40 protein-coding genes (2 of these 40 only partly in view) are annotated in these 57,671 nt (G+C 53.2%); 35 read left to right on the forward strand and 5 right to left on the reverse strand.

All coding sequences use genetic code 11. From position 1 onward, the window contains the following. Together D7Z26_RS14670 and D7Z26_RS14675 are read left to right on the forward strand one after the other, a co-directional pair. Positions 1-401: the 3' portion of an LrgB family protein gene (locus D7Z26_RS14670; RefSeq protein ID WP_120977729.1), read on the forward strand. 292 nt of this gene lie to the left of the window's left edge; only the last 401 of its 693 coding nucleotides appear in the window; the start codon falls outside the window, past its left edge; its stop codon occupies positions 399-401. 52 nt (positions 402-453) lie between these two features. Beyond that, positions 454-1,209, forward strand: a complete 756-nt coding sequence (locus D7Z26_RS14675; RefSeq protein ID WP_120977730.1) for a hydroxypyruvate isomerase family protein — start codon at positions 454-456, stop codon at positions 1,207-1,209. Positions 1,210-2,378: 1,169 nt separating this feature from the next. Here the strand turns inward: D7Z26_RS14675 and D7Z26_RS14680 are convergent. Further along, positions 2,379-3,257, reverse strand: a complete 879-nt coding sequence (locus D7Z26_RS14680) for a helix-turn-helix transcriptional regulator (protein ID WP_120977731.1) — start codon at positions 3,255-3,257, stop codon at positions 2,379-2,381. Between the two features lie 123 nt (positions 3,258-3,380). Between D7Z26_RS14680 and D7Z26_RS14685 the strand changes: the two genes are divergently transcribed. Genes D7Z26_RS14685 through D7Z26_RS14705 form a run of 5 tightly spaced genes read left to right on the forward strand, consistent with a single transcriptional unit; the run spans position 3,381 to position 9,793 of the window. After that, on the forward strand, positions 3,381-4,892 hold the full coding sequence (locus D7Z26_RS14685) for an L-fucose/L-arabinose isomerase family protein (RefSeq protein WP_120977732.1): 1,512 nt from the start codon (positions 3,381-3,383) through the stop codon (positions 4,890-4,892). 29 nt (positions 4,893-4,921) lie between these two features. Further along, the gene (locus D7Z26_RS14690; RefSeq protein WP_233566920.1) at positions 4,922-6,007 is read left to right on the forward strand and encodes an autoinducer 2 ABC transporter substrate-binding protein; all 1,086 of its coding nucleotides are present in this window, start codon (positions 4,922-4,924) and stop codon (positions 6,005-6,007) included. Then, positions 5,997-7,835: a cache domain-containing sensor histidine kinase gene (locus tag D7Z26_RS14695; RefSeq protein WP_120977733.1), complete on the forward strand. Its 1,839-nt coding sequence runs from the start codon at positions 5,997-5,999 to the stop codon at positions 7,833-7,835. Before D7Z26_RS14690 ends, D7Z26_RS14695 begins: the two co-directional genes overlap by 11 nt. Then, complete coding sequence (locus tag D7Z26_RS14700; RefSeq protein WP_120977734.1) at positions 7,822-9,483, forward strand: response regulator transcription factor; 1,662 nt, start codon at positions 7,822-7,824, stop codon at positions 9,481-9,483. Before D7Z26_RS14695 ends, D7Z26_RS14700 begins: the two co-directional genes overlap by 14 nt. Further along, positions 9,467-9,793, forward strand: coding sequence for an L-rhamnose mutarotase (locus D7Z26_RS14705; protein ID WP_120977975.1), 327 nt, complete (start codon positions 9,467-9,469; stop codon positions 9,791-9,793). The genes D7Z26_RS14700 and D7Z26_RS14705 overlap by 17 nt, the downstream gene beginning before the upstream one ends. A gap of 101 nt (positions 9,794-9,894) precedes the next feature. Here the strand turns inward: D7Z26_RS14705 and D7Z26_RS14710 are convergent, their stop codons facing one another. Continuing rightward, positions 9,895-11,121, reverse strand: coding sequence for a DUF5780 domain-containing protein (locus tag D7Z26_RS14710; RefSeq protein WP_407643521.1), 1,227 nt, complete (start codon positions 11,119-11,121; stop codon positions 9,895-9,897). 370 nt (positions 11,122-11,491) lie between these two features. Between D7Z26_RS14710 and D7Z26_RS14715 the strand changes: the two genes are divergently transcribed. The 4 genes from D7Z26_RS14715 (at position 11,492) to rhaS (ending at position 16,231) form a co-directional block, all read left to right on the forward strand. Then, positions 11,492-13,027, forward strand: a complete 1,536-nt coding sequence (locus tag D7Z26_RS14715; protein WP_120977735.1) for a sugar ABC transporter ATP-binding protein — start codon at positions 11,492-11,494, stop codon at positions 13,025-13,027. Continuing rightward, complete coding sequence (locus D7Z26_RS14720; protein WP_120977736.1) at positions 13,024-14,061, forward strand: ABC transporter permease; 1,038 nt, start codon at positions 13,024-13,026, stop codon at positions 14,059-14,061. Before D7Z26_RS14715 ends, D7Z26_RS14720 begins: the two co-directional genes overlap by 4 nt. 3 nt (positions 14,062-14,064) lie before the next feature. After that, positions 14,065-15,054: an ABC transporter permease gene (locus D7Z26_RS14725; protein WP_120977737.1), complete on the forward strand. Its 990-nt coding sequence runs from the start codon at positions 14,065-14,067 to the stop codon at positions 15,052-15,054. A 97-nt stretch (positions 15,055-15,151) separates the two neighbouring features. After that, positions 15,152-16,231 carry a rhamnose ABC transporter substrate-binding protein gene (gene rhaS / locus D7Z26_RS14730; protein ID WP_120977738.1) on the forward strand — a complete coding sequence of 360 codons (1,080 nt, stop codon included), beginning with the start codon at positions 15,152-15,154 and terminating at the stop codon, positions 16,229-16,231. A 96-nt stretch (positions 16,232-16,327) separates the two neighbouring features. Here the strand turns inward: rhaS and D7Z26_RS14735 are convergent, their stop codons facing one another. Then, positions 16,328-17,257 (reverse strand): AraC family transcriptional regulator, encoded by a 930-nt coding sequence (locus tag D7Z26_RS14735; protein ID WP_158602326.1) that lies wholly within the window; start codon positions 17,255-17,257, stop codon positions 16,328-16,330. Positions 17,258-17,436: 179 nt separating this feature from the next. On the opposite strand from D7Z26_RS14735, the gene D7Z26_RS14740 reads away from it, so the two are divergent. The 12 genes from D7Z26_RS14740 (at position 17,437) to D7Z26_RS14795 (ending at position 34,656) form a co-directional block, all read left to right on the forward strand. Then, complete coding sequence (locus tag D7Z26_RS14740; protein ID WP_120977740.1) at positions 17,437-18,168, forward strand: ThuA domain-containing protein; 732 nt, start codon at positions 17,437-17,439, stop codon at positions 18,166-18,168. Next, positions 18,168-19,205, forward strand: a complete 1,038-nt coding sequence (locus tag D7Z26_RS14745) for a Gfo/Idh/MocA family protein (RefSeq protein WP_233566923.1) — start codon at positions 18,168-18,170, stop codon at positions 19,203-19,205. Before D7Z26_RS14740 ends, D7Z26_RS14745 begins: the two co-directional genes overlap by 1 nt. Positions 19,206-19,926: 721 nt before the next feature. After that, complete coding sequence (locus D7Z26_RS14750) at positions 19,927-21,045, forward strand: GntR family transcriptional regulator (RefSeq protein WP_120977742.1); 1,119 nt, start codon at positions 19,927-19,929, stop codon at positions 21,043-21,045. A gap of 13 nt (positions 21,046-21,058) precedes the next feature. Then, the gene (locus D7Z26_RS14755; protein WP_120977743.1) at positions 21,059-23,401 is read left to right on the forward strand and encodes a helix-turn-helix domain-containing protein; all 2,343 of its coding nucleotides are present in this window, start codon (positions 21,059-21,061) and stop codon (positions 23,399-23,401) included. Positions 23,402-23,619: 218 nt separating this feature from the next. After that, a complete protein-coding gene (locus D7Z26_RS14760) occupies positions 23,620-24,540 on the forward strand; it encodes an ABC transporter permease (protein WP_120977977.1) in 921 nt (306 codons plus the stop codon). 14 nt (positions 24,541-24,554) lie between these two features. Next, positions 24,555-25,442, forward strand: coding sequence for a carbohydrate ABC transporter permease (locus D7Z26_RS14765; RefSeq protein ID WP_120977744.1), 888 nt, complete (start codon positions 24,555-24,557; stop codon positions 25,440-25,442). Between the two features lie 82 nt (positions 25,443-25,524). Continuing rightward, positions 25,525-27,093 carry a DUF3502 domain-containing protein gene (locus D7Z26_RS14770; protein WP_120977745.1) on the forward strand — a complete coding sequence of 523 codons (1,569 nt, stop codon included), beginning with the start codon at positions 25,525-25,527 and terminating at the stop codon, positions 27,091-27,093. A gap of 86 nt (positions 27,094-27,179) precedes the next feature. Next, positions 27,180-29,837, forward strand: coding sequence for a glycoside hydrolase family 38 N-terminal domain-containing protein (locus D7Z26_RS14775; RefSeq protein WP_120977746.1), 2,658 nt, complete (start codon positions 27,180-27,182; stop codon positions 29,835-29,837). Positions 29,838-29,877: 40 nt separating this feature from the next. Then, positions 29,878-31,557 carry a CocE/NonD family hydrolase gene (locus D7Z26_RS14780; protein WP_120977747.1) on the forward strand — a complete coding sequence of 560 codons (1,680 nt, stop codon included), beginning with the start codon at positions 29,878-29,880 and terminating at the stop codon, positions 31,555-31,557. 548 nt (positions 31,558-32,105) lie between these two features. After that, positions 32,106-32,663, forward strand: coding sequence for an NUDIX hydrolase (locus D7Z26_RS14785; RefSeq protein ID WP_120977748.1), 558 nt, complete (start codon positions 32,106-32,108; stop codon positions 32,661-32,663). A 230-nt stretch (positions 32,664-32,893) separates the two neighbouring features. Continuing rightward, positions 32,894-34,372 carry an alpha-N-arabinofuranosidase gene (locus D7Z26_RS14790; RefSeq protein WP_120977749.1) on the forward strand — a complete coding sequence of 493 codons (1,479 nt, stop codon included), beginning with the start codon at positions 32,894-32,896 and terminating at the stop codon, positions 34,370-34,372. A 2-nt stretch (positions 34,373-34,374) separates the two neighbouring features. Beyond that, on the forward strand, positions 34,375-34,656 hold the full coding sequence (locus D7Z26_RS14795; RefSeq protein ID WP_120977750.1) for a DUF6171 family protein: 282 nt from the start codon (positions 34,375-34,377) through the stop codon (positions 34,654-34,656). On the opposite strand, the gene D7Z26_RS14800 is transcribed toward D7Z26_RS14795, so the two are convergent. Continuing rightward, the gene (locus D7Z26_RS14800) at positions 34,648-35,469 is read right to left on the reverse strand and encodes a helix-turn-helix domain-containing protein (protein ID WP_120977751.1); all 822 of its coding nucleotides are present in this window, start codon (positions 35,467-35,469) and stop codon (positions 34,648-34,650) included. The two genes, D7Z26_RS14795 and D7Z26_RS14800, sit on opposite strands and share 9 nt — an antisense overlap. 132 nt (positions 35,470-35,601) lie before the next feature. Here D7Z26_RS14800 and D7Z26_RS14805 point away from each other — a divergent pair, with 132 nt between their 5' ends. From D7Z26_RS14805 to D7Z26_RS14860, 12 genes are all read left to right on the forward strand, one after another. Further along, a complete protein-coding gene (locus D7Z26_RS14805) occupies positions 35,602-36,411 on the forward strand; it encodes a phytanoyl-CoA dioxygenase family protein (RefSeq protein ID WP_120977752.1) in 810 nt (269 codons plus the stop codon). 228 nt (positions 36,412-36,639) lie between these two features. Beyond that, complete coding sequence (locus D7Z26_RS14810) at positions 36,640-37,974, forward strand: extracellular solute-binding protein (protein WP_120977753.1); 1,335 nt, start codon at positions 36,640-36,642, stop codon at positions 37,972-37,974. Positions 37,975-38,056: 82 nt separating this feature from the next. After that, positions 38,057-39,376 carry a sugar ABC transporter permease gene (locus D7Z26_RS14815; RefSeq protein ID WP_120977978.1) on the forward strand — a complete coding sequence of 440 codons (1,320 nt, stop codon included), beginning with the start codon at positions 38,057-38,059 and terminating at the stop codon, positions 39,374-39,376. 1 nt (position 39,377) lies between these two features. Beyond that, the gene (locus D7Z26_RS14820) at positions 39,378-40,220 is read left to right on the forward strand and encodes a sugar ABC transporter permease (protein WP_120977754.1); all 843 of its coding nucleotides are present in this window, start codon (positions 39,378-39,380) and stop codon (positions 40,218-40,220) included. Positions 40,221-40,290: 70 nt separating this feature from the next. After that, positions 40,291-46,632 carry an S-layer homology domain-containing protein gene (locus tag D7Z26_RS14825; protein WP_120977755.1) on the forward strand — a complete coding sequence of 2,114 codons (6,342 nt, stop codon included), beginning with the start codon at positions 40,291-40,293 and terminating at the stop codon, positions 46,630-46,632. A 1,574-nt stretch (positions 46,633-48,206) separates the two neighbouring features. After that, positions 48,207-49,796 (forward strand): ABC transporter substrate-binding protein, encoded by a 1,590-nt coding sequence (locus tag D7Z26_RS14830; RefSeq protein WP_120977756.1) that lies wholly within the window; start codon positions 48,207-48,209, stop codon positions 49,794-49,796. A 61-nt stretch (positions 49,797-49,857) separates the two neighbouring features. Then, positions 49,858-51,618: a cache domain-containing sensor histidine kinase gene (locus D7Z26_RS14835; RefSeq protein ID WP_120977757.1), complete on the forward strand. Its 1,761-nt coding sequence runs from the start codon at positions 49,858-49,860 to the stop codon at positions 51,616-51,618. Next, the gene (locus D7Z26_RS14840; protein ID WP_120977758.1) at positions 51,615-53,222 is read left to right on the forward strand and encodes a response regulator transcription factor; all 1,608 of its coding nucleotides are present in this window, start codon (positions 51,615-51,617) and stop codon (positions 53,220-53,222) included. The genes D7Z26_RS14835 and D7Z26_RS14840 overlap by 4 nt, the downstream gene beginning before the upstream one ends. Before the next feature lie 137 nt (positions 53,223-53,359). After that, the gene (locus D7Z26_RS14845) at positions 53,360-55,051 is read left to right on the forward strand and encodes a methyl-accepting chemotaxis protein (RefSeq protein ID WP_158602327.1); all 1,692 of its coding nucleotides are present in this window, start codon (positions 53,360-53,362) and stop codon (positions 55,049-55,051) included. A gap of 191 nt (positions 55,052-55,242) precedes the next feature. After that, a complete protein-coding gene (locus D7Z26_RS14850) occupies positions 55,243-56,082 on the forward strand; it encodes a hypothetical protein (protein WP_120977760.1) in 840 nt (279 codons plus the stop codon). After that, positions 56,079-56,699: a hypothetical protein gene (locus D7Z26_RS14855; RefSeq protein WP_120977761.1), complete on the forward strand. Its 621-nt coding sequence runs from the start codon at positions 56,079-56,081 to the stop codon at positions 56,697-56,699. Before D7Z26_RS14850 ends, D7Z26_RS14855 begins: the two co-directional genes overlap by 4 nt. 46 nt (positions 56,700-56,745) lie before the next feature. Continuing rightward, positions 56,746-57,381 (forward strand): ThuA domain-containing protein, encoded by a 636-nt coding sequence (locus tag D7Z26_RS14860; protein ID WP_233566925.1) that lies wholly within the window; start codon positions 56,746-56,748, stop codon positions 57,379-57,381. 54 nt (positions 57,382-57,435) lie between these two features. Here D7Z26_RS14860 and D7Z26_RS14865 read toward each other — a convergent pair whose 3' ends face one another. Further along, positions 57,436-57,671, reverse strand: partial view of a TIM barrel protein gene (locus D7Z26_RS14865; RefSeq protein WP_120977762.1) — the 3' end only. 532 nt of this gene lie beyond the right edge of the window; only the last 236 of its 768 coding nucleotides appear in the window; the start codon falls outside the window, past its right edge; its stop codon occupies positions 57,436-57,438.

Here is a 57,671-nt window from a genome sequence, read left to right on the forward strand (position 1 = left end):
GCGTGACGATCGGTTCCTTGTGCGGAATCGTATCCGTTGCCGTCCTGACTTGGGCACTAGGAGCCACAAAGGATACGGTATTGTCCATGCTGCCGAAATCCGCGACGTCTCCGATCGCCATCGAGCTCTCTCGCCAACTAGGAGGCTCTCCGGAGCTCGGCGGAGTGTTCGCCGTGCTGACCGGGCTGTTGGGAAGCATGCTGGGTCCTGCATTGTTGCGTTTCGCGCGAGTGCGCGGCGACATCGGCATCGGAACGGCCGTCGGTACCGCGGCGCATGGAATCGGTACGGCCCGGCTATTGAGGGACTCGGAGACGCAGGGTGGCATTAGCGGTTTCGCGATGAGCTTATCCAGCATCATTACGCCGATTTTATGTATCCCGATTTATTGGCTGACGTAACATGGCTGTCTCTTACAGTAATAATATCCGATGAATGGGAAGGAGCATGAATATGAAGTTATCCGTGTGCGTGGATGCCGTCTATAACGGCAGAGGATTCGAAGAGAGCGTTCGTTCGATCGGGGAACTGGGGTACGACACGATCGAGTTCTGGACTTGGTGGGATAAAGATTTGGACGACGTCAGTCGCGTCGTGCGGGAGGCCGGAGTTAGCATTGCGTGCTTCTGCACGAAATTCGTCTCTCTCGTCGATTCTTCGAAACGCGAGGAATACATTCAAGGGCTGGAGGAGTCGATCGCGGCGGCGAAGCGGCTGGATTGCCGGGCGTTAATCTCGCAAGTCGGTAACGAGCTAAAGGATGTTTCAAGAGAAGAGCAACGGCGTTCGCTTGTCGAAGGGTTGAAGGCTTGCGTTCCTCTGCTGGAGCGGGAGGGCATGACGTTGCTCGTCGAGCCGCTTAATCTTCTGGTCGATCATCAGGGCTATTATTTGGCATCGTCCGAGGAAGCCTTCGGAATCGTTCGCGAGGTCGGCAGCAAACACGTTAAAGTTCTGTTCGACATCTACCACCAGCAGATTACGGAAGGGCACCTGATCTCGACGATTCAAGCGAATATCGAATGGATCGGCCACTTCCATGCGGCCGGGAATCCGGGACGCCACGAATTAAACTTCGGGGAAATCCATTACCCTGCCGTGTTCGACGCTATTCGGGTTACCGGATACGAGGGATACGTGGGCTTGGAGTATTTCCCGTTGCGCGAGCCTGAAGAGGGATTAAGGGAATTGGAATGGCGAGCGCTGTAGTCCGGTAAAACCTAACTGCAGAGCTCCGGAGTGACTTGGCAAGCGTTGTAGTGCGGTAAAACCTAATTGCAGAGCTCAGGAGTGGATTGGCGAGCGCTGTAGTCCGGTAAAACCTAACTGCAGAGCTCTGGAGTGACTTGGCGAACGCAGTAGTCCGATAAAACCTAACTGCAGCGCTCAGGAGTGGAGTTGCGAGCGCTGTAGTGCGGTAATACCTAATTGCAGAGCTTCGGAGTGACCCGGCAAGCGCTGTATTCCGGTAAAACCTAACTGCAGGGCTATTCCAACTACAGCGCTCCCCAGCAACTCCCAGCAGCCCAATAGTTTGACCAACTCAAACTACAGCGCTCCCCAGTAACTCCCTGCAGATAATTAGTTTGACCAACTCCAACTACAGCGCTCCCCAGTAACTCCCAGAAGCCAAATAGTTTGACTAACTCCAACTACAGCACTCCCAAGCAACTCCCAGCAGATAATTAGTTTGACTAACTCCAACTACAGCGCTCCCCGGTAACTCCCAGCAGTAAACTAGTTTGACTAACTCCAACTACGATGCTCCCCAGCAACTCCCAGCAAATGAATAGTTTGACCAACTAAAACTACAGCGCTCCCCAGTAACTCCTAGCAGATAATTAGTTTGACTAACTCCAACTACGGCGCTCCCCAGTAACTCCCGGCAGATAATTAGTTTGATTAACTCCAACTACGTGCTCCCCAGTAACTCCCAGCAGATAATTAGTTTGACCAACTCCAACTACAGCTCTCCCAAGTAACTCCCAGCAGCTAAATAGTTTGACTAACTCCAACTACGATGCTCCCCAGTAACTCCCAACAGCCAAATAGTTTGACTAACTCCAACTACGGCTCTTCCAAGCAACTACCAGCAGATAATTAGTTTGACTAACTCCAACTACAGCGCTCCCCAGTAACTCCCAGCAGTAAACTAGTTTGACCAACTCAAACTACAGCGCTCCACAGCAACTCCCAGCAGCCAAATAGTTTGACTAACTCCAACTACGGGCTCTCCCAAGTAACTCCCAGCAGCCAAATAGTTTGACTAACTCCAACTACGGCTCTTCCAAGCAACTACCAGACTCCCCGGCGAGTAGGTTGTGGCACTCCCAGAGACTTCGATTCTAGCAACCATCCCGCCCAGCGTTCTCCGCCTCTCAATCCCTGCCCTGCTGCCAGAGCTTGCGATAGGCAAGCGGCGTATGCGTTTCGCGGTCGCGGAATAGGTTGATGAAGTGGCTGACGTTGTCGATTCCGACGTCGGCGGCGATCTCGGATACCGGCATGTCGGTGAAGCGAAGTCTTTCCTTGGCCCGCGTGATTCGGACATTGATCAAGTATTCGTTAGGGGAGAAACCCGTGTGCCGTTTGAACTCTTTGGATAGGTGATACTTGTCGATCGCGTAAGCGGCCGCGACGGCTTCCAAGGATAGTCTCTCGGAGTAACGCCGATCGTAGTGGTTCATTACGTCGCGCACGAACGAAGGCATACCGACATCGGACGATTCCCGATATTGACCCGTTAGCAGAAGCTCGGTAAGCAGGTCGACGATTAACCGGGAACCCGCGAGCTCGGTTTGGATCGTTTTGTGCCGGTGGATCTCGACGAGCTCGCGAAGAAGATCCGGCACTCTTGACCCGCCAGGCAGCGCAACGACCGGGTTGCCAGCCGTCGCGAACCTGTCGTAATAAGCGCGCGAGGAGCTCCCGTCGAAATGAATCCACAACATCTCCCATAGATCGTCGCTGTCGGTCCGATAATACTGATATTTTCGGCAATCGATATAGAAAAGCTGTCCGGGTCGCAGCGTGTAAGTTCGATCTCCGTAAACCAAGCTTCCCGTTCCGCCGAGCGTATACAGAATCAAATAAGAGTCAAGATTGACTCGCTCGGTGAAATAAGAAGGCAGCGTGCGGAAGAACCCGGTCTCCTGTACGTAATACAGTGAAGCTTTGGCGAACGCGGAGGGCGTCGCCATGACGCGCACGGAATCCTCGGACCAGTCGTAGGAAGCTTTCTCCAGATACTCTCTCATGCGAGATGATGCCACCCCAAGATACTATGATTTTTGCCCAAGATCATTGGATGTTTTCAGAGATGAAAGCATTTACAATCTTGTTATAGAACCATTATTCCATACAAATACGAGGTGGTAAACATGTCGCTCCATACTCCAATCAAACCAGCCCGCAAAGCGCGTATCGGCCTTTACAGCGTCGGGCTGCGTGCCTACTGGGAGCAATTCCCGGGGCTTAGAGAACGATTAATCGAATACGGCAAATTCATTGAAACCCGGATGTCCCAATGGGGGGAGGTCTACAATTATGGATTAGTCGATACGGAGAGCGAAGGCCGGCGGGCCGGCGAATGGTTGAACGGCAACAACGTCGATCTGGTGTTCTGCCACGTGGCCACGTATACGACGAGTTCTACCGTATTGCCCGTGCATCAGCTGTGCCAAGCGCCGGTCGTTTTCCTCAACCTCCAACCTACCGACCGAATCAATTACGACGAATCGACGACCGGAGAATGGCTCGCGCATTGCGGAGCGTGCCCGGTTCCGGAATTCGCGAACGTGTTCAACCGCGCCCGCATTCCTTTCCGCGTCGTGAACGGGATGCTCGGTCTCGACTATACGCCCGCCATTTCCCTCACGAATGAAACGACTAACCTCAAGCCCGAGGCGATAAAAGCTTGGCGCGAGATCGAGGAATGGGTTCGGGCGGCTTCCGTCCCTCGCGCGCTGAAGCATAGCCGTTTCGGGTTCCTCGGAAATACGTATAGCGGGATGCTCGACATGTACAGCGATTTTACGATGATTCAAGCGCAAACCGGACTGCACGTCGAGGTGCTGGAGATGTGCGATCTGGATCGGATGTTGAAGGACGTCACTCCGGAACAAGTGAAACAAAAGCTGGAAACCGTTCATGAAATGTTCCAGATCAGCGGAGATTCGCCTTCGGACCCGATCGCGAGGAAGCCGAGCGAGGAACAGCTGGAGTGGTCGTGCCGCGTCGCGGTGGCTCAAGAAAGGCTTGTTCGCGAATTCGACCTGGATGCGTTAAGCTACTATTATCACGGCGCTCCGGGCGGCGAGTACGAGAAGCTGCAAGGCGGCTTTATCGTGGGTCATTCCTTGCTGACGGCGCGCGGCATTCCTTGCTCCGGCGAAGGCGATCTGAAGACGGCAGTCGCTATGAAAATATGCGATATTCTTGGAACCGGAGGCAGCTTCTCCGAGATTGTCGTCGTCGATTACGTCGACGGAACGATACTGCTCGGCCACGACGGTCCTTTCCACATCGCGATAGCCGAAGGCAAGCCAATCTTAAGGGGCATGGGGCTCTATCATGGAAAGCAGGGAACAGGAGTCTCGGTCGAAGCAAAGGTGAAGACCGGACCGATCACGACGCTGAACGTGACGCAGACCGGCGACGGACAACTGAAGCTGATCATTAGCGAGGCGGAGTCGACGGACGGCCCGATCATGAGAATCGGGAACACGCAGACGCCGGTAAAATTCCGACTGCCCCCTGACTCCTACATGTCCCGTTGGTTCGCCGAGGCGCCGACGCATCATTGCGCGATGTCGATCGGCCATAACGGCTCGCTCTTCGCGAAGGTCGGCGAATTAATGCAAATGAATTATGTTACGATAGGAGAAAGATAAGCAGACAAGAATGAAGCGGGGGAGTCGGCGTGTACCGAATATTCTCGACGATCGCGGCGCTCGCGATGCTATTCGCGGCCGTCTTGCTGGCGACTTCCTGCCAAGCCCGGTCGGCCAAACCTTACGAGCTGATCTACTCGATGGATAAAGAGAAGGGGCAGCCCACCGGGCAAGCGCAACCGCAACCGTCCGAGACGAGCGGACCGGCAAAGAAATTCAAGATCGCGTTCGTGCCCAAAGGCACGGAGCTGAACGATTATTTCGCGTACGCGGTCGAGGGAGCGCAGGAGGCCGGGCGAAGTCTCGGCGTAGACGTTATCGTCGCCGGCTCCAAAACGGCGGACGCCGACCTGCAGATCGAGAGCTTGAAGAAGCTAATCGCGGATAAGGTCGATCTCATCGCGATCTCGGCCAACGATCCGGTTAAGCTCGTGCCCGTGCTGCGCGAGGCGATGAACCAGGGCATCAAGGTGATTACGTGGGACGCGGATACGGAACCGGAGGGCCGAACCTTTTTCGTGAACATGGTCGATCCGGAAGTGCTCGGAAGGCATCTGCTCGATACGCTGGCGCTCGCGATGGGCGAGAAGGGCAACTATGCGATCATGACGGGTTCTTTTTCCGCGGCAAACTTGAACGAATGGCTGAAATGGATTCACGTCCAGCAGAAAGAATATTACCCGGACCTCCATCTCGTCGCGACGGTGGCGAACGACGACGACAAAGAGAAGGCATACGACGTCGCCAAGCAACTTCTAACCGACTATCCGTCCCTTGACGGAATACTCGGCAACTCCTCAGTGGGCCCTCCTGGAGCGGCCAAAGCGGTGCGGGAAGCGGGCAAAGCCGGCAAAGTAAAAGTAGTCGGCCTGTCGAATCCGAACCTGATGCGTCCATTCCTGCACGACGGCTCCGCGCAGATCGCGACGCTATGGAGTCCGAAGAAGCTCGGCTATTTGACGATCGTGCTCGCGATCGATTATTTGAACGGCCGAAAGCCGGCCGATGGTCAGGAAGTCGAAGGCGTAGGGAACATTCGGGTGAACGGGGACATGGTCATTATGGGCGAGCCGCTTGATTTTACGCCGGATAACGTAGATCAATATGATTTTTAGAAGATGGCGCGGACTGAAGTTCCGCAATTATCCGCTCGTATATAAATTGATCGTCACTTATATTCTGCTTACGGTCGTTCCAATGTCGCTGCTCGTCTACGTGTCGTACACCCAGTATGCGCGATCCGTCGAGGAACAAATCGGCGAATACATGCCCAAGTTCCTTTACCAGGCAAACGCGGACATCGAAAAGCATATTCAGGAGCTGACGACCCTTCCGGAGATTTTGTTCAACTCGGAAAATATTTTAAGCATCTTAAGACGGACGTCGTACGAGAAAAGGTCGGATTTGAACAAAGACCAGTACAACATGAACAGTTACTTGGCCCGGACGTATACGAACGGGAGGAACGCCGACGTACTCGGCGTGTTCGTCGTCTCGAACGACCGGGTGTTCTACAGTTCCAAAGCCGGCTTCAAAGAACCGAATTGGACGCAAACGATCGGCGAATACGCCGTTCCAAACCGGGACCCGAGCGGGAAGTCTAGCATTCTGCTGCCTGCGGACGTGAAGCTGCATTTCGATACGGATACTCCGTACGTGTTCATCCGCAAGCCGATCAACGACGACGACAATCGTAAAAGCCTGGGCACGATGCTCATCGCGGTCGATTTGTCGTTCATCGACGACATCGTGCGCAACTTCGAGACGAACGAGCGGGCCGATCTTTGGGTGATGGATCCCGCCGGTCGCATCGTATACCATACGGACCGCTCGCTGATCGGCACGGTCGATCGGGAGAAAAACCTATACCCCGTTCTGAACGGAAGCTTCCGCAAAAGCGTCGAAGGGGAGCCGGCGAAGCTGGTCAGCGTCAACCAGGAAACGAAGATCGGCTGGGTGCTCGTGCACAGCATTCCCTTGCACGATCTGACGCAACGGGCTGATTTGATCCGGAATGTGACGATCTTCGTGTTCATAGCGATCGTCATCGCGGCGTCCGCGATCGCCGTCGTCATATCTTACAACATGACTCGTCCTCTGAAGAAGCTAAGCGGACTGATGAAAACGGTCGAGATGGGCGACCTTCAAGTCGACTTGAAGGTGCAGAGCGGGGACGAAGTCGGCACGCTGGCCCGCAGCTTCAATTCGATGATCGCCACGATCCGAGAGCTCATTCACAAAAACTATCAGATCGAGATCCGGCAGAAGGAAGCCGAGCTCTACGCGCTTCAGTCGCAGATCAACCCGCATTTCATGTACAACACGCTGGAGACGATCGGCATGGCCGTAGAGGAAGGGGAAACGGAGCAAGTCGTCGATATGGTGACGCTGCTCGGACGGATGTTGCGCTTCTCCGTCTCCAACCAGTCCAAATCGGTAACGATCGCGGAGGAAGTACAGCACGTGAGGGACTACTTGACGATCCAGAAATTCCGTTTCGAAGAGCGGGTGCATTTCGAGATCGTGCAGGTAATGACCGATAAGGACCTGCAATCGTTCTTCACGCCGAAGTTCATTCTGCAGCCGATCGTCGAGAACGCCATCAAATACGGACTCGAGACCCGAAAGGCGCTCGACATCCATATCGCGGTCAGCGAGGAATTCGGCGCGAAATCGGGCAAGCGGGACATTGTGCTGCGTATCCGGGACAACGGTCCGGGCATCGAGCCGGAGAGGCTAAGCGAGCTGGAACAATCGCTCAAGAAAATCACTTTCGAAGGACGCGACGCCCATTTCGGCCTCAACAACGTCAATTCGCGCATCGTCATGATGCACGGAACCGATTACGGCTTGCAATTGCACAGTATCGTCGGCAAAGGTACCGAAGTCATTATCCGAATTCCGAAAACACGAGGAGAGGAGCTCCCGAATGCAGACGATTAAAACGTTGATCGTAGACGACGAAGCCCGCATTCGGCGCGGCATCGAGAGGCTTGTGCTCTCCTGCGGAGAGGAGTGGGAAGTCGTCGCGACCGCCGGAGACGGCTTGGAAGCACTCGATTGTTTCGCGGCGGCGGACGGCGATATCGACCTGCTGATCACCGACGTCAAGATGCCCGAGATGGACGGCTTGACCTTGATCAAGGAAGCTAAGAAACAATATTCTTTCTATCCGCTGCTCATTAGCGGGTACGACGACTTCACTTACTTGCAGGCGGCGATTCGCGAGGGTGCGGTCGATTATTTGCTAAAGCCTGTCGACCGCGAACAGTTCCGCCAGCGGATGGAGGAGATCGGCAAGATCGTCGACACAGGCCGGTACCAGAAGCATAAGCAGGGCGAGATGGAGCGCGACGAGAAGAAGCTCGCTCATACGAAGCAGACGCAGACGCTGAGCTACATCGCTTCTATGGACATCGACGCCAGCACGCTCGGGTACTGGGTGGACGATTTTCCGAAGGGTTCGTATCTTCTGTTCGACGTACGACTGGACACCCTTCCTGTAAAGTCGCGCAGCTACAGAGCGAACGACTGGAAGGCGTATTATTACGCGATGGAAAATATCGTGGCCGAGCTGCTCGGCGAGTTCGCGACGGACGGCCGGGGCGGATGGAGCTGGCGCGGCGGAGAGTCGGATTTCTGGCTGCTGCTGCATCTTCCGGTCGAAGGTTTAGAAGGCGGCGCGGATTGGGAAGAAGCGGCCGACAAGCTCGCTTCCGACATTCGTTCCGCCATCCGGAAGTTTACTCCGTTCACCGTGTCGGTCGCCTACGGGGATGCGATCGAGGATTTGTACTTGCTGCCGGAGGCGAAACGTCAAGCGATCGCGCTGATGAACTACCGTTTCCTTAACGGAGGCAACCGGACATATCGTCCATCCCCAGAGCTCGGCTCCGGTTCCGCGGCCATGGACAAGGACCTGTCGGCGATCGCCCAGAAACTGAAGCGGGCGGTGGAACAAGGGAGTCCGGAGCAAGCGGAGGAGCAGACGAAGGCGATGTTCGAACTGCTCGAACGGGCGACCTCGCCTTCGTATTTGCAGGCGGCGGTGCAGAACGCGCTCGTGCTCGTCCACTCGGCCGGCCTGGAAAGCGTGCCGGGCATCGCCGACGCCGCGCCAATCGAAGACGAGCTGTCGCGGGTCGCGAGAGCGACGAACCTGCACGAGCTGAGGATGTGCGTGAAACAGGCGACGGACAACGTCATCGGCTACATCCGCAAATCCCGCGAAAGCGGCAACGCGAAGCCGGTCGAACAGGCGAAGTCGTGGATCAAGGAACAGCTCGACCAAGAGCTGACGATCAAACGCATCGCCGATCATGTCTATATGAATCCGACCTACTTCAGCGAAGTGTTCAAGCTGCAGACGGGCGAGACGGTTCTCGATTACGTGACCCGACAACGAATGGCGCTCGCGAAGGAGCTTCTGGGCGATCCGAGGTTAAAACTGCAGGAAGTGTCCGGCAAGGTCGGCTACCAGGACGTCAAATATTTCGGCAAACTGTTCAAGCAATGGACGGGGCAGACCCCGTCGAAGTACAGGGAGAGAACGCATGGGGGAGGAGAATCGTCGAATGGCAATGAGCAATAAGTTCGCATGGACGTGGAAGATCAAAGAAGAATGTCTCGAGGAATACGTCGCGCTGCATCTCGCCCCTTGGCCGGAGATCATGTCGGAGCATTCGCGGGCGGGCATCCGGAATTATTCGATTTTCCAGAACGGGAACCAGTTTTTCTATTGTTTCGAATGCGATGACGTCGAAGCCGCGTTCAGGATCATCGACGGGAGCGAAGCTTGCAACCGCTGGAACGCGATCACCTCGAAGATGGTCGAAGGCTCGTTCGACTTCGCCGACGCGGAACCGATCAAACCGATGCGCGAAGTATTTTACTTGAAGTGAGTGAAGATAGGAGTTCCTCTCCGGCGAAGGCCGAGGAGGGACTCCTTTTATAGTCGGCGTGACGAATAAAATAAAGCCGCCTGATTTAGGCGGCTAAAATCTTAATGCAGAGGTTTTTCCTTATATTCTTCTAGCCAGTAGTCGTAATATTCGTTTTCCCATTTCGTACCGTCATAATAATCCACTTCTTTTACGCAAGAAAGCACTGTTTTTATTCCATGCGATTCGTCAAGAGACCACCCATTATTTTTTCCGAACGTTCCGTTCGGGACGATATTTACATTTTCCGCGTTACCGTCAAATTCAAAATTAGCGTTCGAAAAACTGAATTGAGTTTTGATTTTTAAGGGCAGACCGTTGGAATCGTACGCTAAACTTGCGACAATCATATTTTTTACAGTTTTTCCGAACTGGTTCTTTACGATCACCTGTATCATGTCAGGATACAAAGCTTTGTAATCCGCGCTTTGGACAATAATTCCGGCCTTCTCCACGACAACCTCTTGGTGCTCTTTCGCTTTTTGTAGTTTTATTGTTCTTTCTACTGCTTTCTTTTCTTCGTTTTTCTTATCGTAAACTGCTTTCTTCGCAACTAGGTCATAGTCATCCGGAATAATGCTCAATGCTTCGTTAATAGACATTAGGGCTTCTTCGAATTGTTCTTCCGACGCTTTTTTCTCAGCATCGTTGATTAATGTCGTTTTATAATCTGTCGAAGCTTGGCTAATTAATGTTTGAGCATTCGTGTAGTTGGAATCGCTTTTGATAACTTTTTTAAATTCGTGCAGGGCGTCCGCGAAACGATCGTTCTTCAAAAATTCGTTACCGTTTTTAAATGCAATTCTAGAATCGTTAAGGTTGTTTACTTCCCTTTGGGATTCGCTAACCTTCGCGGATAATAGATTTGTTTTGCTAATGGTTTCTAACCTGTTTTTGGCGAAAAGATAATCGATTTTCCCTTCGGCAAAATCTTCTGCTATTTTCTCGATATCCGAGTTGAGGAAGGCTTCAATATCGGATTCTTTATCTAAATCGCCTTTGATCTCCTTATTGTAAACAAGAATAGCGTCTTCGTACTTGCTATCCCCGATTGCATCCTTAAATACTTTTACGGGAGTAGCTCTTATTGAGTCTATCCAAAAAATGCCGGCAATCACGATCGCTATTACGGATAGGCTTGTCGTGATATACCATTTTGCTTTCTTAGTTAAAAATTCCCCCCTCGGCTTTACGCCAATCTTATTCCCGCACTTATTACAAAAGACACTTTCTTCGCTCAATTCATTTCCACACCTAGCGCATTTTATCAACTTTTTCAGCGTCTCCATTCTTCTCCGAATTTCATATGTCTCTTTATAGGATTCTATGACTATCAGATCATATAACTAGTACAAATGGCACTCTGAATATATCACGGCCCCCTAAATGTTGGCAATATTCGAGGTTGTGGGTGAGTGAGTTGCCTGCGACTTACTTTTTGTTACTCGCTGCTCCATCGCCCTCTCTCTCTCTCTCTCTAGATGACTCCCTTTTCCTTCCAAGCTTTAACGGATTTATTAACCAGCATTAATTCCGCCGCATCATCCGAAGGCTCTCCCCCCAACCCGACATCTGTCTCCTATGGACGCCGACCGATCGCCTGTATCGTTAGGTTATGAGATTCAGACACCTAGAAATAGACAAGGAGGAGAACGAGCGATGGCGGAATCCGAATTCGTGCTCGAATTAAAGGGCATCACGAAAATTTTCCCCGGAGTCAAGGCGCTGGACGACGTCTATTTCAAGCTGAAGCGCGGCGAGATTCATGCCTTGATGGGAGAGAACGGCGCGGGAAAATCGACCTTCATCAAGGTCATTACCGGCGTGCATTCCCCCGAGGAAGGCGAGATGTACCTGAACGGGCAGAAAGTGGCGTTCACCCACCCGACAGACGCGCAGAAAGCGGGAATCGCGGCGATCTACCAACATGTCACCAACTATCCTGACCTTAGCGTCACGGAAAATATATTCATGGGCCACGAGAAAGTGCAACGCGGTACGGGTCGGATCAAGTGGAGCGCGATGCATCAGGAAGCGGGGCGGCTCTTGAAGGAGCTCGGCGCGAGCTTCAGCCCGAAGACGCTGATGGGCGCGCTGAGCGTTGCCGAGCAACAGATCGTCGAGATCGCCAAGGCATTGTCCGTGGACGCCAAGATCATCATCATGGACGAGCCGACTGCGGCGCTTACGAAGAACGAGAGCGAAGAACTATACCGGATCGCGGAACGGCTTCGCGACAACGGCGCTTCGATCATATTTATTTCCCACCGCTTCGAAGATATGTATCGGCTGGCGAGCAAAGTGACCGTATTCCGCGATTCGAAATATATCGGCACGTGGAACGTTGACGAGATTTCGAATGCCGATCTGATCGTGGCGATGGTCGGACGGGAAATCTCGCAGCTATTTCCGAAGAAGGAAGCGCAACTCGGCGAGGAACTGCTTCGCGTCGAAGGGCTTGGCAAGACGGGATACTTCGGAGATATCGGCTTTACGCTAAGGCGTGGCGAGATTCTCGGCTTGACCGGGCTCGTCGGAGCGGGCCGAACGGAAGTGTGCCAGACGCTCGTCGGCGTCGAGAAGTACGACAAGGGCAAGGTAATCTACAAGGGCAAGGAACTAAAGATCCGCGGCCCGCGGGAGGCACTACAACAAGGCATCGGCTACTTGCCGGAAGATCGCCAGAAGCAAGGTCTCGTCCTGCAATGGGAAATCGGACGCAATATTACGCTGCCGACGCTTGAGAACTATACGCGCAACGGAGCGATCAATACGCGCAAAGAACTTGAGATCGCCAAACGGCTCGCGGAGAAAGTAAGCGTCAAAGCGAAAAGCGTGTTCGATCTCGTCAGTTCGCTGTCGGGAGGCAATCAGCAGAAAGTCGTATTCGCAAAGTTGCTGGCTTCCGAGCTCGATGTGCTCATTCTCGACGAACCGACCAAAGGCGTCGACGTCGGGGCGAAGTCGGCGATCTACGAGATGATAAGCGATCTCGCCGTGGCGGGATACGGCATTATCCTCGTCTCGTCGGAGATGCCGGAAATTATCGGCATGTGCGATCGGGTCGCGGTCATGCGCGAAGGCCGGATCACGGCAACGCTCGATCGTAACGGTTTGACGCAAGAAGCGATCCTGCAGGCGTCTATGGACGATTCGGGATCGCGAGATCACGCAGCAAGGGGGACTGGAGCATGAGCGCGAACGTGCAATCGGCTAGCCCGACAGAAGGAAAAGCAAGCACCGGGCGTACGATAAGCGCCTTAATCGCCAAATTCAGAGAACTCGGATTGCTCGCGTTCATCGTCATACTGGCCGTGGGCGTTCAATTTCGTAACCCGAGTTTCCTTACCTGGGAGAACTTGACCGACATCGCTACGAATACGGCGATTCTAAGCATACTGTCCGTCGGCATGATGCTCGTCATCATTACGAGAGGAATCGACCTGTCCATCGGCGCGACGCTCGCGTTCGCGGGCATGGTCTCAGCGTTGACCGTTAAGCATAACCCTGGCTTGAATCCTGTCGCCGCGTTATTGATCGGCGTCGGTATCGGCATCGGATGCGGGCTTGTCATCGGCTTCCTCGTCTCTTGGGTGAAGATTCTGCCGATCATCGCGACGCTTGGCATCATGAACGTCTTTCGCGGATTTACGTTCGAAGCAAGCGGCGGCAAATGGGTTAGCGCCCATCAGATGCCGACGAGCTTCAAGTCGATCGCGACCGGTTCTTTTCTAGGCATTAACAATTTGATTCTAATCGCTATCGTCATCTATATCGTCGCTTATTATTTCGTCAGTCATACCCGGACCGGGCGCCGGATTTACGCGGTCGGCAGCAATCCGGACTCGGCGGAAGTGAGCGGCATTCGCACCGGCCGCATTCTGTTGCTCGTGTACACGATCATGGGCGGCTTAGCCGGATTGGCTGGCGTACTGTGGGTTTCCAAGTTCGCTTCCGCGCAAGGGGATACGGCATCCGGTTACGAGCTCAGCGTTATCGCGGCATGCGTGCTCGGCGGCGTAAGCATCGCGGGCGGCGTAGGCAAAATTTCCGGCATTCTGCTTGGTTCGATACTGCTCGGCATTCTGAACAACGCTTTGCCGATGATCAACGTGTCCGCGTTCTGGCAAATGTTCATCCAAGGCGCGATCATTCTCATCGCCGTTCTGGTCAACGCGCTCGTCAAGCGGGGCATCGACCGCAATAACCTGATGAGGAGGAAAATCTAAGCCATGGAACAGAGACTGCTTACGAACAAAAAAGAGTTTAAGGCGAAGGGCTTTATCCTCCAGTGGGAATGGCTGCTCGTCGCCCTGATCGTTGCCATGTTCGTGATGAACTCCAACTTGTCCGAGTATTTCTTCCAATACGATAATCTTCGCGACGCCACGATGGGTTTCCTCGACAAAGCATTCATCGTACTGCCGATGGTATTCATCATCATGATGGGCGACATCGATATTTCCGTCGGCTCGATTATCGCACTGTCGTCGGTCGTGATGGGCGACTTGTACGCCCATGGCGTGCCGATGCCCCTGGCGATGATAATCTGTCTGGCCGTCGGCACGCTGTGCGGTTGGATCAACGGTATGCTCATCGTCAGATACAAGGAGCTTTCGGCGGTTATCGTCACGCTGGCGACGATGACCATCTACCGGGGAATCGCCTACATCTTGCTGAAGGATCAGTCGGTCGGTAAATTCCCGAGCTGGTTCAAGTTCCTTGGCTGGGATTACGTCGGCACGCTGCCGTTCATCCTGATCGTCTTCGCGGTATTCGCGATCGCTTTCGGTTTGCTGCTTCATAAGACGCCGTTCGGCAGAAGAGTGTACGCGATCGGCAACAATCCGACCGCGGCCCGTTTCTCAGGCGTACGGGTCGATCGGATCAAGGTCATCGTCTTCACGCTGGCGGGATTGATGTCCGCGGTTACGGCTTTGTTCCTGACATCCCGGATGGGCAGCACTCGTCCGAACATCGCAACCGGCTACGAGCTCGAAGTCATCGCGATGGTCGTTCTCGGCGGAGTCAGCACGGCGGGCGGCAAAGGAAGGATGATCGGCGCGATTCTCGCGGTGTTCTTGATCGGCTTCCTGCGTTACGGTCTCGGACTCGTGAACGTGTCCGCGCAAATGCTGCTCATTATTCTCGGCGGGCTGCTGATCGTATCGGTCGCTATCCCGCAACTGAAAAGTCGCTTCGCGATTAAGCGAAAGGCTTAAGAAGTAAGGCGAAAGCGTTGCAAGTTAACCGCGTTACATCACGGTCTATGGACCGTTTTGTATAAAAGATGAGAGCCAAAAAAGGGAGGAAAAGAAAGTGAAAAAGTTTCTCGTAACCTGCCTTACCGTCGTCATGCTGATGACGATCGTCGCAGCCTGCGGCAACAATAATAACAACGGCAACAAGGGGTCATCCGCAAGTCCGCAAGCCAGCAATGCCGCTTCTCCGTCCGGAGATTCCGGCGCGAAGAAGAAATTCGCTATTATTTTCAAAAATACCGGTAACCCGTACGGCGAAAAAGAAATGGAAGGCTACAAGAAAGCGGTTGAAGAGCTCGGATACGAAGCGATCCTGAAGGCGCCGGATCAACCGACGGCCGAAGCTCAAATCTCGATGATCGAAGAGCTGATCTCCCAGAAAGTCGACGCTCTCGCGATCGTCGCCAACGATCCGGACGCGCTTCAACCGGCATTGGAGAAAGCCATGAAAGCCGGCATTAAAGTCATTTCCCTGGATTCCGCGGTTAACGCGGCAAGTCGTCTCGTGCACATTAACCAAGCGGATCCCGAGCGTATCGGCCGAACGTTGATCCAAGGCGTGGTCGAGATGATCGGCGGCTCCGGAGAGATCGCGATCTTGAGCGCGACTTCCCAAGCGACGAACCAGAACCTATGGATCGAGTGGATGAAAAAAGAACTCGAAGATCCGAAATACGCGAACGTGAAATTGGTTAAAGTGGCATATGGCGACGATTTGCGCGACAAGAGCGTATCCGAAACCGAAGCGCTATTGAAATCGTACCCGAACCTGAAAGGCATCATCGCTCCGACAACGGTCGGTATCGCGGCTGCCGGCAAAGTGTTGACGGATAAAGGCTTGAAAGGCAAAGTTCAGCTTACCGGTCTCGGCTTGCCGAGCGAGATGGCGGAGTATATCGAAAGCGGCGTATGCCCTTGGATGTATCTGTGGAATCCGCTTGACGTCGGTTACCTGTCCGGTTATGTGGCGGACGCGCTCGTGAATGGCACGGTTACCGGAAAAGTCGGCGATAAAGTGACTGCGGGCACGCTAGGCGAGAAAGAAGTCATCGCGGACGGCGACGGCACCCAAGTTATGCTTGGCGATCCGTTCAAATTCGATGCTTCCAATATCGCGGAATGGAAAGCGGTTTATTAAGAAGCGAACTAACGCAACGTAAACAAGGCCGTCCCCAAGGTCTATGACCTAGGGGACGGCCTTGTTTTGCGTTGGAGGAATGGCGGCTTGAGCGAGCTACAGCTGTCCCGCGGGTTCCCTGAGCCGATCTTTGAACTGCTTCGGAGAGCATTCGTTGTAACGGCGGAACATATCGTAGAAGTGCCCGATGTTGGAGATGCCGACCGCGTCGGCGACGTCCGCGATGCTGACGTCGCTCGTGAGGAGCAGTTGCTCGGCTTTCTTGATTCGCTTGTAGACGACGAAGTCGGTGAAAGACATGCCTACGGCTTTCTTGAACGTCTTGATGAAATGCGTATAGCTCATATTGACGATGGCGCTCACTTCGGACACGGAAAGCTTCTCGCTCAGGTTGTCCTCGACGTAGTCTACCGCGGGCTGAAGGCGGCCCAGGAGGCGATTGTCGTTGTAATTGAGCTGCATCCGATCGTCGTTACGCAGCAACAAGAGCAGAATATTCTTGATTCTGGAGGAGACGGCGAGCTCGTAACCGATCCGGGCGTCGTTCATCTCTTGGTAGATTTCATTCATGAGAGCAGAGGTTTGACGGCGGGCTTGTTCGTTATTTTCGAAAATATAGTTCAAGGAACTAAGAGGACGGATGACCTCGGAGAAATGCTGCATGCTATTTAAAGTGCTGAGGTCCCAATATTTGCGAAGATCGATCTGGAAGACGAGATAGCTCAGATGACCGTCTTTCGTCTGCATCGTCAAGTGCGGCTCGGACGATCCGAATAACCCGATGCCCCCTTCGCGCAACACGATCCGCTCCTCGCGGCAGAATACCGTAAGCTCGCCTTTGAGAATGTGAAGGAACTCGATTTCCGGGTGGTAATGCCATTCGGAATAACGTTTCTGCTGCCAGTCCTGTTCTTTTCTGCGGCGAATATCTTCGGGATCAAGGTTATCGGAATCGATCTGCCAGATCCGCATCGCGAGAAAAGGATTCTGGTAGACGACGTGCTCATAGCGCATCTCTGGAAACATATTAAAGCTCCTATTCGGTAAGGTGAGCGACAGGATCGCGTAACGATATCGTAGCATAAACGTTCATTTCCGAATAGGTCACGACAGAATACCGTAATTATTCGATCGAATTGGTAATCGCCTGGAGAACGCGCGTCCACTACAATGAAGGAGGAAAATAACCTAAGGGAGAGTCAACAATGAGCCGATCGATTAACGTAACGATTTGGAACGAACACCGCCACGAGAAAACGAACGAGAAAGTCGCTTCCGTCTATCCGCAAGGTATGCATACCGCAATCGCCGAAGGGCTGGACGTTACGGGTAACGTTCGGATAGCGACATTGGACGATCCGGAGCACGGTTTATCCGACGAGGTTCTGAACGACACCGACGTTCTCGTCTGGTGGGGACATATGGCGCATGACGAAGTTCAAGATGACATCGTGGAGCGGGTACGCCAGCGCGTGCTGAAAGGCATGGGGCTGATCGTGCTTCACTCGGGTCATTTTTCGAAAATATTCAAGAAGCTCATGGGAACGTCTTGCGATCTGAAATGGCGCGAGGCGGACGAGAAGGAGCGTATCTGGGTAGTGAATCCGGGCCATCCGATCGCGGACGGCATCGGCGAATACATCGAGCTTCCGCAGGAAGAGATGTACGGAGAGCATTTCGATATTCCGCAACCGGACGAACTCGTCATGGTGAGCTGGTTCGAAGGCGGAGAAGTCTTCCGCAGTGGCTGCTGTTATACGCGGGGCATGGGCAAAATCTTCTACTTCCGTCCGGGCCACGAGACGTATCCGACCTATTACAACCCGCAAGTTCGCAAAGTAATCAGCAACGCCGTGAAATGGGCCGCTCCCGTCGATCGCGAATATCCTCGTTACGGGAACGCGCAGCCGCTCGAGACGATTAAGGGGAACGCATAATGACGCTTAAAGTAGGAGTTATCGGCACGGGCGGAATTTTCAAATTCGCCCATTTGCCCGGTTGGTTGTCGCATAAGGAAGTGGAAATCGTCGCGTTCTGCGACGCATTCAAGGCATCGGCCGAAGCGGCGGCGAAAGATTTCCCAGACGCAAAGGTGTATGACGACTACCGCGAGCTGATCGCGGACCCGTCGATCGACATCGTCGGCATCAGCACGCCGAACCTGTACCACTCGGAAATCGCGATCGCGGCGTTGCAAAAGGGCAAGCACGTTTTCTGCGAGAAGCCGGATGCGGTTAATCCGATCGAAGCTCAGAAAATGGCTGACATTGCGCGCGATTCGGGCAAGCTACTCATGACGATGCGGAACAACCGCTTCTCCGAGGAAGCGAAATTCGCGAAGAAGATCATCGAGAAGGGCGATCTTGGCGACCTGTACATGGGACGCTGCGGTTGGATCCGTCGTCGGGGCATTCCGGGACGCGGCGGCTGGTTCACGACGAAGGAACTGTCGGGTGGAGGTCCGCTGATCGACCTTGGCGTACACATGATCGACATGGCCATGTGGCTTAGCGGAAATCCGAAGCCGGTTACGGTGTCGGGCTCGACTTACCGCAAGTTCGCCGATCGTCCGGACGCTTCCGGCAACATTCCGGCGGGAACGTTCGACGTGGAAGATTTGGCTGCCGGTTTCATTCGTTTCGATAACGGCGCATCGCTGCAGATCGAGTTCAGTTGGGCATCCAACATCGAGGAAGAGAAAAAGTTCCTGGAGTGGAGAGGAACCGAAGGCGGCTTCAGCCTCGTGAACGACAAGCTGAGCTTGTTTACGGAGAACGAAGGCGTGTTGATCGACCAGAAGCCGCAATTCAGCGCATCGGCGATTCCGCAGCATACCGCGAACATTCAACACTTCGTCGAGTGCGTGCTTGGTAACGAGACTCCGACGATCACGCCGGACCAAGGCGTCAATATGATCAAGATTCTAAGCGCGATCTACGAGTCGGCAGAGCTGGGTCGCGAGATTCGGTTGTAATAGAGTTAAATATGCAAGACCTGCAAGCAGCGAACCTTCGCGCTTGCGGGTTTTTTTTGCTCGTGCCACCTTCTCGGAAATACTCTCCCAAACCGACTAACTCCCGCCGAAAGTGACTGCCCCGAACCGAGTTACTCGTCCAAACCGACTAATTCCCGCTGAAAGTGGCTCCCCTGAACCGAGTTACTCTCCCAAACCGACTAATCCCGCCGAAAGTGGCTCCCCTGAACCGAGTTACTCTCCCAAACCGACTAACTCCCTCCGAAAGTGACTCCCCTACATGGAGTTGCTCTCCCAAACCGACTAATTCCCGCCGAAAGTGACTCCCCTACACGAAGTTACTCTCCCAAACCGACTAATTCCCGCCGAAAGTGGCTCCCATGAACCGAGTTACTCTCCCAAACCGACTAACTCCCGCCGAAAGTGACTCCCCCACACGGAGTTACTCTCCCAAACCGACTAATTCCCGCCGAAAGTGACTTCCTGCACGGAGTTACTCGTCCAGACCGACTAATTCCCGCCGAAAGTGGCTCCCCCGAACCGAGTTACTCGTCCAAACCGATTAATTCCCGCCGAAAGTGACTTCCTGCACGGAATTACTCTCAATTGTCACGAACAGAGGGAAACCGACCTGTATCAAAAAAACTGGATTAAATTGACACAGTTGATACAACTATAATATATTCTAGTTATTCAGGTTTCTCGGAAAGAAAGGGATAATATGTCGAGTTATCCGTATACGAAGATCAAGGACGATATCAAGAAAAGAGTGTTGGAAGGCGAGTGGGTTGGAGAAGCGAAGCTACCTTCCAGTCGCGATTTTGCTCAAGCCTATCAATCTAGCGTGAACACGGTGGAGAAAGCGATCAAGGAATTGTGCGCGGAAGGGCTGCTTAAGCGAGACAGCCGAAGGGGGACCTTCATCGAGAATGGAGTCATCTCTCCTTTGTCGCAGAGCGGTTCGGGACTTGTGGCGGCTTCCGTTATCGGGATAGACAATCCCTTATGGGGGACGGCGCTTAGGGGGATCGAAGACGTGCTGCAGCGGCACGGCTTTCACTTGATCAGCTATAGCGACGATAGAAGTCTGGATAAGCTGGAGACGTTGGTTAAAGGAGCGGTCGCCAAGAGGGTGGACGGCGTTATCCTGAGCCCGATTCTGGACAAGAAGGATCCGCAAAGGAACGAACGATTATACGAGCTGTTGAAGAACAGCGGAATTAAGGTCGTATTCCTCGATCGATATCTGAACGGTAGCGATATTCCCTTCGTAGCCAGCGATAATGGCTCGGGGGCTTACCGATTGACCAAGAAGCTGATCGAGCGGGGACATCGGCGGGTACTGTTCATTCGCAACTCGAATTTGAGCACCATGAACGAGCGGTTACTCGGGGCGAAGCAAGCTTATCTCGATTCGGGTATCGAGCTCGCTCCCGAACTGGATGTGCTCATTCCGACGGAGCACGAGAACTTCGAGGAAGAATTCGACGATTTCGTCTCCCGCGTTGCCGAGAAAATAAAAGAGCATCCGTGCACGGCAATCTTCGCCGCGAACGACCAGATCGCCGAAGCGGCCCTCGTCGCGCTCGACCGGCTTGGCCTCGGCGTTCCGCAAGACGTTTCCTTGGTTACTTACGACCCTTTGAATTTGAACCGCAAACTCAAGCTCGACATTACCGGAGTCGATCAGCCTTTCTACGAGATGGGCAGGAAAGCGGCCATTCAGCTGATGAATCTCGTGGAAAACAAAGATCGCTTATCGGTATGGGGCCAATTATGCAAGGCGGAAATCCACGAGGGCAGCTCCATTGCCGAGGTAAAGCATATCATTACGATCTAGGGTGGGATAACCGATGAACCTCTTGCGCACGGTTCTGGCGAAAAAATATTTTTTGCGGATATTCCTTTGGATTACGTTCATTATTTTGCTCATCGTCTCTTCCTTTTCCGCCCTCATTTACTTTAACGTCGAACGGAACGTGTTCAAGAGCGAATACAAGAACAGCCAGAAGGTATTAACGCAAATGAAATTCAACATCGATTATTTGAACGCGATGATCCGCAATCTTACGCTGTCCACTTACAGCAACAACGACGTGAAAGCGCTTATGTACTTAAACGACGAGGAAACTTACGAGCATTTGAACGTCATCAACAAGCTGAATGCCACGATCGTCGGGAACAATCCGTTCATTAAATCGATCTATATCTACAACAACCACAAGAAAATCTATTATTCCACTTACGGCGACCTTTACCATAAAGACGACGAGCTAGTTCGAACGCTTAAAGCCTACAAAACGATTCCTTCTCTTAAAGCGATCGTCAGACGAATGGAGCCGGAAGACCGTTCCAAATCGGAATCCGATTCCGTCTTGACCTACGTAATGTACGAGACGACGGACAACGAGAACAACATGGACGGCGCGATCATTCTGAACATCAAGCTGGACTGGCTCGTTGACAACATCCGGACGATCAATCAAGTCGATACGAGCACGCATAGCGAGCTCTATATTTTGGATGACGAAAACCGGTTCATAGAAACGGATCCGACGCATTCTATTTCCGATAAGCCGTTTGCCCGGTCCTTGGAGGAAAGCTACGAACAATCGATCGCGAAGACCGGAACCGACAAATCAGGCTATTTCATCAAAAGCAAGGACGGAGAGAAATACACGGTTTCGTATATCCATCTGGACAATACGGGGTGGACGCTGCTGGAAGCGAAGCCGTATAACGTCGCGTATGCGAACTTGAAGCAGTTGCTGGATACGATCGTGCTCATTACGATCGCGATATTCGCGGGAGCGATCCTCATCACCGTTTCCGTCTCCCGAGGAATCTATAGCCCCGTCAGGAAATTGATGGAGCAAACCTCTTCGGGTTTGCCGGCTAACGATAGTCCGAGGTCCGGCAAACGCGACGAATTCTCCTACTTGACCGAGGTATATCAGAGGTCGAGAGAGCGACTGTACGAGTACGATCGGGAAGCCACGAACAATACGGCGATCATGAAGCTTTATTTTCTAAGGAAACTTCTGCTTAACAGTCATAGCCTGAACGAGGACGAGTTCCAAGAAATCGTCCTCGGCTTGAATACGGAATTGGACAAGAACAAGCCCTTCCTTATCGGAGTACTGCGAATCGACGAATACGAGCGCTTCTTGCAGAGCAAGAGCATGGCGGAGAGGGAACTGCTCCGGTTCGCCGTCTCCAACGTGACGACGGAGCTGCTCTCCAAGAGTTTCGTTGCCCAAGCCGTGGATATGAAGGACGATTCCTTCACGCTGTTGCTGAATGTCGGCGATCGGCCGGAAGAGGAGGAAAGCCTGGTCGGCTTGCTCCAAGAAGCGCAGGCTTATATCCAGAAGCATTACCAATTATCGTTCACCGTCGCGATCGGCCAAAAGGTCCATTCTTATAAGGAAATTACGGAACAATACAACGAAACGTTCGCCAATAGCTCTTATCGGTTCGTATTCGGGAGGCAATCGATCATTACGCCGGCGCGCATCGCGGAGCAAAGAGGAGCCGAGCTCGAGCAGGTGCTGGAGGCGGAAAGCAAGTTTATCGATTCCGTCAGAAGAGGGGATAAGGCGAAAGCGGATGAGCGACTTAACGGGTTGATCCAACGCGTCGGCAAATTGGAATACGGCGAGATTCGGCTTGTGAACATGCAAATCGTGCACCATCTGAAGAAGGCCGTACAGGAATTGAACCAGATGCGCAAGGAACCGATTACGATTCATAACAAGCGGATGGATAGGCAATTGTACGAAGAGGAGACGATCGAGGAATTCAAGAGGCAACTGTCGGACATCGTGAGCTCGATCAGCAGCGAAGGGCAAGAATACGGCGCGAAGGGTAACTTAGTCGTCGTCGATACGATTCAGGAGATCATCGAGTCCAACTATTTCGACTCCTCGCTCGGGGCGACCGTACTATCGGAGATGTTGCGACTGTCGCCGTACAAATTGAGCAAAATCGCCAAGGAGTATTTCGGAATGTCGATTCCGGAATACATCAACCAGTATCGGTTAAACAAAGCGGTGGAATGGATGGAAAACTCCAAATTAAGCATTCAGGAAATTATGCGCAGAGTTGGAGTGGAGAACGAAAGCTATTTTTACAAGCTATTCAAGGCGAAATTCGGAATGACGCCTAGAGAGTACATGGCGAGGCAAACAAGATGATTTTACGAAGAAAGGACCGTCGAACGGCATTCGACGGCCCTTTTTTTCGTCCGTTTTGATAATTTTACAGTGTTTATTTCTCGATTTCGATATTTTACAGTGCATTTTTAATGCCGCAAAAATGAGCAGTATTCAATCGTCCTCCCCGCCCGGTATGCTTGAGCCACGAACAACACATGTTGGCAATTGCAGAAGGAGGAGCTGAGATCTTGGCTGTTATGAAGGCGATAAGAAACGAGTGGAAGCATTTTCTGAAAGCGAAAAGCCTCTTCTTCATTAGCTTGCCGGCCCTAATCGTCGTATTCGTCTTTTACTACATGCCTATGTACGGCATCATCATCGCGTTTAAGGACATCAATTACGCCAAGGGAATATGGGGCAGCGATTGGGTAGGCTTCAAAAATTTCGAATTTTTCTTTAACTCGCAAGATGCGTTTAGGATTACGCGGAACACGCTCTTGTTGAACGGCACTTTCATCGCGATCGGTATTTTTTTCTCGATCATAATCGGACTGCTGCTGGCGGAGCTCGGCAGAGGGCTCGTCAAAATTTTTCAAACGATCTTGTTCTTCCCCTACTTTCTGTCGTGGGTAGTCGTGGGATTCGTCAGCTACATTTTGCTTAATCCATCGTTCGGGGTCATCAATAAGGTGATGGAACAGTTCCACCTGACCGCCGTGGATTGGTACAGCGAGCCGAAATATTGGCCGATCATTCTGACCCTGACTTATTTGTGGAAAAACGTAGGTTACACGGCGATTATCTTTTTTACCGGATTAATCTCGATCGATGCCAGTTACTACGAAGCCGCTTCGATCGACGGAGCTACCCGGTTCCAGCAAATCCGAAAAATTTCGATTCCGCTGATCGCCCCTTTGATTACGCTGCTGGTCATCCTTAACGTAGGCCGGATTTTCTATTCGGATTTCGGATTATTCTACTTCATCCCGAGGGATGCGGGCATGCTCTACTCGACTACGGACGTCGTCGATACTTACGTCTTCCGATCTCTGCGCGTCGTAGGGGATTTGGGAATGGCTTCCGCAGCCAGCTTGTACCAAGCGGTCGTCGGTTTAGTGCTCGTATTCTCGACGAATCTCATCGTCCGCAGGTTCAACAAAGATAACGCGATATTCTAAAGAGGTGAGCATCATTGCAAAAAGCAGTCGCGAGAGAACGAAAAAATAACCCGGTCATCGTCTTATTTTTCATCCTGGTATCGATTCTGATCATCATTCCTTTGTTATACGTAGTGTCCGTGTCTTTGTCCTATGACGGAGATATCGCCAGATACGGTTACAAATTGATCCCCGAGCGCATTACCTTCAAAGCGTATTCTTATTTATTCCAGACGCCAAAGGCGCTTCTGCAATCTTATTTCATTACGGTAACGGTGACGGCCATAGGTACCGTGCTAAGCTTGGTTCTGACCTCCTCCGTTGCTTACGTCATGACGCGCAAGGATTACAGGTATAGCAAGATCACGACGTTTTTCGTCTTCTTCACCCTGCTCTTCAACGCGGGACTCGTTCCTTCTTACATTATCGCTACCAATGTCCTGCACATTCAGAATACGATTTGGGCTTTGATCCTTCCGTACGGCGTCAGCGCTTGGTTTACGATGCTGATGAAAGGCTTCATGGACAGCCTTCCCTTCGAGATCGTGGAGTCCGCGAAAATAGACGGATCTTCGGAATTGAATACGTTCCTGAGGATCATCATTCCGCTTTCCAAACCGGCGCTGGCCACCGTGGGCTTGTTCTACGCCCTGGCCTACTGGAACGATTGGTGGCTGGCCATGCTCTACATTCAAGATGAGAGACTGATTCCGTTGCAATATTATTTGCAGAGGATCATGTCTAACATAGAATTTCTAACGAAAAGCGTTCAAGCGGGCATCAGCATCGATCTCAGCGAGATTCCGGCGGAATCCTCGCGCATGGCGATCGCGATATTAGCGGCGGGGCCGATGCTGTTCGCCTTCCCTTTCTTCCAGAAATATTTGATCAAGGGCTTGACGGTAGGAGCGGTTAAAGGGTAAGGCTTATCTTATGGGTTTATCAATCCGGATCCGGAACCGGATGATAATAGAAGCACGACTACTCTACTAGGGGGATTAGCGAATGAAAACAAAAGGGTACAAACTATCGACGGCAATATTGGCTAGCGTAATGTCCATTAGCTTCATGCTTAGCGGTTGCGGCAACAAAGATAACAACGCGGGATCGACTCCTGCGGAGAGCAGCGCTCCTGCAAGCAGCGCAGCGGAGAGTAGCGCCCCGGCAAGCGAGTCGGCGCCGGCGCTTGATCCTTACGAGATTACCTGGTATTTGCCGCAAAGCGTGTTCCCTGACGCTAAGCTCGTACAAGACGAAATGAGCAAAATCACGAAAGAGAAGATCAACGCTACGTTGAACATTCAACTGGTCGATTGGGGCACCTACGATCAGAAAATGCAAGCGATCGCCGCTTCCGGAGAGAAGGCCGACTTGATCTTCACCTCGAACTGGACGAACGATTATTTGCAGAACGTCAACAAAGGCGCGTTCCTGGATATTACGGACTTGCTGCCGCAATACGGTCCCGACATTCTTAAGCAAGTACCTCCTTCCGCATGGGACGCGGCCAAAGTGAAAGGCAAGCTGTACGCCATCATCAATACGCAAGTACTTGCCAGAACGCCTGGGTTGTTAATGAATAAATCGTACTTGGACAAATACGGATTCACGGCCGATCAATTCAAGAAGCTGGATGACTTGACGCCGTTCTTCGAGAAAGTCAAGCAAGGCGAGCCGGATAAATACGCGTTCAGCCTGAAGGGCGACACGGATGTGATGGGCAACTACGGCACTACGCTCGGCTTGGAATATTTCGCGATGAAAAATCCCGGCGTCGTTCGTATCGACGACGATTCCTCCAAAGTCGTAAATCTGTATGAAACCGATGAATTCAAAGGCTTCTTGAAAACGATGCGCGACTGGTACACCAAAGGCATTATTCGCAAGGATGCGGCAACGTTGAAGGATACGAATTCCGATGAGCTGGCGGGTAAATACGTTTCCTCCACGTTTACGGTCATCAATCCCGATTCGGCAGCGAACCAAGCGCAGAGATTCGGCGGCGGAGACGCGGCGAACGTGGCGGCAGTGGAATTCTCCAAGCCGTTCATGAGCACGGGCTCGATTATCGCGACGATGACCGCGATCTCCCGAACTTCCAAAGATCCTGCGCGTGCGATGATGTTTTATAACCTGCTCTACTCCGATGCTAAGCTGTTCAATCTTATGAGCTACGGTATCGAAGGCACGCACTATACGAAGGTCGAAGACGATCTGATCAAGAAAATCGATAACGCGGGATACTGGGTCGATTCGGGATGGGAATACGGCAACATGTTCAACTCCTATCGCACGAGCCCGACGCAACCGAAATGGTTCCCTGCGGGTCCCGACAAAAATGCGGCCGCTATTCCTTCCAAGCTGCTAGGGTTCTCGTTCGATCCGACGAACGTGAAGAGCGAACTGGCTCAGACGGCATCCGTCGTCGACGAGTTCTACTCCGGTTTGATCACGGGTATCGCCGATCCGGATGTCATCCTTCCGAAGATGAACGTTAAGCTCAAGAAAGCCGGACTCGAGAAAATCATGGCGGAAATGCAAGCTCAGATCGATGCGTGGAAAGCAACTAAATAACGTTTAACGAAGTAACGATGGCCGTTGGTCCTTCTTGTTTCTAAAGAGGTCCGCGGCCATTTATCATAACGAAAAGGTGGATAACCATGCCAAAGATCAAAGAAGTGCTCGTATTGCATCACAGTCATCTGGATGTTGGTTACACGCATGCGCAGCCTATCCTTCTTCAATTGCAAAAAAACTATATCGATCAAGCTTTGCGGCTTTGCGAAGAGACGGAGAATTGGGCTCCGGAGAACAAATTCCGCTGGACCTGCGAATCCAGTTACCCGGTTCTGAGCTGGCTTGAGGAGGCGCGCCCCGAACAAGTAGATCGATTTACCCGCTACTTGCATAACGGGCAGATGAGCCTATCCGCCTCGTATATGCACAATACGCCGTTATGCAGCGCGGAGGAAATGGCGAGGATGCTCTACCCCGTCAAGCAATTGCGCTCGCGGTTCGGGATCGAGATTAAGACGGCGATACATCACGACGTGAACGGACAGCCTTGGCCTTATAGCCAGCTATTGCTGGATGCGGGAGTGGAGTTTTTCATCATGGGCATCAACATCCATTTCGGCGGATTTCCCTTAACAAGGCCGAATGCGTTCCATTGGCAAGCCCCGGACGGAAAAAAGCTGTTAACTTTTAACGGCGAGCATTATTCGCTCTTCAGCCAAATCTGCAACGTGAACGCCAAGAATACGGATTTGATGGCCGAAGGACTGTCGAAATATTTGCATAAACTCGAATCCAATCCCGATTATCCCTTTGACTTTGCTTATTTGACGGCTACGAATTTGCCGCTTTACGATAATAATCCCCCCGATTCGGAGTTGGCGGGATTGATCAAGCAGTGGAACGAGGAGGGGCGGGAACCGAAGATTTCCTTCGTCACGCCGGAAATGCTATATGAAAAAGTGAAGAGGTACGATTCGGAGCTTAGCGTTCATTCGGGGGATTGGACGGACTATTGGAACTTCGGCTCCGGTAGCGCGGCCAAGGAGACGAAGTTAAACCGCAGAACGAAGCAAGGGATGAAGGCGGTCGAACTGCTGGATGCCTTCGATCCCGAAGAAGACTCTGCCGCCGCCGACATTAAAAAGAAGGCGTGGGAGCAAATTCATCTGTACGATGAGCATACCTGGGGCGTGTTTAACTCGATCTGCGAGCCGGATCACCCGAACGTGGACATTCAGTGGATGCATAAGGCGCACTATGCGTATCAAGCGAATAGCTTAACCGGGTATCTGCTGGGCACGCGATTAGAGAGGCTGGCGAATAATCCGCAGCAATCCGAGGAACCCGAAGGAATCCTGCTGTTGAATCCGTCTAACGTTGCCGTAACGCACGATATTCGCGTTCATTCCAGCTATTCGACGCCGGGACGGCATCTCGCGGCCGACCGATTGAGAAACGTGCCGATGAACAACGAGATCGATCACGGTCGGGTGAGCTACGGGACGGTGGAGCTTCCTCCTTTCAGTTGGCGCAAGTTTCCTCTCGGGGGGCTCAGGCAGGCGGAGCCGTCCTCGCTGATCGAAGCCCATCCCGGAATCGTGCGGGAAGAAGGAGAAGGACCATGGCGGAGAGAAGTCGTTATCGAAGAAGGGAAAATAGAGTCTCCTTTCCACATCTGCAGGTTCGATCCGTTAACCGGAAGGATTAAGAGTTTGTACGACAAGGAACAAGAGTGGGAAGTGCTCGATCCGTCTAGTCCGTGGACGTTGTTCCAATACGTGCAGGAAACCGTCGATCCCTGCTATCATCCGAATCATCGGAGCGCGATCTTTCCTAGGGACGTAGACAAAGGAAACGAAGGCATCAGCGTCTGGAATCACGATTGGAAGGCCAGAAGAATGACGTATAACGGGTTAAAGGCGATCTCCGTCGAGCGAAGCGCCCATAGCGCTACGTTGGTCATTCGGCACGATGCGCCGGGCGTGGACGATTTGGAACAGAGATTTACGTTCTTTAGCTACCGCGCCGATATCGAGATGAGGGCAAGTTTCCATAAGCAAGACATTACGACGCCGGAGGGAACCTATTTCGCGATTCCGTTAAACGTGGAGAAGTGGCAATGCCGCTACGACACCGCGGGACAATTCGTCGAGTTCGACGAGCAGCAGTTGCCGGGCGTGTGCAGGGATTACCTAACGGTGGACAAAAGCGTATCCGTATACGATGGCTTGCACGGAGTGACGCTGACGTGCCCGGATGCCCCGCTCGTTCAAGTCGGAGACTTCAACTTCGGCAAGGAGCAGCATAGCGTTCCAAGGAACGCGAATCCGTTGCTGCTGGCATGGCCCATGAACAACTACTGGGACACCAATTTCCGGGCTAGACAGCCGGGGTTCAACACCTTCACCTATGTATTGTCTACTTTCTCGGCCTTCGATCCTGCGAACGTGATGAAGAGGGCTACGAGCGCCGTTTCGCAGGTGCTTACCCTGCCCGTCATTTCGTGCAAGGAAGAAGAAGCGGGACAATTTATTCAAATGAGCGGAGAAGAAATCCGGGTGTTCGACGTTAAGCCGTCCGACAGCGGAGCGGGGATCATCGTTCGTCTGATCAACAGTACGGAGAGGCGTGCGGATGCAACGCTGAGTTTTCCTGGAAGAAGCATTGAAGCCGCCTGCAGAACGGATGTGTTAGAGCAATTTCTTGCGGGAATATCCATTCGGAATAATCAGGCGTTCGAAGTCCAGCTTGAAGCGAACCAAATGATGCATCTGCTTGTTCTATTCGAGCAAGAAGGGTAAGCGAACGTGAATCGTGAAGCATGAAGAAGGGTGAGCGGACATGAACGAGCCTGGAGAAATTAACGTTTCTGGATTCATGGTCGAGATGAGAGACGGCGTTCGATTGAAAACCCATGTTTGGCTACCGAGAGGGGAAGGGCCGTGGTCGGTCGTTTTTCTTCGCAATCCTTACGTGGACGGCGGGGAAATTCACGATCCCGATTTGATGAAGCTCGTGCATAACGGTTATGCGGTCGTTTGCCAGGAGTGCAGGGGGCGCGGCGCCTCCGAGGGAGAGTGGGAGCCCTTCGTCAACGAAAGGTCGGACGGGCTGGATACGTTGAATTGGATTCTGGGGCAACCCTGGCAGGACGGCAACATCGGGTTGTACGGAGGCTCTTACCTTTCCTTTAACCAATGGGTGCTGGCGGATGAACTGCCTCCCGAAGTCAAGACGTTGTACATTTCGGTCCTGGGCACCGACCAGAACGGATTCATCTATATGAACGGCATGTTCCGGCACGATATTTATACGAACTGGGCGACATCGAACGCGGGCGTAGATTGGGGAGGCAGGGATCCTGCCGAGGTCGCTGCCGAAGCTTACCGTTACAGGCCGCAAGTCGAAATGGACGAGAAGCTGTTAGGCAAACGACTGGACTGGTATCGCGATTTTCTGGCAAATCCCGGATCGGGAGATCCGTTGTGGCAGGAGGGCTTGTGGGAGGAGCTTCATTCGATTCCGTCCAAAGTGAACGTTCCCGTCTGCATGGCGGCGGGATGGTTCGATATCGCGCTGGACGCGATGTTCCGGTCGTTCGCGCAGCTTCGGCCGGAAATTCGCGAACGGAGCCGCCTTGTCGTGGGGCCATGGGTACACTCGCTTATACCTTACGGCGATCTTGCTTTTCCGAATGGCGAAGTCGAGGGTCCAAACGGAGGGACGAGGGCGGTGTTGGAGTGGTTCGATTATACGCTTAAGGGAAAGCCTTACCCCGACAAGCTGGGGGTTGTTCATGCGTATACGATCGGTTCGGGTCAATGGACGACATGGAGCGAATGGCCTCCGCGACATGAAACGGTTTCGTGTTTTTTGAACGCGGAAGGCGGCCTAGATCCGACTCGCGAGAAACGCGAATGGTCGATTTCGTTTCCTTATGATCCGGCGGATCCCGTAGAGACCGCGGGCGGTAGCGGCTTGCTGTCCGTATACGGCGACTCTCCCTATTTGCCAAAGGCGGCCAGCGTGCTGCAGCCGGAGCCCGGGTATCGGGCGGACGTCGTTACGTTCTTATCCGAGCCGCTTGCGCGTAACTTGTCAATCGCGGGGCGGATCTCGGTTGTCTTGTTCGTCAGCTCGACGGCGGAAGATACCGCCTTTACCGTCAAGATCAGCGAAGTACATCCCAGCGGCGAAGCCTATAATATCGCGGACGGGATTACGAGTCTAGCTTATCGTAACGGTTCATCGACGGCTATCGCTTATGAACCCGGGAAGATCGAGCGAATCGATATCGAGCTATGGCCGATCGCATGGCGGCTGGGGAGCGGTTCCCGGATTAGGCTGGACGTTTCTTCTTCGAATTTCCCCGCGTACCATGTTCATCCCAACCTAGCCGGCAATTGGGCGGAACAAGGAGAAATACGAACGGCCGTTCAAACTTTATATTGGGGCGATCGATACGAGGCATCGGTCGAGCTGCCGGTCGTGGCCAAGGCGTCTAACTTAGTGGATTCGTAGACGAATTGTTAATTAGGAGGCGTCACCCGTACTACCCCCTACCTTGAAGCGTTGCGGAATAGCGGCAAGAATGGCCGTTATTCTATGGCGGTAGCGTAAAAAAGGAAGGAAGTGTGTTCCGCTATCCTTATATTCGGGCTCTTACAGCTGCGAGCTAGTTAGTGGTCTGACAGAATCTTAATTCGACGAATCAAGCAGCTGCGAGGTAGTTAGTGGTCTGGCAGATCCTTATTTCGGCGAATCAAGCAGCTGCGAGCTAGTTAATGGTCTGGCAGAACCTTAATTCCTCGAATCAAGCAATAGCGAGCTATTTAGTGGTCTGATAGAATCTTAAATCGACGAATTAAGCAACTACGAGCTAGTTAGTGTTCTGACAGAATCTTAAAGGGTCACAATTCCCCTTCCCAGGTCCATCAGTGGAGTAGTGGCATTTATTGCCGTTAATGGACAGTTGGTCGCTCGCCAATATCTCTCATATTGCTTGTTTGTTCTATTAAGCGTATAAATGAGAAAGGTAGACAACTTGGCAATCGGAGCAGGTGGCAGCGGTGGAAATTAACTTTTGTTCGTCTTGCGGCGCGGGGATGGAAAACCGGGACGTCGACGGAACGATAAGAAGAGCATGCACGAAATGCACTTTCGTTCATTGGGGAAATTATAGCATCGGCGTCGGGGCGCTCGTCATGAAAGACGAACGAGTGTTGCTCGTTCGCCGGGCGCAAGAGCCGGGAAAAGGGTATTGGACGAATCCCGGAGGTTATATCGAGCAGTTGGAGCCGATCGAAGAGACGGTGCGAAGGGAAGTTCTCGAGGAGTGCGGCGTGGAAGCACGGGTTCGCAGCGTCGTTGCGCTTAGGGACCAGCCGCGAGGCGTACATAACGTATACGTCGCTTTCTCGATGGACTACATGAGCGGGGAACCGACTCCGGATAATGTGGAAGTAGATGCGGCCGGATTTTATCGCCTGGAAGAGATGCGGGAGATGAACGTGGCCCCGTTCACGAAATGGCTCGTGGACGTTGCCCTGAACGGAGTCGCCGAAGGGCTGGCCGTAGATCGCGAGCCGATCGTCCCGCTGCATGGATACGGACTATTTCGGGTATAAACAAACAACTTTTACGATAAGAAGGAAACTAAGAAACCACGATATTCGTTGAAATGGCGGCCAGACTTCCATTTTTTCGAAGAGTGGTTTCTTTTTTTATGGTCGCCTATCTAAAAAAGGGAGTTTATTTTGTCCCGTTATCGTGATATAGTCGGCTTGTGACATTCGTATTATAGTTAATCAATTAATGTATTTATTAATTCATTATTCAATCAAAGGGGAATCGCATAATGGCGCAGCTAATCGTGAACGCGGACGTTACGAAAGGAAAAATCGATCGCAACATTTACGGGCATTTCGCCGAGCATCTAGGTCGGTGCGTATATGAAGGGATTTGGGTAGGAGAAGATTCTCCCATTCCGAATATCGAAGGCATGAGGCTTGACGTCATCGAGGCGCTGCGCGAGCTGAAAGTCCCTGTCTTGCGTTGGCCGGGCGGTTGTTTCGCGGACGCGTACAATTGGAAGGACGGAATCGGACCTAAGGAAAACCGCAAACGGATGGTGAACATCCATTGGGGCGGGGTGGTAGAAAACAATCATTTCGGTACTCATGAATTTCTGCGTTTCTGCGAATTGATCGGCACCGAACCTTATATTTCGGGTAACGTTGGAAGCGGTACGGTACGCGAGATGGCGGAGTGGGTCGAATACATCACGTTCGACGGAGAATCGCCGATGGCGGACTTACGCAGGGAAAACGGAAGAGAGCAGCCGTGGAGCCTGAAGTATTTCGGAGTCGGCAATGAAAGCTGGGGGTGCGGGGGCAACATGCGTCCTGAGTTTTACTCCGATCTGTATCGGCAATATTCCGCGTACGTGCGCGATTACGGCGACAACCGGATCTTCAAGATCGCTTGCGGAGCGGGTTCATACGAATACGAATGGACGGACACGGTCATGAAAATGGCCGCGCGCTTCATGGACGGCATAAGCCTTCACCATTACACGCTGCCTACGAGCAACTGGGCGGATAAAGGTTCTTCAACGGAATTCGACGAGAGAATGTGGTTTAAAACGCTGCAGCAGACTGCGGAGATGGATACGATCATCGAGAAGCATTCGACGATTATGTCGAAGTACGATCCGGAGAAAAGGGTTGCGCTAATCGTGGACGAGTGGGGCACTTGGTATAACGTCGAGCCGGGAACGAATCCAGGCTTCCTTTACCAGCAGAACACCCTTAGGGACGCGCTCGTCGCAGGCATTAACCTGAACATTTTCCACAAGCATAACGACCGGGTAAAGATGGCCAATATCGCTCAGATCGTCAACGTGCTGCAGGCGGTTTTATTAACGGAAGGCGGCCGCATGGTCGTTACGCCGACGTATCACGTCATGAAAATGTACAACGTTCATCAAGACGCATTGTTCGTGGATAGTACCCTGAGCTCGCCTTTATACGAATCCGAAGGAGAAAAGCTGGAGCAGATTAGCGCTTCCGCCTCCGTTAACGAGGACAATGTCCTGCATATTTCCTTATGCAACCTGCATCCGTCCGCTAGCGAGGAAATCCGCATCGACATTCGAGGCAGGCAAGCGGAGCAAGTGACGGGAACCTTGCTGACCTCCCAGGAGATGAACGCCCACAATACGTTCGACGAACCGGAAGTCGTAGTGCCGGCGGCATTCGAGGAATTCCGCGTGGAAGGCGGTACGCTTATCGCTAAGCTCCCGGCTAAGTCGGTCGTTGTTCTTGCGGTGCGTTAAGGATGGCCGCGATATCCGGAGAAGCTCATGAAACGAATTGCAAGGGTTGTTCCGCGAGCGTGCGGCTCTCGCCGGAGGAAATCGTCAAGCTGTTCGGGGATACCGTTCGGGTAAAAGAGGTGAAGCTCGCGACGGAGTCCGAATACGAACGTAGAATGGCGCAATGCCGCAAGTGCGAGGCTTTCCAGTTCGGCACGACTTGCCGTTGGTGCGGATGCCTGATGGACATCAAAGCCAAGCTGGAGAAGTCGAGCTGCCCGTCTCCTGGGGGCAGCCTATGGTGAACCGCCGGTAGGCGACCGAAGCGCCTTTGCGTAATTACGCGGGCTTACGCCATAGACTCTGCGGAATAAAGCCGCAAAATGATTATAGTTGTTGAATCCGACATCGAACGAGGCTTCGGTAGCGGTTCTCCCCATGTGTTCCATGAGGAGGGCGGCTTGCCGGAGCCTCATGTGATTCAAGTACTCTACGATCGACTCGCCGGTTTCTTCTCTGAACAGATGGGATAACCGGGAGGGGGATAAACCTACCGATCTGGCAAGATCGTGGATGCGCAGTTCCTCGTGCATGGATCGGGAAAGAAGCTGTAGCGCGTGTTCGATTCGCGAGTCTTGCTTATGGCTCGTCCTCTGCGCTACGAGCAACAAGATTTCCCTAATGGAATTCTCGCACAGCGCATGCCGGAAGCCGGAACGATCGCGGGAATCTTGCAACAGGTTCTGGAAGGCGCGATATACCCTATTCCGAAGATGCCCTTCCGGCAAGTCGTGCACGAATACCTCCTCGGGGGGGAGGTAGTCGGTTTCGGGTAGTTTCTGGAAGTGTGCCCAGACGAAGTTCCAACGCGTTCCCGCGACCGTTCCGTATTCGTGGGGAACTCCGGAGCGAAGCAAGACGAGCTGTCCGGCGCCACAGCTCTTTTCCCCGGCGGGCGTTCGGAAGTATCCTTCCCCGCTTAGCGTAAATACGATTAATGAATCATTCATACCGCTTGGTCTGCGAGCGGTATAGGTGTCGTCTTCATCGAAATGACCGCCGATTATGGCATCGTCGGATGTATCGTTATATTCGGCGGGACGATTGTATTCCGGCATGGGGCACCTCCGATCAGAATGGAGAATAGCAGAATCCCGATAGTTTACAGCAGTAATCTTACTTCAACAAACATACGTAAAGGTCTAATCTTATGTCAAGGAATAAGACGAAGATGAAGCGGGGCGAGAGACATGGGAGCAGCATTGAAGACATTGACGCAGGAGCAATTGGCTTGTTTCGCGAAGGAAGGTTATTTAATCGTAAAAGGCTTGTTCTCGGAGGAGAACCTCCGCGAGATCGATACGACTTTCGAGGAAATTAGCCATCTGACGATTCCCGGTTATTTCGAACCGGATCTTCGCGAAGAGGGCGGGGACCCGCTGAAGCGATATCCCCGCGTCATGCATCCTCACCGATTTAACGAGACCGCCAAGCGTTATATGCTTCACAAGCCGGTTCTGGACGCGCTTGTGGATCTGTATGGAGAAGAAGCGTTAGCCGCGCAAAGCATGTTCTATTACAAGCCGCCTGGGTCGCGCGGGCAAGCGCTGCACCAAGATAATTTCTATCTGCAGGTCGAGCCGGGCAACTGCATCGCCGCCTGGACGGCGGTCGACGCGGCGGACGAGGAGAACGGGGGGCTATTGGTGGTCCCGAATACGAGCGATTACGAGCTCGTCTGTCCGGACGTCGCGGATTCGAGCGAGTCTTTCACGACTCACTACGTGAAACCTCCGAAGGATGAGAAGGCGATTCCGGCGATCATGGACAGAGGGGACGTGCTGTTCTTCAACGGCAATCTTATTCACGGCTCCTATCGAAACAAGACGAAGGATCGCTTCCGCCGGGCATTTATTTGTCACTATGCGAACGCTTCGGCGACGCATATCAACAATCACTATCGCCCGCTGTACCGGGAAGACGGTTCGGCCATCGACCTGGAGCTCAATACGGCCGGAGGGCCGTGCGGCGTCGAATTCGATGCGGCGTATCCTCACTGATTCGTATCGGCAACGTTGAACGGAAGCTCTTTTATAAACAGAAGCGTCGCGAATTCGCGGCGCTTTTTTCGTGCGCGCAGCACCGGCGACAAGTCACAATCTTAGCCTTTCAGGTCACGGGATTGGTAGTTGAGGGTACCCCGCCGCTCTTACAATTAGTCTCAAGAACCGCGGCAACGGCCGGGGTCGAACATACTAACGGGTCCACAAAGAGAAGGGAGTTTCAACATGTTAAAGAGTAAAAAGACGCTTCTCACGCTTAGCATGCTACTCGTCGCGATGTCGCTTACGGCTTGCGGCGGCAAGAACGACAACGGCAACGCGGGCGCCAGCTCCGCACCTGCTAGCTCCGCATCCGCTTCCGAATCGGCGAGCTCACCGGCCTCCGAAGACGCATCCCCTGCAGTTAGCGAAACGCCTAAGCCGGCCGAGCTGACGATCTGGCCGGACACGGCCGAGGACAAAGTCGCGGTTATCGAAGCGGCGGCGAAGAAATACACGGAACAAACCGGCATCAAAATCGTCATCAAACCGGTAGCGATGAACGATCAGCCTGACGTTCTCGCGCTTGACGGTCCTGCCGGCAAAGGTCCGGACTTGTTCTACCAACCGGGTATCGGCTCCCTGGTCGTGAAAGGTCTCGTGCAAGAAGTCAAAGCGACGGACGCGATCAAAGACACTTACACGCCCGAAGCGCTTGCGGCTCTTAGCCAGAACGGAACCCTGTACGGTCTTCCGCTCGTAACCGAGACTTACGCGTTGTTTTACAACAAGAAACTCGTACCGACGCCTCCGGCTACGATCGCGGATCTCGAAACGATCATGAAAGAAAAAACGAACGCCAAAAAACAAGAGTACGGCTTCCTGTTCGAAGCGGCTAACTTCTACTTCGCTTGGGGCTTCCTCGGCGGTAGCGGCGGTTACATTTTCAAAGACAACAATGGCACTTACGATATCAACGATATCGGCTTGAACAAAGAAGGCACGGTAAAAGGTGCCAACCTAATTCAAAGCTGGTTCAAAAACGGTTACCTGCCTAAAGGCGTTAGCGGCGACATCGTCGGCGGGTTGTTCACGCAAGGCAAAGTCGGCGCGGTCATCAACGGACCGTGGGCGATCAACGACTACAAGAAGGCGCTCGGCGACGACCTCGCGGTTGCTCCGCTCCCTACACTCGAAGGCGGCGCACACCCGACGTCCTTCATCGGAGTCAAAGGTTGGATGTTGTCCAAGTTTTCCAAGAACCCGGAGTGGGCAACCGATTTCGCGGCGTTCCTGACGAACGAAGAAAACGCGCTGGAATACTTCAAACAAACGGGCGAAGTACCGCCGGTTAAGAACGTCCTGAACAACCCGGTTCTGACGAACGATCCGTTAGTATCCGGTTTCTCCGGCCAAATCCAATACGGAATGCCGTTCCCGACGGTACCCGAGCTAGACCACGTCTGGGAGCCGATGGCAAACGCGCTTAAGTTCATCACCGAAGGCAAGGATGCGCAGGCTTCCCTTGACGATGCGGTTAAATTGGTCGACGACAAAATGAAAATGGCCGGCGCGAAATAAGAAACTGCAGCCGCAGGCGAGGAAAAGGGGCTCTCGGGTCCCTTTTCCTTTACCCGCGGAGCCACGGAAGGTGAACCCGAAGATGAACCTCAAGAAAGCTACCGGCGAACAAACCCAGATCGGCGGTCGTCCCGACGGCAACAATCATAACCCCGTCTTGGCCACGCTCCTTTCCCTGATTCCCGGGCTTGGGCAGCTGTACAACAGAAGATGGATCAAGGGAATTATTTTTCTTATTCTCGGATTAAGCCTCATTATCGCTTTAACGTTTCCTCTTATTCACGGCATCGAGGGATTATTCACGCTTGGAAGCGATCCGGAGACGGAAGATTCACGCGGTTTGCTCGTGCAAGGACTTCTATCTCTGATCGTAGGCATTATGTTCTTCGGCCTGTACTTCCTTAACCTAAAAGACGCGCACAAAGACGCGACGAAGCGGCAGCAGGGCGTTCGCACGCCTTCGATGCGCCAAGCGTTCCATGATAGCTGGGAGCATGGCTTCCCGTATTTCGTCGTCGTTCCGAACTTCATCATGATGGCGCTGATCGTCATTTTCCCGTTGCTGTTCATGGTGTCGCTCGCCTTCACCAACTATAACCTTTACAATTCCCCGCCCGCGCATTTGCTGGATTGGGTCGGATTCGCTAACTTCAAGGCGCTGTTCACGGAGTCGGTATGGAGCAAAAGCTTGCTTGCCGTCGTCGCATGGACGGTCGTTTGGACGCTGGTCGCGACGACTTTGCAAATATCGCTCGCTTTTTTCCTGGCCGTCTTGGTCAACGATAGCCGCGTGAAGTTTAAGCGCATTATCCGTACCGTTCTCATTTTGCCATGGGCGGTTCCTTCATTCATGACCGTGCTCGTGTTCACGGCAATGTTCAACGATACTTTCGGCGCGATTAATCGGGACATTTTTTCCCACTTCGGTTTATCGATTCCTTGGCTGTCCGACCCGACTTGGGCACGCATCGCGATTATCATGATCCAAATCTGGCTAGGTTTCCCTTACGTATTCACCCTCATTACCGGCGTATTGCAAAGCATCTCGAAGGACTGGTACGAGGCGGCGGACGTGGACGGGGGTACCCGGTGGAAGAAATTTCGTTACATCACGATGCCGCACGTGCTCTATGCAACGGCTCCTCTACTTATCATGCAGTACTCTTATAACTTCAATAATTTCAATATCATTTACCTGTTCAACAAGGGCGGTCCTCCGGTATCGGGCCAGAACTCGGGCGCCACGGATATTCTCATCTCCTGGGTGTACAGCCTGACGTTCAAAGAAAACAACTACAAAATGGCCGCCGCCGTATCCATCATCATGGGTATCGTCGTAGCCGCGTTCGCTTTGTATCAATTCCGCAGGACCCGGTCCTTCAGAGAGGAGGGCATGTACTAAGATGAATCGTTCCATGAAAAACGCTCTGGAAATGTCGGGCATTTATTTGATCGTGCTTATCATGTTCGCGGTCATTTTGTATCCTCTCGTATGGGCGTTCAGCATGTCCCTTAATCCCGGCACGAGTCTATTCGCTCTTAAGCTTATTCCGGACAATTTGTCCTTGGAGCATTATCAATGGTTGTTCACGAATCCGAGAAGCAACTACCTGTTATGGTACAAAAACACGATGATCGTCGCGGTCGCCAACGGGCTTGCTTCCGTGAGCATCATCTCCATACTCGCTTACGTGTTTTCCAGGTTTCGATTCATCGGGCGCAAAAACAGTATTTATACGTTCCTGTTACTGCAGATGTTCCCGGTGCTCATGGGGATGGTGGCGATCTACCTGCTGCTCAATACCGTCAATCTGCTGGACACGTTCACGGGTCTTATTTTGATCTACGTGTTCGGAGGTTTGCCGATGAACCTGTTCCTTGTAAAAGGTTACTTGGACACGATTCCGCGCGATCTGGACGAGTCGGCCAAGATGGACGGAGCGGGTTACATGACGATTTTTTTCCGCATTCTCATCCCGCTCGCGGCCCCGATCATCGCGGTCGTCGCCTTGTTCACGTTCATGGCGCCGTTTTTCGACTTCCTCACGCCGCAGATCATTATCCGCAGCCCGGAGAAGTTCACGCTGGCGGTCGGCCTGTACAACTTCATCAACGATAAGTTCGCGAACAACTTCACGATTTTCGCGGCGGGAACGATTCTGATCGCGATTCCGATCGCCGTCGTGTTCCTTCTGCTGCAACGGTTCCTGATCTCCGGTCTCGGGGACGGAGCTACGAAGGGTTAGGCAGGGCTGCCAAAGGCAGAACTGAGGCAATGGCAATTCTAGCTTGGCCAAATAGAAGGAGGTTGGGATCATGCGTTCGTTGAAAAGGTTCGTCATGCTTTTCGTTGCGTTGCTTCTCGCGATCCCCCCGCTGTCCGCTCGCGCGGACGGCGTTTCCGGGGGCAATAATGGTGACGCTTACATTCGAATCAAGAATACTTGGCAGGGTTATTACTTGTTCGAAGACTCGGAGGGGAAAGTGCGATATGGCTTCCCGGCGATTAGTGATCCACGCGCCCAGTGGTCGATCGAGGACGTGGCCGGCGGGCACAAAAGGTTCAAGAACCGCGTAACCGGTCATTACTTGAATTCGCAGAGCGTGACGGATGCGTTGATCACTCAAGCGTTAGAGAGTTCTGCGGATCCGGCTGCGGGTTCGGATACTTGGGATGTGTCTGGAGCACCAGGTAAACCCGGAGAACTAAACATCATAAGCACGCGGAACAATACATGGATCGTCAACTTCCAGATTCAAAACGGTTACGCCCAAGGCAACGGTTGGGCGCAGAAGGACTGGGGAAGCGCGACATGGATGTTCGAAGCGGCAGAGGACATTGACCCTGTCAGAATCGTGAACCCATGGAACGGCGGTTATTTGTACGAAGAGACAGGCGAGGTGAAGTATGGAGAGGCTGCGCTGAACGATATGGCTTCGCAATGGTTCGTAGAAGATAAAGGCGGATACAAGACGTTCCGTAATAGGGCTACCGGCCATTACTTGAACTCGCAGGACATTACGGAGGAAACGATTACTCACCCGATCGGCATCTCGGCTATCGGTAGCGATTGGACCTCAGATCTATGGTCGATCGAAGTCTCGGCCGACGGCGTGAATATCGTCAGTTCCCGCGACACCGCTTGGGTCGTTAATATCCAAGGGACGGGTAACGGACCGGACGGAATCGTCCGGGCAAACGGCTGGGCGCAGAAGAACTGGGGCAGCGCGGTCTGGAGCCTGGAGCCTGCTGCCGATTCGATGCCAAAAAGAATTAAGAATCAGTGGAAGGGCACTTATCTTTACGAGGACAACGGCCAGGTGAAATACGGAGATCCTGTTTATACGGATAAAAGCTCCCAATGGATCTTGGTGGACACGGCGCAAGGAATGCTCATTCGTAATCTCGCAACAGGCAATTTCGTGACGAGCACGGACTACAGCGGGGCGACGCCGCTGTCGACGATTCAGACACCGGATACGAATGCCGTCTGGAAGCAAGAGAACGCCAAAACGGGACAGGGAGCGGAAATCGAAGGATACATAACGCTAAGAAGTTCGGTCGATGCGGGAAGCTTCATCAACGTGCAGAATCAAGATGGCTATGCTCAAGGGAACAATTGGGCGCAAGCGACTTGGGGCAGCGCGCAGTGGCAGCTCGAAGATCCTGCTCCTCCGAAAGTTCCGGTCATTCCTTACATCAGGATCAAAAATAACTGGCTTCAGCTTTATCTCTACGAGGACGATAACGGAACCGTTCGTTACGGCAACGCTCTGTCGTCCGATCAGTATGCGCAGTGGCTGGTGGAAGACGTCGACGGCGTTAAGAGGATCAAAAACCGCGCGACGGGCCATTACCTGAACGACGAAGGCGTACAGGGAGAGAGGGATGCGCTTAAGGCTGGCGCTCTCGCGGACGCCTCCACCTCCGGCGATTGGCAGATCGAAACGTATCAAGGCTATAAGCTGATCAGCAAATCAGGCGATACGAGCGGCAAGTATGTTAGCGTGGAAAATAAATTGAAATACGCGCAATACAACGTCGTTCCGAAAGACTGGGGAAGTCCGAAATGGGAGTTCGTTACGGTGGCAGACACGGCTCCAATCCCCGCGTATTTCCGACTATTGAATGGCTATCGGGAGAATGCGTATTTGTATGAAGATGCGAACGGCATCGTCAAGTACGGACCGTCGGTTGCGGACGATGACTCCTACGTATGGTCGCTCCAGCAAGGCGAGCAAGGAATGCGCCTCGCCAATCGCTCGACAGGTCATTTCATCTCGAACCAGAATATCAATAATCCGGCGCATGCGGATGACCCTCATCTGGATCCGTTGCAAGCTTTGGACATTGACCCGACCTGGGGGAGCGTGCAATGGACGGTAACGGACGTTGAAGGCACGAACAAGAAAGTGTTCAGCAACAATTGGAATAACAACTGGAAAAACAATACCGGGGATACCCAGGCTGCGGTCATTCACGTTGAAGACGGTAAGGGATACGCTCAAGCAAGCAACATTCCTGCCGATTGGGGAACCGCCCAATGGATTTTGGAAGCCATGCCAGCACCTCCGGTAGAACTCCCGACAGGTTACATTCGCATCAAGAACAAAGCCTCAGGCCAATTCTTGTATGAGAACGGCAACCATGTCGTGCTCTACGGAACGCCTGCAGCGAATAACGCGGCATCGCATTGGCAGATCGCGACCGAGAACGGGAAGCAGCGGATCGTGAACCGGGCGACTGGCAACTTCATCTCGATCGAGCATCTGAAGAGCTATCTAGAGACGACTACGACTCCTTCCGCGACTAATACGAGAGCGCAATGGACGATCGAGAAAGGGGCCGAAGCGGGCACTTATTTGATTCGCAGCGAAGCGACCGGCTACGAAGATAACTATATCCATACGGAAGATTCGCAAGGCTACGCGCAATACGAGCTGCGCTCCATCGAGAGCCGAGGCGTGCAATGGCAGTTCGAATCGGCACAGGAGGAAGCGATCACCGTTCCGACGGATAACGGACCTGTAAACTCGGTTACTCCGGCATTGCCCGAGAACAATTACGTACGCATCACGGATCCTTCTTCGGGTAAAGTGCTGGTGGAGCGAGCCAACAATGTAGTGCTGGAAGCTCCTTCAAGTGCCAACGAAACATCCTCCCAATGGCTACCGCAGGACTATAATGGCCGCAAGAGGTTTGTCAACCGCTTAACCGGGAAGCTGCTAATCTTGGACGGTAGTGGAAAAGCGACGGTATCCTCAGACGGCGCAGCGCTTCAAGCCCAGTGGAAAGTCGAGGACTATGCGGGTTATCAACTGCTGGGCAATGCTTCAGTCGCAGCTGGGTATCTCATTATAGGCGGAGCAGGAGCATCCGTTTCATCTACGGTAGCGTCATCGGACGATGAGGCGCACTGGTTATTAAAAGCCGTGCAAGGAGACGTGGTCTACGAGGCGAAACAGACATTCATGACCGGTGGCGTATCGGCAAACAGCGGTTACGCAACGGGATTCGCCGCGGAGCATGCTTCGTTGCTGTTCTCCGTGAACGCCGACAACGCGAATGCTTATGATACGATCATCCGATATCGTAACGCGACGGGTAAAACGAAGACGCTAAGTCTCTATGTAAACGGTGTAAAACAGTCGGGCGCTTTAGGGTTTTCTGCGACGGAAAGCGGACGCTCCGAGCTGGAAGTATCCCTTTCGCTCCGGGCAGGCATGAATACGATTGGCTTGCAATACGATAGCGGCGACTCGGGCCAGGTCGGTATCGACGCGATCGTCGTTCGCAGCTCGGTAAGCAAAGTTTATCGCGGTGCGACTGTTCCGTTTACGACATACGAAGCGGAGCACGGAGCAACAAACGGCACGAAGCTCGCGGACGACAGAACTTTCAAGACGTTCTCTTCAGAAGCTTCCGGGCGGGAAGCGGTACGGTTGGATGCGACGGGACAATACGTCGCGTTTAAGACGACGAAGCAAGCGAATGCGCTCGTCGTTCGGTACAGCATTCCGGATTCTTCCGATGGGAAAGGAAAAGACGAGACGCTTTCGTTGTACGTCAATGGCGTGAGCCGCGGTAAAATCAATTTGTCGAGCAAATACAGCTGGGTTTATGGCAAATATCCGTGGAGCAACAATCCCTTGGACGGCGATGCCCACCGATTCTTCGACGAATCTCGTTTACTGATCGGCGACGTTCCGGCTGGTGCGACGGTTCGGTTGCAGAAGGATAGCGACGATACGGCGAGCTACTACGTCGTAGATCTCGTGGAGCTTGAACAAGCTCCGGATGCATACGAAATGCCGGCCGGATACTTGTCGGTTACGGATCAAGCTTTCGGCGCGACCGCGAACGACGATTCCGATGATACCGTTGCTTTTAACGCAGCGATTGCCGCGGCGAAACAACAAGGTGCTGCAGGCGTGTGGATTCCGGCAGGGAAATTCAACTTAAGCACGCCATTGTCAATCGACAACGTTACGATCCGTGGAGCAGGGATGTGGCGCACGGAGTTGCACGGAGCAGGATTCCTCGTAAAAGGCAGCAACACACGCGTATTTGATCTCTACATGGACGTCGGCGTTACGGCAAGGCATGACGAGCTTCGCGAAGCGGCGTTCGACGGAACGTTCGGCACGGGTTCCATCATCCAAAACGTCTGGATCGAGCACGCGAAGGCGGGTATCTGGTCGATGCGCAGCGATGAAGGCGTTTCGACGGACGGTCTATATGTCGGCGGGGTCCGCATTCGCGACACGTACGCGGACGGAATCAATTTTTCGACGGGCACCAAAAACTCGATGATCGAGCAGACGCACATCCGCAACTCCGGAGACGACAGTATCGCTCTATGGTCGCAGAAGCCGGATGGCGTATCGGACAACGACAGCCGCACGAGCGGGAATACGGTTAGATTCAATACGATTCAATTGCCGTGGTTAGCGGATAACATTGCTATTTTCGGCGGTCGGAATAACAAGGTTCAAGATAACTTGATTTCCGATACGGTCGGATTCGGAGCGGGCATCGCGATATCGACTCGCTTTAATCCGGTCGCCTTCGACGGTACGACGATTATCGAACGGAATACGCTGCTCCGCACGGGCGGTCGCGAGCCGAACTGGGGGCAGGATTTCGGTGCGATCTGGATATTCACGGGAGATAAGCCGATCGACGCGGACATTCAGATCCGTGATATTACGGCGCTGGACAGCACGTATCAAGGGCTGTACATTAACGGGCCTTACGCGATAGGCAATACGAATCATAAGGTGAAAATCCACAATTACGTTATTGACGGTACCGGTACATGGGGCGTTCATGTCAACAACAGCGTTACCGGATCGGTAGAGGTGGACAATTTAATCGTTCGGAACACGAAAGTAGGGCCGCTCTTTAACGCTATGGGATCTGCGTTCGAGCTTCGCCCAGCATCAGTTTCTCCTGGTAGCAGCGGCGATAGCGTGGAGGGCGGTGCATCCGTCGAACCTTCAAATCGCGATGCTTCCCTGAAGGAAGCGATCGCCGCGGGCAAGCAAGTGATTATTATCGATCTCGATGCAACAAAAGGCGACGTAGAAGCGAAGTTTACATTGGAAGCTTTGAAAGCCGCTGGCGCCGCTCAGCCGAATGCCGTAATCGTGATAAAATCCGGTAAGCTGTCTTATTCGCTTCCGGCGAACATTATGGATATTCTCCAAGAGGCGGGTTACGGGCAAGGATTGGCGGCGGATGCAACTCTGACCGTTAAGCTGATCTCCGTAACGGATGCCGTGGCATCGGACATCAAAGAGAAAGCGACGGCATCAGGTTTCCGCATTTCAGGTCAACCTGTAACGTTCGAGCTTGCGCTGGAGTCGGGAGGCACGTCCATTCCGATTCATCAATTCGGCAAACATTTCATTACGAGATCGTTTATCGTTGACGAGGCGATCGACGGCTTGCGCTCTTCCGTTGTCGTTTACGATCCGGCTACCGGCCGATTCCGTACGGTACCGGCATTGTTCTCGAAGGTGGACGGCCATACGGTCGTTACCGTGAAGAGCGCGACGAACAGTATTTACGCGGTTGCTGTATCCGATTATTCGTTCGGAGATATCGCGAAGCACTGGGCGAGCGACGACATCACGTTGCTGGCGAACAAACGAATTGTGAGCGGAGTATCCGCGAACGCGTTCGCGCCCAATCGAAATATAAGCAGAGCCGAATTCGCGACGTTAGTCGTCAGAGCACTGGGACTTGATACGACTAGCGGAGCGAAGACGGCCTTCACCGACGTAAAATCGACCGCATGGTACGCTTCTTACGTGGAAACTGCAGCACGGTATGGAATTATCCGCGGAATGACCGACGGAACGTTCCATCCGGAGAAAGAAGTGACGCGCGCGGAGATGGCCGTCATGCTGGCTCAAGCGATGCAAGTCGCTCAAGCGCAAGCGGCGAACTCCGGTTCCGCGGTTAGCTTCAGTCGGGACAACGGCAAAATTGCCGATTGGGCTCGCTCTTCCGTGGAAGCGGTCGTCAGGGCTGGCATCATGACAGGCAAGTCGGCCGACACCTTCGCGCCGCAAGACCTTGCTACCCGAGCGGAAGCTGCGGTAACCTTGAAACGACTGCTCCAAGCCGTCGGCTTCTTGGACAAAAACTAATTCTTAGCACGATTAATCGCCAGAGCTTAGCTCTGGCGGTTTTTGTATTCTGTTACTCTCTTAGGTCAACTAACTGGAGCTCGATTGGGACTCTCAGCAGGCAGTTACTCGAAAGAATCGAATATTTGGTGCTCAAGAGAGGCTCCCAGCGGGTAGTTGCACGAAAGAATTGAACATCAGGCGCTCGAGAGGGGCTCTCAGCAGGGAGTTAGTCGAAAGAATCGAACATCAGGCGCTCGAGAGGGGCTCTCAGCAGGGAGTTAGTCGAAAGAATCGATCATCAGGCACTCGAGAGGGGCTCTCAGTAGGTTGTTACTCGAAAGAATCGAACATCTCGCGTACGATAGGGGCTCCCAGCAGGTAGTTAGTCGAAAGAATCGAACATCAGGCGCTCAAGAGGGGCTCCCAGCAGGGAGTTACTTTCTTTGGCAATCTAACTCGTGCTCGAACGGGGCTCCCAGCAGGCAGTTACTTTCTTTGGCGAACTAACACGTGCTCGAACGGGACTCCAAGCAGGCAGTTACTTTCTTTGGCGAACTATCTCGTGCTCGAACGGGGCTCCGGGCAGGCAGTTACTTGCTCCGGCGAACTAACTCCCGCTCGAGTGGGACTCCCAGCAGGCAGTTACTTTCTTTGGCGAACTAACACGTGCTCGAACGGGACTCCAAGCAGGCAGTTACTTTCTTTGGCGAACTATCTCGTGCTCGAACGGGGCTCCGGGCAGGCAGTTACTTTCTCTGGCGAACTAACTCGTGCTCGAACGGGACTCCAAGCAGACAATTACTTGCTCCGGCGAACTAACACGTGCTCGAACGGGGCTCCCAGCAGGCATTTACTTTCTCTGGCGAACTAACTCCCGCTCGAACGGGACTCCAAGCAGGCAGTTACTTTCTTTGGCGAACTAACTCGTTCTTGAACGAAGTTCCCAGCAGATAGTTACTTGCTCCGGCGAACTAACTCGTGCTCGAACGGGACTCCAAGCAGGCAGTTACTTTCTTTGGCGAACTAACTCGCGCTCGAACGGGGCTCCGGGCAGTCAGTTACTTTCTCTGGCGAACTAACTCCCGTTCGAATGGGACTCCCAGCGGGCAGTTACTTTCTTTGGCGAACTAACTCACGCTCGAACGGGGCTCCGAGCAGTCAGTTACTTTCTCTGGCGAACTAACTCGTGCTCGAACGGGACTCCAAGCAGGCAGTTACTTGCTCCGGCAAACTAACTTCTGCTCGAACGGGGCTCCGAGCAAGCAGTTACTTGCTCCGGCAAACTAACTTCTGCTCGAACGGGGCTCCTACCATGCAGTTACTTGCTCCGGCGAACTAACTCGTGCTCGAACGGGACTCACAGCAGTCAGTTACTTTCTCTGGCGAACTAACTCCCGCTCGAACGGGGCTCCCAGCAGGCAGTTACTTGCTTGTGCAGCCCAGCCGACAGCTGCCCCAGCACTCCTTAATCCCGCCCCAAATCACTCTCGAAGGTCACAATCTTATCATTAGAAGTTACAATAGGAGTAGTCGGCCGCCGTCGGGCCGTTGTATGATGAGGAATCGAACTTCGCGACAAGGAGCCGGTTGGCATGTTCAACAAGTTAAATGGGAAAGCGTTTCCAATTATCATCGCATCGCTTGTGGTCGTTGCCATCCTGGTCGTCTTCTCGACGATGTACGGTCAAACGTCGGGTCCGTCAGATCCGTCAGCAGCATATGCTTCCACAGTTGCAACCGGAACATCCGACACTTCCGCAACCGAGCTCGAGCCCGCAGAGGATGCGAACAATGGAACGGATAAGCTAGTCATGGTGTTTCCTGCCGGCAACGTCCCCAAAGATATCAAGCTCGTAGAGCAGAAAATAAACGAGTACCTCCTCAAGAAAATCAATGCGACGATCGATATTCGCACGATCGACATGGGTGCCTGGTGGGACAAGACCGGCCTCATGTTCGCCTCCAACGAGCAGATCGACATTATGTTCACCGCGGGCTGGATGCGCTTCGGCGACGAAGTCGCCAAAGGCCGTTACCTGCCCTTGGACGACTTGCTCGACCGATACGGAAAGGGCATCCGCACAATCCTTGATCCATCCATCCTCGAGGCCAGCAAAGTCAAAGGCAAAATATACGGAATCGTCACGAACAAGGAGTTCGCCTCCAGTAAAGGTCTTGTCCTACGACAAGATCTCGTCGACAAGCTGGGCATCGATCTCTCTGCCGTCCGCACGTTGGCCGACTTCGGACCGATTTTCGAAACGATCAAGCTGCGCGAGCCTAACGTCGCCCCCCTTCAAGCGCGCGCCGATAGAAGCCCGCTGACTTTCATGATGCAGTACGGCGTGTTTGACATGCTCGGCGAAGGACCGGGGGTGTTGCGGCGCGAAGGACAATCGACGCAAGTGCAGAACATGGCCGAAACTCCGGAATTCATGGCGTACGCGAAGCTTATGTACCAATGGAACCGCGCGGGTTATCTGAAGGCGGACGCGACGACGTCCAAAGATAACGAATACGACGCAGTAAAGGCGGGCAACGCGTTCGCATACGCGGAATCGCTGAAGCCCGGCTTCGAAATCCAAGCCTCGCGGGACACGGGTTATCCGATGGTGAGCGTGGAGCTGACCAAGCCTTACACGACGACGGCCGATACGACTAGCGCCATGTTCGCGATTACTCGCAACGCCAAACACCCCGAGAAGGCGATGATGTTCCTGAATCTGCTCTACACCGATCCTTACTTGCTGAACTTGCTCGATTGGGGCATAGAGGGAATCCACTATATCAAGCAAGACAAGGACGTCATCGATTATCCTCCGGGAGTCGACTCGAAGAACGTGGGCTACAACTTGAACCAGCCTTGGATGTTCGGCAACCAATTGAATTCCTATTTGTGGGCGAACGAGAATCCCCGCCTCTGGGAAGAGTATCGCAGGTTCAACGAGCAAGCGGACAAATCGAAGGCGCTCGGTTTCGTGTTTAACCCCGAAGGGGTGAAGACGCAGATTGCGGCGTCGATTCTGGTAGAGAAGGAATTCACGCCCGCTCTCAACACGGGTGCCCAGGATCCGGAGAAAATCATTCCGATGTACTTGGAGAAGCTGCGTGCCGCGGGAGCGGATATCGTAGTGGAAGAGAAGCAACGTCAGTTGAACGAATGGCTGGCCAGCCACAAGTAACGACAAACAGCAACGAGTAACCCGCGGCCCCACGCGACGGAGCGAGGAGAGGAGTGAGACGATGAGACAAGCAACGATGCGTTCCAGGCTGATTCTCGGTTTCGGTCTCGTGACGGTACCTCTCGTCATCGTGCTGCTGTGGAACAATCTGTATGCAACGAAGGTCGTGCACTCGCAAGTCGCGCAATCCAACCGCAACATGCTCACGATGTATATGAACGACATGGATCAAGTGCTCGACGAGATCGAGACCTATTTATATAAGACGGCGGAACAGGATCAAAGCCTCATCTCCCTCAGTCAGTATGACAAAGATAGTTGGGAGTACTATTTGTCGACGACGCAGACGACGAACGATCTAAACCTGAACATTAACTATTACGACGCGGCCGACGTGCTTTTTGCTTATAGCACGAAATACGAGCAATTATTCATCGCGCAGCAGCAATCCGTCACCTACGGCCGGAAGCAGGTTATCCAGCAGAAGCTGAAGGAAACGCTGGCTAAGAACGATCCTAGCACCCGAACCGGCTGGAACGTGGTCGAACAGAACGGGGAATACGCGTTGGTTCGGGTCGTGGATACGAATTACGATTCCTATATCGGAGCTTGGGTGGACCTGAATCGGTTGATGGAGCCGATGAGGCTGCTTGGGCAAAGCGGCAAAGGAGAGGCGCTGCTCGTATCGGGCCAAGGCCGGCCTTTGTCGACGGTCGGCGATTCCGTCCGTCTTGCGCTCGAGACGTTCGACTTGGGAGCGTATTTAGACAATGGAAATGCCGCTTACAATATCGTCAAGCTGGATAAGCCGTACTTGCTAGTCGCGAAGAGCTCGAGAATGGCGGACATGGATTTGATCTTCCTGTTACCCGAGAAGACGCTGCTGGAGGGTCTCCCTTTTTTCCGCAACCTGACGTACCTTATTCCAATGCTAGCCGCGATCATGTTAGGCATGTACTTGCTCTTCCTGCAAAATTCGATCGTCAAACCGATCCATCAATTCATCAAAGGAATGCGCAAAATCCGTTCCGGGGACCTGAGCGTCCGGATGGAAGACAACAAACTGCAGGAATTCATCACGCTTAAGGAAACGTTTAACGGGATGGCTCAGCAAATCGAGCATCTCAAAATCGATATTTACGAGGAACAGATTCGTACGCAGAAGGCTGAGCTTAAGCATCTGCAGGCACAGATTCATCCGCATTTTTTCATGAATTCGCTCAATATCGTTTATCAGCTCGCCCAGATCAAAGACTTCGAAGTCATCCAGAACATGGCGTTGCATCTCGTTCGCTACTTCAGGTACACGACGCGGACGCAAGTATCCACGATCACGGTGAAGGAAGAAGTCGAGCATATCTACCACTATCTCTCCATTCAGAAATATCGTTTTCCCGAGACGCTGGAATTCGATTTCGAAGTGGAACCGGGGGTGGAAGCCGACGAGATTCCTCCGCTTATTATCCAACCTCTCGTGGAGAATGCGATGGTGCACGGTTTCTCGATTCGCACGGGCAGCCCTTTCCGGATTCGGGTAAAAATCTCGGCGATCGGAGATGGCGAAGAAGGCGAACTGCAGATCGAAGTCGAGGATAACGGAAAAGGATTGTCCGAGGAGCAGATGGAGCATCTTCGCGAGAAGGTACAGCAGCTTGAGCCGGGCGATGGAAGCATAGGGCTATGGAACGTCGTTCGGCGTTGCAAGCTCTACTATAATAGGGGCATCGTCAAGATGTCATTCGAGAGCGCGAAGCCGCAAGGCACGCTGGTCACGTTAAGGCTGCCACGCAGCAAAGCGAACCAAAGGGAGTCGGGACAATGATAAGGGTATTGATCGTGGACGATGAAATCTACGCGGTGAAGGGTTTGCTTTCGGGCGTGCGGTGGGAGACGATCGGCGTCGACGAGGTTTATGAGGCGTATCATGCCCCGATGGCGCAACAATTGTTGTTGGAAAAAAACATCGACATCGTCATCTGCGATATCGAGATGCCGGAGACGAGCGGTCTCGAGCTGATGGAATGGGTGAAGGAACGGGGCATGCAGCCGGAGACGATCGTGCTGACGTGCCATTCCGAGTTCGATTACGCCAAGCGGGCGATCAGCTTGGGCAGCTTCGAATATTTGCTTAAGCCGGTCGTCTATACGGAGCTGGAGCAAACGCTGTTAACCGCGATCTCCCGCGTATCCGAGAAGAGAAGAATCAGCAATACGGACGACCAGTACAACAAAATCGTGGAGCTCTGGAACAGCCGCAAGCCGATACTCGTCGAGCGTTTCTGGCAGGATCTGCTCGAGCGGCGGGTGTCGGCTAATCGCGAAGCTGTCTCGCAAGCTCTATCCGCGTACGATATGCGACTGAGCATAGTAGAGCGCGTACGTCTGATTCTAATCAGCGTCGAGAGCTGGGAGAAACCGCTGAACGAACGCGACGAGCTCATCATGGAGTTCGCGTTGCGCAAATCGGCGGATGAGTTGCTTCTGGCCGGCATTCCGGGCAACGTCATTCAAGACCACCGTGGCAACATTTTGGTCGTATTGCATCAAGGTGAACAGGAAGCTTCCCGTGAAGATATCGAGACTCGCTGCCGGGAGTATTTGGACGCGTGCAATCGCTACTTTTATTGCCGGTTGTCCTGTTACGTCGGAGATTTGTGCGCGGTAACGGACGTCTTGCAAAGTTATTTGACTCTGCTGAACCGGGAATATCGCAATGTAAGTCAGGCAAACGGGGTTATCTGGAGCGGGGACTCGGGCGAGAGCGCATCCAAACCGACGGCAAGCTTGACGGAGTCGATGCTGGACTGGGCCGACTTGCTAGAGCAAGGCTTGTTACGCGAGTTGGGCGTTAAGCTGGAAGAGTGGACGGATTCCATCGACTCGGGCACGGCGACGGTCGAGACGCTTACCGCGTCCTATCACGCCCTGCTTCAGGTCATTTATTACGCCATGCACCGCAAAGGATTGCAAGCGCAGCAGTTGTACGAAGACCAGTCTTGTCCGGGGTTAGACGTGGCGACTCGCTCCGTCGTTCAGTTCAAGACGTGGGTTCGCTGCATCGCGAACGCCGCCGGTAGCCTGTTCACGAGAACGTTGGCCATCAGTCCGGTCGTTCAGAAGGTTAAGGCTTATATTGGCGAGCATCTTAACGAAGAGTTATCGCGCGAGCAACTGGCGTCCGTGGCTTTCGTGAACCCCGCCTATTTGTCCAGGTTGTTCCGCAAGGAAACCGGGATGGTGTTGACGGACTATATTTTACAGGAGAAAATGGCGAGCGCGGCAGAGCTGCTATCGACGACGGACCGGAGCATTAGCGAGATCGCGGATGGATTGAACTATGGTAACTTCTCGTATTTCGCTCGGCTGTTCCGCAAGGTTCACGGAGTAACGCCCCATGATTATCGTAAGTCGTTCCGAAGGGTTTGATCGTATCGATCGAATGCTAGACTGGTCATTATTTTATCGATTAGGGTAACAAACGGAGTAGTGTCGGTCTCCGCCTCGGACGTACAATGGTTTCGGACCCATCGGGTTCCGAATGCTACGTTCAGGGGGCTGTCACGTTGATTAGACTAACGATCGTCCGCAAGCTCATGCTTCTGCTGGTGGCTTTGCTGCTTATTAGCGCGTTGACTGGGATTGCGATTTTGCGCTCCAACGATCAAGTGAGAACGCAGTCCGGTCAGGCAGAGGCGCTGAATCGGACGGAACTGGGCTATGGAAGCCTAATGAATTCGTATCAGGAATTGAATACGATCGCCTATCGGTTCTTAAGCGAAGGTTACGAGAAAAAACAATCGCAAGCTTCCGTGAAGAAGCTGGAGCAAATAAAGATGACTACGACGGGACTGCATTCCGTATTCGAAGCTAATGAGGAGTTGCGGTCTTATTTGTCTTGGTTCGCCAAAATCAACGAAGGTTACGAATCCCTTTTCTCCGACAACTTCACCGGCGCTTTTCTTCCGGAGTCTCTGAACTCGGTCGTTATCAGGAAAGCGTTGACTTCGCTCATGACGGATTCCGCGAGAATCGACGAGGAGTTGAAAATCTGGTTCGAAGCGAAGAGGGGAGAGGAGTCCGACCGACTGAATAACACGCTTGCGGATAGTACGCGAAATGTCGTCCTGTTGACGGTAATTACGCTTGTCTTGACTTTGGTGCTGGCGTTTCTGTTCGGGAGGTCGATTAATCAGGGAGTCAAGCTGCTTATGAGGCGAATTCATGCTTACAGGGACGGGAATATGGCTTACGCTTCGCCCAAGAAGAAACGAGGCGACGAGTTCGGTTCCGTAGAAGCTTATCTGGCTCAGATGGGCGAGCGGATCCAGGGCATTCTGGAAGCAAATCGCAGCACGGGATTAAAGGTCGTCGAATGGACGCAGGACATTCTGAAGAAATCCAAGGACAATCGGGAGGCGTCCTCGTCCATTCAATCGCAGACGGAACGATGCCAGGTAAGGATCGAATCGCAGCATGAAGCTACCGCATCGATCTCGGCGGTGCTAGAAGAAGCTGCCGCGGGTTCGGAGGCGATGCTGGCCGTATCGGATTCGCTCAAGGATTCCGTATGGAGAACGAACGGCCACGCGCAGGACGGCAAAAGGTTCGTAACCGAACTGACGGATTCCTTCGAGCTGACCAACGGCGAACTCGCTCGGTTGGGAGAACAAGTCGCTTCCATCACCGAACGGATGAAGGACGCGCAGAGCTTCATGTCTGGAATCAGCGGCTTAGCTTATCAGACGAACCTGCTTTCGTTGAACGCTTCGATCGAAGCTTCTCGTGCGGGAGCGAACGGAAACGGCTTCTCGGTCATCGCCCAAGAAATTCGCAAGCTCGCGGTGCAGACGGAAGGCTTCGCGGGCAAAGCGCGCACTCTGATGCAATCGATTCATGCGGATACCGAGAGCATGGCTTACAGCTTCGAGGGCTTCGCCGAGCAGATGGATGCCACGAAGAGCAAGTCGGAGCAAGCGGCGGCTTCGTTCGGCGAGATCGCCGGGGAAAGCAACATTCTGGCCGCTCAGACGGAGGAATGGAGCAGAGCCGTAGCCGAGGTTGCCGCGGGCCTGAGTGAAATCGTCGTCTCGGTCGAACAGCTCGTCGATTCTTCGTCGGATTTGCGCGATAGCGTCCTGACGGTGTCCGAGATCGCAGTCGTGCAGGTGGGATTGTCCGGGTACCTTCAACAAGCAGTCGACGGTCTGGCCGAGACTTCGGCGGCTCTTCGGGGGGACTCGGAGCACTCTAAATGATGGAGGCTCGCCTCTAGAAGTAAGGCGACGGGGGCAGAGCCGTTCATGCTGGCTGCCTCGCACCGCGAAGTAATCCATTGCCGTTACGATGTTTATCATTGTAATGGCATTTTTTTCTTGATTTTCAGTAACTTACTGCGCAGACAATCGTTATACATGGATAGAGGAACAGGAAGAGGAGGGATGCGGGAGTGAGGTCGAAGATCATCTACGCGATCGTGTTCGTATTAATTGCGGGAAGTTGGGCGGGGAACATCGCGTACTACCGAGACTACAGGCTGCCGGAAGGGGGCTTCCTGAATCATCGCATCGAGACGATGTACGACCCGGGCGTGTCGTTCGATCTGCTGTACGTTGCCAACACTGACGACAAGAAGAAGCCGGTCAGCGTTCGAACCGACGAGTTGCCCTCGCTGCGGTTTTACCCCGCCCAAGTACATAGCCAACTCAGCCATCAGACGATTTATTTGCTGAGGGGATACTTCGACGTCGCGAGAATGGAAGAGAGAACTTCGGAGTTGGCCCCGATCGTTTTGGATAGCGTCTACGTCTCATTCAGCGACGGAACGGAATCATTACAGCGCGTCGGCAACATCGTCGCTTACCGCGAAGCCAGGCCGATTGAAGGTCATACGAGTCCGTTTTCCATGAGTTCGGTGAGCTCGGGTTCCGACCATAGCGGCAGGGCTTCGGTGAGAATGACGAGACCAATGACCTTAACGAATATTTCCTCCAGTTGGCTTAGCGAGCTGGGGGACGATTTCCAATACGCGTGGGGAGCCGACAGCGAAACTTCGGGTCAAATGCCGACGGAGCTAAAAAATAAAGATGCACTCTATCTGAGCTACCAGTTCCTTATTCCGCACGGAAGCCCGCGGTCGCTGGACGTCTATAACGTGCTACTCCGTCAAGATTTCGTGGATTCGAAGGGACAGAAGTATGCGAATGAATTGTTCGCGAATTACCTCCCGTACCCGACGGAAGCCGAGATGCGCGCGTATGTCAGGGAGAAAAGGAGTGAGGCGAAATGAAGAAAGCCTACTCGATTATCGCATGGGGGCTCGCGCTGGAGTTACTTGATTTCCGCATTAACAATTTTGATTTGTTGCCGGACGTACTCGGGTACTTGCTTGTTGCGATCGGATTATCGCGCTTGAAGGAAGGACGGCGCTATTTCGGAGTCGCCCGGTGGGCCGCTGTCGTTTTGATGTTTTTCTCCGTTCTCCCGCTAATAGGGATGGAATCCACCATTTCCTTAACGAGCGGCGACAAGCCCGGATTTCAGGCGTTGGCGCTCACTTCCGTAACGACCGCGATCGATCTCTTGATGTTATACGGCATATGCCGCGGGATTCGTTCGAGCGCGATAAACCGAAGTAAGTGGGAGTTGGCGTTATCCGCGAAGAACGGTTGGACGATTTTGTTCGTTTTCGGCGCTATGACGTTGTTTGCTTGTCCCTTTCAACTCAACTATTCGCTCCAGGACGGCATAGGCTTCGCGTTGTTTCTGGCGGCCGGTAATTTCGTTTGCGGCGTGTGGGTGATCTTCCTAGTACGCAGAGCCGGGCGAGAGTTGCCCGGAGCAAGGAAAGGCGGAGGCGGTTCGCCTGAAGAGGGAGTGGGCGGGGAACTGGACATTATCGTATAATCGATACGACTGTATCTTATTTCATTAGCGCATAGGGGGCTCAGCCATGAACGGGATTCAAGCTTTGGCTTTAGGAAACTACTCCGATGCGATCTGGCATCCGTTCGGGGGAATCGATAAGGAAATCGAGCAGATATTCGCGGAACGGATCGACGTGAGGAGCACCGGCGATTACGGCATGTTAAAAGAGGACTATTTGTCCCCTTATCGGTTATTCATTTCTTACACGGAATTTCTCGACGAAAAGCTGTCGCAGGAAAGGGTGGCGGCGCTGTTATCGTTCGTCGCGAAGGGCGGCGGATTCCTGGGTATACATAACGGCATTTCTCTGCAACGCAATCAAGAGCTGGCGACGATGATCGGAGGCCGTTTCGTGAGTCATCCCGATTATACGGCGTTGCCGATCCATATTCTCGAGCCGAACCATCGGATCATGGATAGGGTCGAACCGTTCACGGTGAACGACGAGCCCTACAGGTTCGATTTCGATCCTTATGTCCGGACGACCATTCTCGCGGAATATGAGCATGAAGGCGAGCGTTGGCCGGCCGCATGGATGCATCAATACGGCTTGGGCAGAGTCGTCTATCTCATGCCGGGGCATGAAATCTCCGCATTCAAAGTCGAAGCGTATCGAAAGCTCATCTTGAACGCGGGCTTATGGGCGGCAAAGGCAATTTAAGTACTCTATAAAGCGAGGCCCAGGCGAGCATCCAACCCGCCTGGGCCTCATCGTTTACTCGACTTGCGAAAGAATTTCGTCCTTGAACTGACGGATCGCTTCGTCCGTGTCGATCGTATAGCCGCACTCCAAGCCGACGAAACCTTCGAATCCCGTACCCTTGATCGCGCGCAAAATGTTGACGTAATTGAGCTCGCCCGTGCCCGGCTGCTTGCGTCCCGGATTGTCCGCGATGTGGTAGTGATTGATCCGGTCGATGTAGCCGGTCGCGTTACGAATGACGTTGCCTT

This window comes from Cohnella endophytica (genome assembly GCF_003628305.1).
GTDB lineage: Bacteria > Bacillota > Bacilli > Paenibacillales > Paenibacillaceae > Cohnella > Cohnella endophytica.

Coding starts and splice junctions, on each gene's coding strand:
- D7Z26_RS14815 (WP_120977978.1), top strand. CDS start 38,057: ATGAACCTCAAGAAAGCTACCGGCGAACAAACCCAGATCGGCGGTCGT.
- D7Z26_RS14825 (WP_120977755.1), top strand. CDS start 40,291: ATGCGTTCGTTGAAAAGGTTCGTCATGCTTTTCGTTGCGTTGCTTCTC.
- D7Z26_RS14775 (WP_120977746.1), top strand. CDS start 27,180: ATGCCAAAGATCAAAGAAGTGCTCGTATTGCATCACAGTCATCTGGAT.
- D7Z26_RS14680 (WP_120977731.1), bottom strand. CDS start 3,257: ATGAGAGAGTATCTGGAGAAAGCTTCCTACGACTGGTCCGAGGATTCC.
- D7Z26_RS14685 (WP_120977732.1), top strand. CDS start 3,381: ATGTCGCTCCATACTCCAATCAAACCAGCCCGCAAAGCGCGTATCGGC.
- D7Z26_RS14840 (WP_120977758.1), top strand. CDS start 51,615: ATGATAAGGGTATTGATCGTGGACGATGAAATCTACGCGGTGAAGGGT.
- D7Z26_RS14710 (WP_407643521.1), bottom strand. CDS start 11,121: ATGGAGACGCTGAAAAAGTTGATAAAATGCGCTAGGTGTGGAAATGAA.
- D7Z26_RS14745 (WP_233566923.1), top strand. CDS start 18,168: ATGACGCTTAAAGTAGGAGTTATCGGCACGGGCGGAATTTTCAAATTC.
- D7Z26_RS14760 (WP_120977977.1), top strand. CDS start 23,620: ATGAAGGCGATAAGAAACGAGTGGAAGCATTTTCTGAAAGCGAAAAGC.
- D7Z26_RS14740 (WP_120977740.1), top strand. CDS start 17,437: ATGAGCCGATCGATTAACGTAACGATTTGGAACGAACACCGCCACGAG.
- D7Z26_RS14805 (WP_120977752.1), top strand. CDS start 35,602: ATGGGAGCAGCATTGAAGACATTGACGCAGGAGCAATTGGCTTGTTTC.
- D7Z26_RS14675 (WP_120977730.1), top strand. CDS start 454: ATGAAGTTATCCGTGTGCGTGGATGCCGTCTATAACGGCAGAGGATTC.
- D7Z26_RS14800 (WP_120977751.1), bottom strand. CDS start 35,469: ATGCCGGAATACAATCGTCCCGCCGAATATAACGATACATCCGACGAT.
- D7Z26_RS14780 (WP_120977747.1), top strand. CDS start 29,878: ATGAACGAGCCTGGAGAAATTAACGTTTCTGGATTCATGGTCGAGATG.
- D7Z26_RS14835 (WP_120977757.1), top strand. CDS start 49,858: ATGAGACAAGCAACGATGCGTTCCAGGCTGATTCTCGGTTTCGGTCTC.
- D7Z26_RS14725 (WP_120977737.1), top strand. CDS start 14,065: ATGGAACAGAGACTGCTTACGAACAAAAAAGAGTTTAAGGCGAAGGGC.
- D7Z26_RS14720 (WP_120977736.1), top strand. CDS start 13,024: ATGAGCGCGAACGTGCAATCGGCTAGCCCGACAGAAGGAAAAGCAAGC.
- D7Z26_RS14695 (WP_120977733.1), top strand. CDS start 5,997: ATGATTTTTAGAAGATGGCGCGGACTGAAGTTCCGCAATTATCCGCTC.
- D7Z26_RS14735 (WP_158602326.1), bottom strand. CDS start 17,257: ATGTTTCCAGAGATGCGCTATGAGCACGTCGTCTACCAGAATCCTTTT.
- D7Z26_RS14790 (WP_120977749.1), top strand. CDS start 32,894: ATGGCGCAGCTAATCGTGAACGCGGACGTTACGAAAGGAAAAATCGAT.
- D7Z26_RS14705 (WP_120977975.1), top strand. CDS start 9,467: ATGGCAATGAGCAATAAGTTCGCATGGACGTGGAAGATCAAAGAAGAA.
- D7Z26_RS14750 (WP_120977742.1), top strand. CDS start 19,927: ATGTCGAGTTATCCGTATACGAAGATCAAGGACGATATCAAGAAAAGA.
- D7Z26_RS14820 (WP_120977754.1), top strand. CDS start 39,378: ATGAATCGTTCCATGAAAAACGCTCTGGAAATGTCGGGCATTTATTTG.
- D7Z26_RS14810 (WP_120977753.1), top strand. CDS start 36,640: ATGTTAAAGAGTAAAAAGACGCTTCTCACGCTTAGCATGCTACTCGTC.
- D7Z26_RS14755 (WP_120977743.1), top strand. CDS start 21,059: ATGAACCTCTTGCGCACGGTTCTGGCGAAAAAATATTTTTTGCGGATA.
- D7Z26_RS14860 (WP_233566925.1), top strand. CDS start 56,746: ATGAACGGGATTCAAGCTTTGGCTTTAGGAAACTACTCCGATGCGATC.
- D7Z26_RS14855 (WP_120977761.1), top strand. CDS start 56,079: ATGAAGAAAGCCTACTCGATTATCGCATGGGGGCTCGCGCTGGAGTTA.
- D7Z26_RS14715 (WP_120977735.1), top strand. CDS start 11,492: ATGGCGGAATCCGAATTCGTGCTCGAATTAAAGGGCATCACGAAAATT.
- D7Z26_RS14830 (WP_120977756.1), top strand. CDS start 48,207: ATGTTCAACAAGTTAAATGGGAAAGCGTTTCCAATTATCATCGCATCG.
- D7Z26_RS14795 (WP_120977750.1), top strand. CDS start 34,375: ATGGCCGCGATATCCGGAGAAGCTCATGAAACGAATTGCAAGGGTTGT.
- D7Z26_RS14770 (WP_120977745.1), top strand. CDS start 25,525: ATGAAAACAAAAGGGTACAAACTATCGACGGCAATATTGGCTAGCGTA.
- D7Z26_RS14700 (WP_120977734.1), top strand. CDS start 7,822: ATGCAGACGATTAAAACGTTGATCGTAGACGACGAAGCCCGCATTCGG.